This is a genomic window from Burkholderia aenigmatica, from assembly GCF_902499175.1.
GTDB lineage: Bacteria > Pseudomonadota > Gammaproteobacteria > Burkholderiales > Burkholderiaceae > Burkholderia > Burkholderia aenigmatica.
On sequence record NZ_CABVQC010000051.1, the window covers coordinates 1 to 56,894 of the forward strand.

49 protein-coding genes, 1 pseudogene and 1 riboswitch are annotated in these 56,894 nt (G+C 67.9%); of the genes and pseudogenes, 36 read left to right on the plus strand and 14 right to left on the minus strand.

Features of this window, described 5'->3' with window-relative positions:
• The 6 genes and pseudogenes from BDO18943_RS29425 to BDO18943_RS29450 form a co-directional block, all read left to right on the plus strand.
• Positions 1–427, plus strand: a pseudogene (locus tag BDO18943_RS29425) (CheR family methyltransferase); the annotation flags it as partial.
• A 45-nt stretch (positions 428–472) separates the two neighbouring features.
• Positions 473–1,180 (plus strand): chemotaxis protein CheW, encoded by a 708-nt coding sequence (locus tag BDO18943_RS29430; RefSeq protein WP_175025040.1) that lies wholly within the window; start codon positions 473–475, stop codon positions 1,178–1,180.
• Entirely contained in the window at positions 1,177–3,489 is a 2,313-nt protein-coding gene (locus tag BDO18943_RS29435) for a hybrid sensor histidine kinase/response regulator (protein ID WP_175025041.1), read from the plus strand. Before BDO18943_RS29430 ends, BDO18943_RS29435 begins: the two co-directional genes overlap by 4 nt.
• Positions 3,486–4,505: a chemotaxis response regulator protein-glutamate methylesterase gene (gene cheB, locus BDO18943_RS29440; protein WP_043177930.1), complete on the plus strand. Its 1,020-nt coding sequence runs from the start codon at positions 3,486–3,488 to the stop codon at positions 4,503–4,505. The genes BDO18943_RS29435 and cheB overlap by 4 nt, the downstream gene beginning before the upstream one ends.
• Before the next feature lie 89 nt (positions 4,506–4,594).
• Positions 4,595–4,698, plus strand: a riboswitch (Fluoride riboswitch).
• A 79-nt stretch (positions 4,699–4,777) separates the two neighbouring features.
• Complete coding sequence (locus tag BDO18943_RS29445; RefSeq protein WP_175025042.1) at positions 4,778–6,019, plus strand: voltage-gated chloride channel family protein; 1,242 nt, start codon at positions 4,778–4,780, stop codon at positions 6,017–6,019.
• A 70-nt stretch (positions 6,020–6,089) separates the two neighbouring features.
• Positions 6,090–6,677 carry a shikimate kinase gene (locus tag BDO18943_RS29450; RefSeq protein ID WP_235996222.1) on the plus strand — a complete coding sequence of 196 codons (588 nt, stop codon included), beginning with the start codon at positions 6,090–6,092 and terminating at the stop codon, positions 6,675–6,677.
• 29 nt (positions 6,678–6,706) lie between these two features.
• Here the strand turns inward: BDO18943_RS29450 and BDO18943_RS29455 are convergent, their stop codons facing one another.
• Both BDO18943_RS29455 and BDO18943_RS29460 read right to left on the minus strand, forming a co-directional pair.
• Positions 6,707–7,420, minus strand: a complete 714-nt coding sequence (locus BDO18943_RS29455; RefSeq protein ID WP_175025044.1) for a riboflavin synthase subunit alpha — start codon at positions 7,418–7,420, stop codon at positions 6,707–6,709.
• 183 nt (positions 7,421–7,603) lie between these two features.
• A complete protein-coding gene (locus BDO18943_RS29460) occupies positions 7,604–9,466 on the minus strand; it encodes an ABC transporter ATP-binding protein (RefSeq protein WP_175025045.1) in 1,863 nt (620 codons plus the stop codon).
• A gap of 489 nt (positions 9,467–9,955) precedes the next feature.
• Between BDO18943_RS29460 and BDO18943_RS29465 the strand changes: the two genes are divergently transcribed.
• A complete protein-coding gene (locus tag BDO18943_RS29465; RefSeq protein WP_175025046.1) occupies positions 9,956–10,837 on the plus strand; it encodes a Dyp-type peroxidase in 882 nt (293 codons plus the stop codon).
• A 101-nt stretch (positions 10,838–10,938) separates the two neighbouring features.
• Here the strand turns inward: BDO18943_RS29465 and BDO18943_RS29470 are convergent, their stop codons facing one another.
• Both BDO18943_RS29470 and BDO18943_RS29475 read right to left on the minus strand, forming a co-directional pair.
• Positions 10,939–11,340 (minus strand): OsmC family protein, encoded by a 402-nt coding sequence (locus tag BDO18943_RS29470; RefSeq protein ID WP_175025047.1) that lies wholly within the window; start codon positions 11,338–11,340, stop codon positions 10,939–10,941.
• A 98-nt stretch (positions 11,341–11,438) separates the two neighbouring features.
• A complete protein-coding gene (locus BDO18943_RS29475; protein WP_043179151.1) occupies positions 11,439–12,362 on the minus strand; it encodes a LysR family transcriptional regulator in 924 nt (307 codons plus the stop codon).
• Positions 12,363–12,859: 497 nt separating this feature from the next.
• On the opposite strand from BDO18943_RS29475, the gene BDO18943_RS29480 reads away from it, so the two are divergent.
• The 6 genes from BDO18943_RS29480 to BDO18943_RS29505 all read left to right on the plus strand — a co-directional run bounded on the left by BDO18943_RS29480 (position 12,860) and on the right by BDO18943_RS29505 (position 18,858).
• On the plus strand, positions 12,860–13,912 hold the full coding sequence (locus BDO18943_RS29480) for a helix-turn-helix domain-containing protein (protein ID WP_175025048.1): 1,053 nt from the start codon (positions 12,860–12,862) through the stop codon (positions 13,910–13,912).
• Positions 13,861–15,177, plus strand: coding sequence for an Nramp family divalent metal transporter (locus BDO18943_RS29485; protein WP_122949105.1), 1,317 nt, complete (start codon positions 13,861–13,863; stop codon positions 15,175–15,177). Before BDO18943_RS29480 ends, BDO18943_RS29485 begins: the two co-directional genes overlap by 52 nt.
• Positions 15,178–15,258: 81 nt before the next feature.
• Positions 15,259–15,849 carry a phosphatase PAP2 family protein gene (locus BDO18943_RS29490; RefSeq protein ID WP_043177918.1) on the plus strand — a complete coding sequence of 197 codons (591 nt, stop codon included), beginning with the start codon at positions 15,259–15,261 and terminating at the stop codon, positions 15,847–15,849.
• A gap of 442 nt (positions 15,850–16,291) precedes the next feature.
• Positions 16,292–17,080 (plus strand): SDR family oxidoreductase, encoded by a 789-nt coding sequence (locus BDO18943_RS29495; RefSeq protein WP_043177917.1) that lies wholly within the window; start codon positions 16,292–16,294, stop codon positions 17,078–17,080.
• Between the two features lie 37 nt (positions 17,081–17,117).
• Positions 17,118–18,134 (plus strand): NADP-dependent oxidoreductase, encoded by a 1,017-nt coding sequence (locus BDO18943_RS29500; protein WP_175025049.1) that lies wholly within the window; start codon positions 17,118–17,120, stop codon positions 18,132–18,134.
• A gap of 208 nt (positions 18,135–18,342) precedes the next feature.
• Entirely contained in the window at positions 18,343–18,858 is a 516-nt protein-coding gene (locus BDO18943_RS29505; RefSeq protein WP_175025050.1) for a thioesterase, read from the plus strand.
• A 43-nt stretch (positions 18,859–18,901) separates the two neighbouring features.
• Here BDO18943_RS29505 and BDO18943_RS29510 read toward each other — a convergent pair whose 3' ends face one another.
• The 4 genes from BDO18943_RS29510 to BDO18943_RS29525 all read right to left on the minus strand — a co-directional run bounded on the left by BDO18943_RS29510 (position 18,902) and on the right by BDO18943_RS29525 (position 23,421).
• Positions 18,902–19,954 carry an AI-2E family transporter gene (locus tag BDO18943_RS29510; RefSeq protein WP_175025051.1) on the minus strand — a complete coding sequence of 351 codons (1,053 nt, stop codon included), beginning with the start codon at positions 19,952–19,954 and terminating at the stop codon, positions 18,902–18,904.
• A 251-nt stretch (positions 19,955–20,205) separates the two neighbouring features.
• Entirely contained in the window at positions 20,206–20,790 is a 585-nt protein-coding gene (locus tag BDO18943_RS29515; RefSeq protein ID WP_089453450.1) for a BPSL1445 family SYLF domain-containing lipoprotein, read from the minus strand.
• 64 nt (positions 20,791–20,854) lie between these two features.
• The gene (locus tag BDO18943_RS29520) at positions 20,855–21,241 is read right to left on the minus strand and encodes a DUF883 family protein (protein WP_043177905.1); all 387 of its coding nucleotides are present in this window, start codon (positions 21,239–21,241) and stop codon (positions 20,855–20,857) included.
• A gap of 344 nt (positions 21,242–21,585) precedes the next feature.
• Entirely contained in the window at positions 21,586–23,421 is a 1,836-nt protein-coding gene (locus tag BDO18943_RS29525; protein WP_175025052.1) for an ExeM/NucH family extracellular endonuclease, read from the minus strand.
• A gap of 203 nt (positions 23,422–23,624) precedes the next feature.
• Between BDO18943_RS29525 and BDO18943_RS29530 the strand changes: the two genes are divergently transcribed.
• From BDO18943_RS29530 to BDO18943_RS29565, 8 genes are all read left to right on the plus strand, one after another.
• Positions 23,625–23,978: a YciI family protein gene (locus BDO18943_RS29530; protein ID WP_175025053.1), complete on the plus strand. Its 354-nt coding sequence runs from the start codon at positions 23,625–23,627 to the stop codon at positions 23,976–23,978.
• A 125-nt stretch (positions 23,979–24,103) separates the two neighbouring features.
• Positions 24,104–24,523 carry a YciI family protein gene (locus BDO18943_RS29535; protein ID WP_043177899.1) on the plus strand — a complete coding sequence of 140 codons (420 nt, stop codon included), beginning with the start codon at positions 24,104–24,106 and terminating at the stop codon, positions 24,521–24,523.
• Positions 24,524–24,565: 42 nt separating this feature from the next.
• Positions 24,566–24,982: a VOC family protein gene (locus BDO18943_RS29540; RefSeq protein ID WP_175025054.1), complete on the plus strand. Its 417-nt coding sequence runs from the start codon at positions 24,566–24,568 to the stop codon at positions 24,980–24,982.
• Entirely contained in the window at positions 24,979–26,247 is a 1,269-nt protein-coding gene (locus BDO18943_RS29545) for an RNA polymerase sigma factor (protein WP_175025055.1), read from the plus strand. The genes BDO18943_RS29540 and BDO18943_RS29545 overlap by 4 nt, the downstream gene beginning before the upstream one ends.
• Before the next feature lie 222 nt (positions 26,248–26,469).
• Positions 26,470–26,892 (plus strand): rubrerythrin family protein, encoded by a 423-nt coding sequence (locus BDO18943_RS29550; protein ID WP_043177896.1) that lies wholly within the window; start codon positions 26,470–26,472, stop codon positions 26,890–26,892.
• Between the two features lie 123 nt (positions 26,893–27,015).
• Positions 27,016–28,353, plus strand: a complete 1,338-nt coding sequence (locus BDO18943_RS29555) for a heterodisulfide reductase-related iron-sulfur binding cluster (protein ID WP_175025056.1) — start codon at positions 27,016–27,018, stop codon at positions 28,351–28,353.
• A 31-nt stretch (positions 28,354–28,384) separates the two neighbouring features.
• A complete protein-coding gene (locus BDO18943_RS29560; RefSeq protein WP_175025057.1) occupies positions 28,385–28,966 on the plus strand; it encodes a DUF3501 family protein in 582 nt (193 codons plus the stop codon).
• A gap of 732 nt (positions 28,967–29,698) precedes the next feature.
• Positions 29,699–30,640 carry a transposase gene (locus BDO18943_RS29565; RefSeq protein ID WP_175025058.1) on the plus strand — a complete coding sequence of 314 codons (942 nt, stop codon included), beginning with the start codon at positions 29,699–29,701 and terminating at the stop codon, positions 30,638–30,640.
• Between the two features lie 126 nt (positions 30,641–30,766).
• On the opposite strand, the gene BDO18943_RS29570 is transcribed toward BDO18943_RS29565, so the two are convergent.
• On the minus strand, positions 30,767–32,293 hold the full coding sequence (locus tag BDO18943_RS29570; protein ID WP_175025059.1) for a mannose-1-phosphate guanylyltransferase/mannose-6-phosphate isomerase: 1,527 nt from the start codon (positions 32,291–32,293) through the stop codon (positions 30,767–30,769).
• A gap of 428 nt (positions 32,294–32,721) precedes the next feature.
• Between BDO18943_RS29570 and BDO18943_RS29575 the strand changes: the two genes are divergently transcribed.
• The 10 genes from BDO18943_RS29575 (at position 32,722) to BDO18943_RS29620 (ending at position 45,626) form a co-directional block, all read left to right on the plus strand.
• Entirely contained in the window at positions 32,722–34,095 is a 1,374-nt protein-coding gene (locus BDO18943_RS29575) for an undecaprenyl-phosphate glucose phosphotransferase (RefSeq protein WP_011355869.1), read from the plus strand.
• 73 nt (positions 34,096–34,168) lie between these two features.
• Positions 34,169–35,581 carry a UDP-glucose dehydrogenase family protein gene (locus BDO18943_RS29580; RefSeq protein WP_089453441.1) on the plus strand — a complete coding sequence of 471 codons (1,413 nt, stop codon included), beginning with the start codon at positions 34,169–34,171 and terminating at the stop codon, positions 35,579–35,581.
• 30 nt (positions 35,582–35,611) lie between these two features.
• Entirely contained in the window at positions 35,612–36,055 is a 444-nt protein-coding gene (locus BDO18943_RS29585) for a low molecular weight protein-tyrosine-phosphatase (RefSeq protein WP_043177889.1), read from the plus strand.
• Complete coding sequence (locus BDO18943_RS29590) at positions 36,049–37,227, plus strand: polysaccharide biosynthesis/export family protein (RefSeq protein WP_043177888.1); 1,179 nt, start codon at positions 36,049–36,051, stop codon at positions 37,225–37,227. Before BDO18943_RS29585 ends, BDO18943_RS29590 begins: the two co-directional genes overlap by 7 nt.
• 50 nt (positions 37,228–37,277) lie before the next feature.
• Positions 37,278–39,503, plus strand: a complete 2,226-nt coding sequence (locus BDO18943_RS29595; RefSeq protein WP_175025060.1) for a polysaccharide biosynthesis tyrosine autokinase — start codon at positions 37,278–37,280, stop codon at positions 39,501–39,503.
• A gap of 64 nt (positions 39,504–39,567) precedes the next feature.
• Positions 39,568–40,527, plus strand: coding sequence for a glycosyltransferase family 2 protein (locus BDO18943_RS29600; protein ID WP_175025061.1), 960 nt, complete (start codon positions 39,568–39,570; stop codon positions 40,525–40,527).
• A 129-nt stretch (positions 40,528–40,656) separates the two neighbouring features.
• Positions 40,657–41,796: a glycosyltransferase family 4 protein gene (locus BDO18943_RS29605; RefSeq protein ID WP_175025062.1), complete on the plus strand. Its 1,140-nt coding sequence runs from the start codon at positions 40,657–40,659 to the stop codon at positions 41,794–41,796.
• Positions 41,797–41,806: 10 nt separating this feature from the next.
• Positions 41,807–43,279, plus strand: coding sequence for an O-antigen ligase family protein (locus BDO18943_RS29610; RefSeq protein ID WP_043179150.1), 1,473 nt, complete (start codon positions 41,807–41,809; stop codon positions 43,277–43,279).
• Positions 43,276–44,460: a glycosyltransferase family 4 protein gene (locus tag BDO18943_RS29615; protein ID WP_043177882.1), complete on the plus strand. Its 1,185-nt coding sequence runs from the start codon at positions 43,276–43,278 to the stop codon at positions 44,458–44,460. The genes BDO18943_RS29610 and BDO18943_RS29615 overlap by 4 nt, the downstream gene beginning before the upstream one ends.
• Positions 44,460–45,626, plus strand: a complete 1,167-nt coding sequence (locus tag BDO18943_RS29620) for a glycosyltransferase family 4 protein (protein ID WP_043177880.1) — start codon at positions 44,460–44,462, stop codon at positions 45,624–45,626. Before BDO18943_RS29615 ends, BDO18943_RS29620 begins: the two co-directional genes overlap by 1 nt.
• 128 nt (positions 45,627–45,754) lie before the next feature.
• Here BDO18943_RS29620 and BDO18943_RS29625 read toward each other — a convergent pair whose 3' ends face one another.
• Positions 45,755–46,990, minus strand: coding sequence for an MFS transporter (locus BDO18943_RS29625; RefSeq protein ID WP_175025063.1), 1,236 nt, complete (start codon positions 46,988–46,990; stop codon positions 45,755–45,757).
• A 154-nt stretch (positions 46,991–47,144) separates the two neighbouring features.
• On the opposite strand from BDO18943_RS29625, the gene BDO18943_RS29630 reads away from it, so the two are divergent.
• The gene (locus BDO18943_RS29630) at positions 47,145–47,615 is read left to right on the plus strand and encodes a winged helix-turn-helix transcriptional regulator (protein ID WP_175025064.1); all 471 of its coding nucleotides are present in this window, start codon (positions 47,145–47,147) and stop codon (positions 47,613–47,615) included.
• A 68-nt stretch (positions 47,616–47,683) separates the two neighbouring features.
• Positions 47,684–48,619: a hypothetical protein gene (locus tag BDO18943_RS29635; protein ID WP_175025065.1), complete on the plus strand. Its 936-nt coding sequence runs from the start codon at positions 47,684–47,686 to the stop codon at positions 48,617–48,619.
• Positions 48,620–48,629: 10 nt separating this feature from the next.
• Here BDO18943_RS29635 and BDO18943_RS29640 read toward each other — a convergent pair whose 3' ends face one another.
• From BDO18943_RS29640 to BDO18943_RS29650, 3 genes are all read right to left on the minus strand, one after another.
• A complete protein-coding gene (locus tag BDO18943_RS29640; protein ID WP_175025066.1) occupies positions 48,630–50,078 on the minus strand; it encodes an MFS transporter in 1,449 nt (482 codons plus the stop codon).
• A gap of 197 nt (positions 50,079–50,275) precedes the next feature.
• A complete protein-coding gene (locus BDO18943_RS29645; RefSeq protein ID WP_175025067.1) occupies positions 50,276–51,049 on the minus strand; it encodes a helix-turn-helix transcriptional regulator in 774 nt (257 codons plus the stop codon).
• Between the two features lie 35 nt (positions 51,050–51,084).
• Positions 51,085–51,426, minus strand: a complete 342-nt coding sequence (locus BDO18943_RS29650) for an FKBP-type peptidyl-prolyl cis-trans isomerase (RefSeq protein WP_043177872.1) — start codon at positions 51,424–51,426, stop codon at positions 51,085–51,087.
• 581 nt (positions 51,427–52,007) lie between these two features.
• Here BDO18943_RS29650 and BDO18943_RS29655 point away from each other — a divergent pair.
• The 3 genes from BDO18943_RS29655 to BDO18943_RS29665 all read left to right on the plus strand — a co-directional run bounded on the left by BDO18943_RS29655 (position 52,008) and on the right by BDO18943_RS29665 (position 55,693).
• Positions 52,008–52,925, plus strand: a complete 918-nt coding sequence (locus BDO18943_RS29655; protein ID WP_043179148.1) for a metal-dependent hydrolase — start codon at positions 52,008–52,010, stop codon at positions 52,923–52,925.
• A 429-nt stretch (positions 52,926–53,354) separates the two neighbouring features.
• Complete coding sequence (locus BDO18943_RS29660; RefSeq protein ID WP_175025068.1) at positions 53,355–54,836, plus strand: sigma-54 dependent transcriptional regulator; 1,482 nt, start codon at positions 53,355–53,357, stop codon at positions 54,834–54,836.
• A gap of 608 nt (positions 54,837–55,444) precedes the next feature.
• The gene (locus tag BDO18943_RS29665) at positions 55,445–55,693 is read left to right on the plus strand and encodes a hypothetical protein (protein WP_175025069.1); all 249 of its coding nucleotides are present in this window, start codon (positions 55,445–55,447) and stop codon (positions 55,691–55,693) included.
• 214 nt (positions 55,694–55,907) lie between these two features.
• Here BDO18943_RS29665 and BDO18943_RS29670 read toward each other — a convergent pair whose 3' ends face one another.
• On the minus strand, positions 55,908–56,690 hold the full coding sequence (locus BDO18943_RS29670) for an ABC transporter substrate-binding protein (protein ID WP_175025070.1): 783 nt from the start codon (positions 56,688–56,690) through the stop codon (positions 55,908–55,910).
• Positions 56,691–56,894: the final 204 nt, after the last annotated feature.

Consider the following 56,894-nt stretch of genomic DNA (forward strand, 5'->3'; position numbering starts at 1 on the left):
CTGGCTCGGCGGCGCACGCCAGCCGTTCGCGGCGCCGCAGCCGGCCATGCACGCGGCCGCGTTCGACGCACGGGCCGACCTGCCGGTGGCCGTGGCCGAACCGGTTGTGCCGGTTGCCGAAAGCGCCGCGCCGACGCTGGAAGAGGCGCAGGCGCTGGCGAATGCCGGCGCGTTCGACGAGGCCGAGCGCGTGCTCGCGCAGTTCTCGGCGCGCGTCGGGCCGCATGCCGATGCGTTCTACCTGAACGGGCTGATCGCGGATGCGCGCGGACGCGCCGCGGAAGCCGGCGACTTCTACCGGAAGGCGCTGTACCTGCGGCCCACGCACCACGAAGCGCTGACCCATCTTGCGACGCTGCTCGACGTCGGCGGCGATCGCGCGGGCGCGCAATGGCTGCTCGAGCGTGCACGGCGCTCGGCCGGCTGACAACACCAAGGTTGGGGACCGATATCGCGATGACCAGAGGAATTCATGAACCGCGCCGCCGCTGCCATTGACGAGACGACGATCGACGTCGACGATTGCTGGAACCGGATCGGCACGCGCGGCGACCGCTCGTGCGAGCGGCTGAACGACTGCCTGCGCTGCCTGAACTGCCCGGTGTACGCATATCACGCGGCGAAGCTGCTCGAGCGTCCGCTCGACGGGTCCGAGATGGCCGACGCCACGCGCCGGATGAGCGCGTCCGGCGCGCCGCACGTGCGCGATGCCGACACCGATACGCACCATGCGGCGCTGGCGTTCCGGGTGGCCGACGAATGGCTCGCGCTGCCGATCGGCGTGCTGCGCGAGATTGCCGGCACGCGCCCGATTCATTCGCTGCCGCATCGCCGCAATTCGGCCGTGCGCGGCGTGGTCAACATCCGCGGCACGCTGCGCATCGCGATCTCGATCGGCGCACTGCTCGGCCTCGATGCCGGCAAGGGCGGCAACGGCGGCGGCGATGGCCGCTTCACGCGGCTGCTGGTGGCGGCGCACCAGGGCGAGCCGGTCGTGTTTCCGGTCGACGAAGTCGAGGGCGTGCTGCGTTTCGGCGCATCCGACTGGGTGCCGGTGCCGGCGACGGTCGGGCGCGCGAGCGCCGGCCTGTCGCGCGGTGTGCTGTCGTGGCGCGGCAAGTCGGTGGGCCTGCTCGACGACGACCGCCTGTTCGACGCCGTGACACGGAGCATGCGATGAGCGGCGATGACGACCTGAGCCACCTGTCGCTGCTCGAGCTGTATCGCGAGGAGACGCGCACGCAGACCCAGGCGCTGTCCGAGCGGCTGCTCGCGCTCGAAGCGGGCGAGCCCGATTCCGTCGCGCTCGAGGCATGCATGCGTGCCGCGCATTCGCTGAAGGGCGCCGCGCGCATCGTCGGCGTGCCGCTCGGCGTCGAGATTGCGGGGCGGATGGAAGAGTGCTTCGTCGCCGCGCAGTCCGGCACGATCGCACTGACGGCCACGCACGTCGACGTATTGCTGGCCGGTGTCGATTTGCTGGTGCGCGTCGGCGATCCGCAGGGGCCGCCCGTGTCGCAGACGGAGATCGACGTGTTCGCGGCAGCGCTGACGGGTGCCGACGGCGCGCAGACGATGCAGGCGCCGGCCGCCGTCCCGCCGCCGATGCCGCCGTCGATCGTGCCGCCGTATCGCGAGCACGACGGTGCCGCGAACGAGCCCGTCGGGGCCGGCGCCACCGTGCCGCCGCTCGCCGTGTCGGGCACGGTGCCCGATCCGGCCCAGGCCGGCCGCGTGGCCGGCGCCGGCGCGATGCGCCGCGTGCGGGCGGATACGCTGAACCGGCTGCTGAGTTTGTCCGGCGAATCGCTGGTCGAATCGCGCTGGCTCAAGCCGTTCGCCGAATCGATGCTGCGCGTGAAGCGCGCGCAGCGCGACGCGGCCCGCTCGCTCGATTTGATGTACGAACAATTCGCCGACGATCTCGACGCGGGCATGCTCGCGTCGATGAACGAAGTGCGGCACATGCTGAACGACCTTCAGCGTTCGCTCGCCGAGCGCATGGACGAATTCGACCGTTTCGAGCGGCGCAGCACGCATATCGCCGAGCAGCTTTACGACGAGGCGCTGCAGTGCCGGATGCGGCCGTTCGGCGATGCGACGCGCGCGTACCCGCGCATCGTCCGTGATCTCGCGCGCTCGCTCGGCAAGCAGGTGCGCTTCTCGATCGTCGGCGAGGGCACGCAGGTCGACCGCGACATCCTCGACCTGCTCGACGCGCCGCTCGGCCACCTGCTGCGCAACGCCATCGATCACGGCGTCGATTCGCCGGAAGCACGGCGCGCGCGCGGCAAGCCGGCCGAGGCGAGCGTGACGCTGGAGGCGCGCCACAGCGCCGGCTCTCTGCTGGTCAGCGTGATCGATGACGGCCCGGGCGTCGACATGGACGCGCTGCGCGCGGCCGTCGTGCGTCAGCACCTGACCGACGACGAGACGGCCGCACGGCTGTCCGATCCCGAGCTGCTCGAATTCCTGTTGCTGCCGGGCTTCTCGATGCGCGATGCGGTGACCGACGTGTCGGGCCGCGGCGTCGGCCTCGACGCGGTGCAGGAGATGGTGCGCGGCGTGCGCGGTGCGGTGCGGATCTTCAACGAGCCGGGCGCGGGGATGCGCTTCGTGCTGCAGTTGCCGCTCACGCTGTCGGTGATCCGCAGCCTGCTCGTCGAGGTCGGCGGCGAACCGTATGCGTTCCCGCTCGCGCACGTGCGCCGCACGCTCGAACTTCCGCACGACAATATCGACGTGCTCGAAGGGCAGCCGCATTTCCCGTTCGACGGCCGGCGCGCGGGCCTCGTCGCCGCGCACCAGCTGCTCGACGCGGGCGAACCCGATGCGGCGCGCACGAGCACGGCGGTGGTGGTCGTCGGCGGCGAGCCCGAGCTGTACGGCGTCGCGGTCGACCGCTTCCTCGGCGAACGGATGCTCGTCGTGCAGCCGCTCGACAGCCGTTTGCACAAGATCCAGAACATCGCGGCCGGCGCGCTGCTCGAGAACGGCGACCCGGTGTTGATCGTCGACGTCGAAGACATGATCCGCTCGGTCGACAAGCTCGTGCGCGGCGGGCAACTCGCGCGGCTCACGCGCGACCCGCAACTTGCGCTGGCCGACCGGCGCCGCCGCGTGCTCGTCGTCGACGATTCGCTGACGGTGCGCGAGCTCGAACGCAAGTTGCTGGAAAAGCGCGGCTACGACGTGACGGTCGCGGTCGACGGGATGGAGGGCTGGAACGCGGTGCGCAGCGATGCGTTCGATCTGGTCGTCACGGATGTCGACATGCCGCGCATGGATGGCATCGAGCTCGTCACGCTGATCAAGAACGATCCAATGCTCAAGCGCGTGCCGGTGATGATCGTGTCGTACAAGGATCGCGACGAGGATCGCCGGCGCGGGCTCGATGCGGGCGCCGATTACTACCTCGCGAAGAGCAGCTTCCACGACGAGGCGTTGCTCGATGCCGTGCACGACCTGATCGGAGATGCGCGCGGATGAACATCGGCATCGTCAACGACCTGCCGCTGGCCGTGGAGGCGTTGCGCCGCGTGATCGCGCTGCGCACGGACCACCGCGTGCTGTGGGTCGCGACCGACGGCGACGAGGCGGTGGATTTCTGCGTCGCGCATCCGCCCGATGTCGTGCTGATGGATCTCGTGATGCCGAAGGTCGACGGCGTCGCCGCGACGCGCCGGATCATGGCGCGCGCGCCGTGCGCGATCCTGATCGTGACGGCGAGCGTCAGCGCGAACACGTCGTCGGTCTACGAGGCGATGGGCGCCGGGGCGCTCGACGCGGTCGACACGCCGACGCTCGCGCTCGGGCTGTCGGCCGACGCGTCGCCGCAGGCGCTGCTCGCGAAGATCGACCAGATCGGCCGGCTGCTCGAAAGCCGCACCGCGGTGCTCGTGCCGCCGGGGCCGACGCCCGAGCGCGGCCAGCCGACGCTCGTCGCGATCGGCGCGTCGGCGGGCGGGCCAACCGCGCTGACCGCGCTGTTGCGGGCGCTGCCGGCCGACTTTCCGGCGGCGATCGTGATCGTCCAGCACGTCGACCAGGCGTTCGCGCTCGGGATGGCCGAGTGGCTCGACGGCTATACGCGGCTGCCGGTGCGCGTCGCCCGGCAGGGCAGCGTGCCGCAGGCCGGCGAGGTGCTGCTCGCGGCGACCAACGATCACCTGTATCTGTCGCCGCGCGGCGTGCTCGGCTATACGCGGCATCCGGCCGAGACACCGTACCGGCCATCGATCGACGTGTTCTTCAACAGCGTCGCCGACGGCTGGCAGGGCGAGGCGTTCGGCGTGCTGCTGACGGGCATGGGGCGCGACGGTGCGCTCGGCCTGAAGGCGATGCGCGCGAAGGGCTGCCACACGATCGCGCAGGACGAGGCGACCAGCGCCGTCTACGGGATGCCGAAGGCGGCCGCGGCGATCGGTGCGGCGTCGGCGATCCTGCCGCTCGAGCGGATCGCGCCCCAGCTGATTTCGCGGATCACGCGCCCGCTGCGCGACTGACGGCGCTCGCGGGGCGCACGACGCTGTCCTGCCCGGTTTCGATGCGTCGGTGGCCGCATTGCGGGCGTCGCGCGGCGTCGCGTACAATGGCGGCCAGCGGAGATGGCATGCCTCCCAGTGGTCGGACGCGGCGCGTTGCGCACGGTGCGGCCCTCAACCGCCGGTTCGCCCGGCTGATGATGCCTGCGTGTTCCTGGGTCGTCAGGAGGTCGCAGGCCGTCCATGCGGGTTTCTACCGCCCAGGTTTTGATGTTCCGTCGAATCTGGAAATCATGTTTTTCACGACTTCTGCCGATCTTCTCGCGACCGTGCGCTATGTGTGCCGCTGGCTCGCGCTCTCGGCCCTGCTTGGCACGCTGGCCGGCACGGCTTCCGCGTTGTTCCTGATCGCGCTCGACTGGGCGACCGGCACGCGCGTCGCGCACCCGTGGCTGCTGTGGGGGCTGCCGGCCGCCGGTTTCGCGACCGGCTGGATCTACCATCGCTTCGGCCAGTCCGTCGCGCGCGGCAACAACCTGCTGATCGACGAGATTCACGACCCGAAGGCGCTCGTGCCGAAGCGGATGGCGCCGCTCGTGCTCGTCGCGACCGTCGTCACGCACCTGTTCGGCGGCTCGGCCGGCCGCGAGGGCACGGCCGTGCAGATGGGCGGCGCGCTCGCCGATCGCATCACGCAGGTGTTCCGCCTCGATCGCGAGCATCGCCGCGTGCTGCTGATGGGCGGCATCGCGGCCGGGTTCGCGTCGGTGTTCGGCACGCCGCTCGCGGGCGCCGTGTTCGGGCTCGAGGTGCTCGCGATCGGGCGCGTGCGGTACGACGCGCTGCTGACCTGCGTCGCCTCCGCGATCGTCGCGGACGTCGTCTGCCGCGCGTGGGGCGTGCATCACACGGCCTATGCGATTCCGTTCGTGCCGGCCGTGTCGGCGACGGGGCTCGCCGTGACGGTCGTCGCGGGCATTGCGTTCGGCGTGGCCGGGCGGCTGTTCGCGTTTGCGACGCATGCGCTGACCGCGTGGTTCCGGCGCGTCGTCCGCTATGCGCCGCTGCAGCCGGTGCTCGGCGGCCTGCTGGTCGCCGTGGCCGCCACCGTGCTGAACGTGCCGCAGTATCTCGGCCTCGGTATCCCGACAATCGAGGCCGCGTTTCACGGCCCGCTGCCGCTCTACGATTTCGCGGGCAAGTTCGCGTTCACCGTCGTCACGCTCGCGTCGGGGTTCAAGGGCGGCGAAGTGACGCCGCTGTTCTACATCGGCGCGACGCTTGGCAACGCGCTCGGCCAGGTGCTGGCGCTGCCGGTGCCGGTGCTCGCGGGGCTCGGCTTCGTCGCGGTATTCGCCGGCGCGGCGAATACGCCGATCGCGTCGACGATCATGGCGATCGAACTGTTTGGCGCGGATATCGGCGTGTATGCGATCGTCGCGTGCGTCGTCGCGTATCTGTTCTCGGGGCACGCGGGGATTTATCGCGCGCAGCGTGTGGCGGTGGGGAAGGGCGCGCAGGCGGAGGCGGAATGACGCGGGAGCGGAAGGCTGAATCGTCGCGGTGCGTGCGGGAGCGCGATGCATGCGATGCCGGAGGGGAAACGTGTCGTTGTGGATACATCTGATCGGGCCGGGCGGCGCCGGCAAGACCACGGTCGGGGAGATCGTCGCGGCGCGCCTGAACTGGCGGTTCGTCGATGTGGATCGGTGCTTCCTGGCCGCGCACGGGAACATCGCCGATTTCATCCGGGAGCGCGGCTATGCCGAGTATGCGTCGCACAACGTCCGGCTGTACGAGCAACTCAGGCGTGACACGTCGGCGCCCACGATCTGCGCGGTGTCGTCCGGTTTCATGCTGTATCCGGCCGATGTCACGCCGGCCTATCCGGCACTTCGCCGTGACATCGAGGCGGGCGGATTCACCGCGCTCCTGCTGCCGTCGTTCGACCTCGAACGCTGCGCGAACCTGATCGTGGGCCGGCAGGTGTCCCGGCCGTATCTGCATGCGAACGAAGCCGACGAGATGCGCAAGATCCGCGCTCGATTCCCCGTGTTCATGCGCCTGAACTGCAAGCGGTTTGCGAGCGACGGCCCACCCGAAAATGTGGCGGCCGACATCGAACGCTTTATCGTGGCGTCGATGGCTTCGCGCGAACACGGTTCGCATCCGGTCGCGGGCGGTACGCGGTGATCCAGCGGATCACCGCGTACCGGCACCCGTTACGGCTTCGGCAGGCGCGCGACATGGCGCGCCAGCACTTCCTCGATATCGATGCCTTTTTCCGCCAGCAATGCGGTCACGACGCCGTTCAGTTCGCCGAGCGTTTCCTTGACCGATTCCCGGATCGTATCGACGACCACCTGCGTGCTGCGCTCGATCTCGATGTTGACCGTGTCGTTGACGCCCTTCCCATCGAAGGTCGTCGCGCGTCGCGTTTCGGGAATCAGCCAGACATCGAACCAGCCTTCGTCGCGGTTGACGTCGGACACCGTCAGGCTGCAGCCGTTGATCGCGATATAACCCTTCGCGAACACATACCGCTTGAAGGCGTCCGGCACGCCGATGCGCACCATCCGGTTATGTTCGGATACGGCGATGTGCCGGATGGTCCCGGTGAAGTCGACATGGCCGGACAGCGGATGCCCGCCGATCTCCGCGCCGTCCTTCGCGGCCCGCTCCACGTTGACGGGGGCGCCCGTCACGAGATCAGCCAGCGTGGTGATCCGCAGGCTCGGCAGCATCACGTCGAAGTCGATCAGCTCCGGCGAATGGATGGTCGTCACCGTCAGGCAGACGCCGTCGACCGAGACGCTGGCGCCGATCTCGATGTCGTCGGTAAACCGCTCCGGGAATTCGATGCTGAAGGTTCTCAGTTCCCCGTGATCGGCGATCGTCTTGATGGTGGCAACGCCCTGGACAATTCCTGTAAACATGGTCGATCCCTTGTCGCGAATTTGCTGGCCGACATGATAAGGGATCCGGGAAAGGGACACCTCGCGGCGCGCGGTTGCGGGGCGGCAGGCGTGAGGCGCTGACGTAAAAAAGGCCGTGCGCCTGGCACGGCCTCGATCCGGATCCATTATTCATTTGCAGACGCGCGCCGCGACGCGCTTGCGTCATACCTCGGCCGGCTCGCCCAGCGGCCCGGTGTCGTCGTCCGCCGTGCGCCGCGGCGAATCGGCGAGCCCCTTCGCGAGCTCCAGCGCCTGCCGCTCGAACAGCCGGCGATAGATGCCGCCTTCGATGCGGATCAGCGCGTCGTGGCTACCTTCCTCGATCACCTTGCCGCGATCGAGCACGAGCAGCCGGTCGAGCGCGCGCACGGTCGACAGCCGGTGCGCGACCACGAGCGTCGTGCGGCCGACCATCAGCCGTTCCATCGCCTGCTGGATCAGCAGCTCGCTTTCGCTGTCGAGGCTCGACGTCGCTTCGTCGAGGATCAGGATCGGCGCATCGGCGAGGAACGCGCGCGCGATCGCGACCCGCTGGCGTTCGCCGCCCGACAGCTTGATCCCGCGTTCGCCGACGAGCGTGTCATAGCCGTCCGGCAGCGTGGCGATGAAGTCGTGCGCGCTGGCAAGCCGCGCGGCGCGCTCGATGTCGGCCCGGCTCGCGTCGGGGCGCGCATACGCGATGTTCTCCGCGAGCGTGCGGTGGAACAGCACGGGCTCCTGCTGGACGATCGCGATCTGGCTGCGCAGCGAATCCTGCCGCACCCGCGCGATATCCTGGCCGTCGATCGTGATGCGGCCGCCCGACACGTCGTACAGGCGCTGGATCAGCTTGATGAACGACGTCTTGCCCGACCCCGAGTGGCCGACGAGGCCCACGCGCTCGCCCGGCGCGATCCGCATCGAGAAATCGTCGTACAGCGGCACCGGATGGTTGTCGTAGCGGAACGTCACGTGCTCGAAGCGGATCTCACCTTGCCCGATCCGGATGGCCGGTGCGCCGGGACGATCGTCGATGCCGAGCGGCTGGCGTTCGAGCGCGACGAGTTCTTCCATGTCGTTCACCGAGCGTTGCAGGTTGCGGATGTGCATGCCGACGTCGCGCAGGTAGCCCTGCAGCATGAAGAACATCGTCAGCGCGAATGCGATGTCGCCGACGCTCGCCTCGTCGTTCGCCCACAGCCGCAGCGCGACGCCGATCATCGCGGCCTGCATCGCGACGAGCATCGCGCCCTGCAACCCGCCGTTGAGCGTGCCGCGCACCCAGGTGCGGCGCGTGCGCTGCCGCCACTTGCCGATCACGCGCGCGAGCCGCGCTTCCTCGCGCGTTTCCGCGCCGAACGCCTTGACGACCGCGTTGCAGCTCACGGCATCGGCGAGCGCGCCACCCATGCGCGTATCCCACAGGTTGCCGAGCCGCGCGGCGGGCGCGACGATGCCGAGCGACACGGCCACCGTTACCGCGATGTACAGCAGCGAACCCGCGCCGACGACGAGCCCCATCACGGGCCAGTACGTGCCGAGCAGCACGGTGGCACCGACGAGCATCGTGACCGATGGCAGCAGCGCAATCAGCACGGTGTCGTTCAGCAGGTCGATCGCCCAGATCCCGCGCGTGATCTTGCGCACGGTCGAGCCCGCGAAGCTGTTCGCGTGCCAGTCGGTCGAGAAGCGCTGCACGCGATGGAACGACGCGGCCGCGATCTCGCTCATCATCTTCAGCGTGAGCGTGATGATGTTCAGGTAGACGCCTTGCCGCAGCACCGTCGCGCCGAGCCCGAGCGCGGCGAGCGTGCCGAACGCGACGAGGGCCGCATGCCACGCGGCGGCGCGGTCGGTCACGCCCATCGACAGCGCGTCGACGAGGCGACCGGCGAACAGTGGCGTGAGCACGTCGGCGAGTGCGGCGAGCAGCGCGAGGCCCGCGACCGTGGCGGTGCGGGCCGGCTGCTTGCGCCAGTAACGGAAGGTGAAGCCGAAGACGGCCTGGAATGCCTGGCCGCCCAGATGGGAGGTTTTTCTGGTCATTTATCGTTGCCCGGCGCATCGCGCGACGGGACTTTCCGGTTCGGAGAACATCGAAAACGCAACAGCCAGGCCGCGCGAAAATGGCGGGTGGAAAATGAAACAGGCTGTCGGGAAACGGCGCGGCTGACGGGTTAGCGGAAAACTCGGGAGCCGGCGCGGACGGCGGGCTGGATCAGCTGTGCCGTGGGACCACGTTCGGGAAGGTTGCTGGCATTGGGAACATCTGCACCTCCCCTGAAGTGAACGGTTGAAAGGACGCCGAAAAGACGTGAAAAGATTCTATCAGCAGAGTCGGGCGCGCCGCAACGTCTGACGAATGGGCGTTGCCGCGTCGATACGGTTAGTATTCAGGGTTTCGGCCCTTCTTTTGCGGCCCTTCCACAGTGCGGCAACGCAAGGGCCGGCACGCGCATCGATTACACTCCAGCGTCTGCGGCGCACGACGCCGCGGCCCTCGCAGATTCACCACGATACATTCCTGAGGAAACGATGAGCGACGTTCAGCAAGGCATCCTGACCCCGATCGATACGGTGTCCCGATACCTCACTTTTACGATTTCGAATGACGGCAATGTGGCAGCGGCGCTGGCCGCGCTGCGTGAGATCGTCGACGGACGCGACACGGTGGTCGGGTTCGGGCACGCGCTGGCGGCGCACCTTGGGCGCCCGGTACCGGGCCTGACCGAATTCCCGGCGTTCGCGGTGAAGGACCGCACGCTGCCGGCCACGCCGGCCGACGTGTGGGTCTGGCTGCGCGGCGACGACCGCGGCGAAATCGTGCTGCGCGCGCGGGCGATCGAACGCGCGCTGGCGCCGGCGTTCGCGTTGCAGGATGCGGTCGACGGTTTCCGCTATTCGACCGATCGCGACCTGTCCGGCTATGAAGACGGCACCGAGAATCCGGACGGCGACGAAGCAGTGGCCGCGGCGATCGTGACGGGGCAGGGCGCGGGGCTCGACGGTGCGAGCTTCGTCGCGGTTCAGCAATGGCTGCACGACTTCGACCAGATGGAGCGCATTCCGTCGGGTGACATGGACAACATCATCGGCCGTCGCCGCTCGGACAACGAAGAACTCGACGACGCGCCCGAGTTCGCGCACGTGAAGCGCACCGCGCAGGAAAGCTTCGAGCCCGAGGCGTTCATGCTGCGCCGTTCGTCGCCGTGGTCGGACGCGCGCCGCGCGGGCCTCTATTTCGTGGCGTTCGGCTGCTCGTTCCGCGCGTTCGACGTGCAGATGCGCCGGATGAGCGGCGCGGAAGACGGTATCGTCGACGGCCTGTTCCGCTTCACGCGGCCGCTGACGGGCGCGTATTTCTGGTGCCCGCCGTTGAAGGACGGCAAGCTCGACTTGACCGCGCTCGGACTGTAAGCGCCTGACGGGTTCGACGAAAAGGGGGGCCGCGCATCGTGCGCGGCCCCCCGTTTTTTTTCGCGGCGATCGTGCGCCGCGTGCGCTGTGTGCGTTGCGTGTCAGCTCAACGTCGTGTCGATCCGCGTGCCGCGCTTGATGAACAGCGTGACCGGCGTCTTCTCGCAGATTTCGGCAAGGCGCTGACGTTGCGCGTCGTCGAGCGGGCCGTCGAGCGTCACGACGCGGCGCACGTATTGCGTGCCGTCGCGATCGGCATGCAGCTCGGTGCGCACGTCGATGCGCGCGGCCGGCCACGCCTTGCGCTGCATATACATGCGCAGCGTCGCGGCCGTGCATTGCGCGAGGCCGGCCAGCACGAACGCGAACGGTGCCGGCCCGTGATCCTGGCCGCCTTCGCGTGGCGCTTCGTCGCCGGTCAGCGCGTGGGTGCCGGCTTGCAGCTGGACGACGTAGTCGGGCGCATCGGCGTCGAGGACGGCGGCGGCATGGATGAGCGACATGGCAGGTCTCCGGTCAGCGGGAACAAGAAAGCGGGCGCCGCGGGGCGGCGTGCAGCCGTCAGCATACCGTCCCGATCGCGATGGCGCGCGCCGTGCGGCTATGCGTCGGCGACGCCGGCGCTGCTGCGCACGAGCGCGGCGATGCGTTCGCGCACCCACTGGTGCGCGCGATCGGCGTCGCGCGATTCATGCCAGTACGCGAGCAGCGGGAACGGCTTGAGCCGCAACGGCAGCGGCCGCACGACGATCGGCAGCAGCGCGGCCATCCGCAACGCATAGGTGTGCGGCAGCGTGACCAGCAGGTTGCCGGTCGCGGCGATCTGGCACGCGGCGAAATAGTGCTGGCAGGTGAGCCGGATATCGCGGAAGCGTCCGTCGTTGCCAAGCAGCACGTCGAGCGATTGCGGTTCGCCGAGCGACGACACCGCGACATGCTGCGCCGCGAAATAGTCGCCGCGCCGCAGCGGGTCGCGCGCCAGCGGGTGATCGCCGCGCAGCGCGACGACCAGCGAATCGTCGAGCAGGTGTTCGGTGGCGATGCGCGGGCCGGTCGGCACGCGGCGATCGACGGCGAGATCGAGGTTGCCCGACGCGAGTTCGCGCTCGATGTCGGCCACCGCGATGCGGCGGCTCACGAGCCGCAGGCCCGGCGCTTCGTCGGCGAACGCGGCGACGATCCGCGGCAGCGCGATCGATTCGAGCACGTCGCGAATGCCTACCGCGATGCTCAGGTCGAGCGTCGCGGGATCGAATGCCGACGACGCGCGCGCGGTGCCTTGCAGGCCCTTCAGGTGGACCTGCACATCCGCGATGATCGAACGCGTGCGTTCGGTGGCCACGACGCGGTTGCCCTGCCGCACGAACAGCGGATCGTCGAAATGCGCGCGCAGCCGGTTGAGCGCATGCGTGACGGCCGGCTGCGTGAGATGCAGCGCGCGGGCGGCCGCGCCGATGCCGCCGTGCACGTAGACGGCGTCGAGCACGCGAAACAGGTTCAGGTCGAGACGGTGATCGGCGGGCACGGGGCGCGGGCGGCGTGGTGAATCGTGGCTCGATTCTAAAGGATGCGCAGGCAACGGATACGCGGGCGTTCCGGCGCGGTGATCGATGGCGCGGGACAGGTGCCGATATCGTTTGGGCCGATATCCGGCTTCGCATTTATCCGGATACCCGAGGCCTCCTGTCGTCATGAAATGCGCAGCGTGCGACGCACATCATCGCAACAATCGGCGAGAACGGCCCGTGCGACTCCACGCCCGCCTGCCAGTCACCCCCGACAGCCTGTAGTAATCCGCCATCATGCTGTCCCCGTCGGCCATTTCGCGCCAAAGGCGCGACCCGTTCGGCTAAGATGCCGTCGCTTCATATTTCGGGATAGCCGTCCTGTCGCACGCATTCAAACCAAATATAAGCCTGACAGTTCGACGGTAATAAAAGAAGTCGAAACAAGTCGGGGGCTTGGCCAGTGAATGCAGCAGATCAGAGGTGGGTCGTTATCTATTTGAGTACGGGGTTTTCGTTGGCCCAGGCCGCGCGTCTTGGCGAGGCTTTCAACCTGGCGAATCGCCTGCACGCATACAGTGCTGATTACCAGTTGAAGTACGTATCCGAAAGCGGGGGGCTGTTGCAGTCGTCGTCCGGCGTGAGCATCGCGGCCGATCCGCTCGGCGACGAGCACGGCCGTCGTGCGCTCGCGTTCTTTCATCTCCACGGCGACCGCGCGGCCGTCAACTGGGACGGCGCATTGCAGCGTCGCCTGACCGACATTCGCCGTCATGCGCGCTGGATCGTCGACGCAATGGACCTGCCCGCGCTCGCGGCCATGCAGCGGTCGTCGGCGACGCTCGAAGAGCGGCCCGGCCGGGCCGGGCGCCGGGTCGCCACGACGGTCGAGTTGCAGGCCGGCGAAACCGACGTGTTCGCCGCCGTGCTCGACATGTTCCGAGTCGATCTCGGCGACAGTGCCGCGCAGGAGATTGCCAGCAACATGCTGCGGCCCGTCGAGCAACGCTATACGCAGTCGATGTGGGCCTTTCGCGAGCTGAGCGCGAGCCCGTCGATCCGGATGTCGGCGCAGCGGCTGCGCGCGCAGAGCGTGAACCGCATCTCGATCGCGAACGCCGCCCAGGCCGCCGCGATGAGCGAGCGCAACTTCCTGCGGCGCTTCAAGAAGGAAATCGGCGTGACGCCGACCGAGTTCGTCCAGCACGTGCGGCTCGAGCGCGCCTGCCACATGCTGATCCACACGACGCTGCCGGCCGACAAGGTCGCGCGCCGCACCGGGTTCGGCAGCGGCGAACGGCTCGCGAAACTGTTTCGTCAGCGCATGCTGATGTCGCCGACGGAATTTCGCGTCACCGAACGCGAAAGGATCCTCACCCGAGGCGCCACGCCATCCGATGCGCACGGGGGGACCTGTGACGACGCAGGGGGGCCGTGCGCCGCGTGTACCGCCGCGCGGGAGAAAACCGGACGGATACCCGTAGAATCGTCATGTCGCGATCTCGATCCCCGGTTTCCATGCCCCTCCTCCCCACTACCGCCACCGCCCCTTTCTGCCCGTCGGAAGTAAAGGGCAGTATCACGATCGATGCCGGCGCGCCGCGCTGGCAGAAGCTCAAGCGCTTCTTCGGCCCCGGCCTGCTCGTCGCGATCGGCTACATGGATCCCGGCAACTGGGCGACCGATATCCAGGCCGGCTCGCAGTTCGGTTATTCGCTGCTGTGGGTCGTCGCGTTCTCGAGTCTCGCGGCGATCTTCCTGCAGATGCTCGCGGCGCGGCTCGGCCTCGTCGCGGGCAGGGATCTCGCGCAGGCCAGCTACGACCGCTACGGCCGGCTCGGCCGCATCGTGCAGTGGGTGACCGCCGAAGTGTCGATCATCGCGTGCGACATCGCGGAAGTGCTCGGCTGCGCGCTCGCGTTCAAGCTGCTGCTCGGCGTGCCGCTCGCGTGGGGGATCGTGCTGACCGCGCTCGACACGGTGATCGTGCTCGGCCTGCAGGGCAAGGGGTTCCGGCAGATCGAGGCGATCGTGCTCGCACTGATCGCGACGATGGCGTTCTGCTTCGTCGCACAGGTCGCGATCACGCCGCCCGACTGGCATGCGGTGGTCGGCGGGCTGGTGCCGGGCGATCCGGGCCACGACCGCAAGGACGCGATCGTGCTCGCGCTCGGCATCGTCGGCGCGACGATCATGCCGCACAACCTGTACCTGCATTCGTCGGTCGTGCAGACGCGGCGCGTGGTGGGCGGTGCGCGCGGGACGATTCGCGACACGCTCGCGCTGGTGCGCATCGATACGTTCGTGTCGCTGTTCGTCGCGATGCTCGTCAACGCGGCGATCCTGATCGTCGCGGGTGCGGCGTTCCACGCGACGGGCCAGCACAACGTGACCGACATCGAGCAGGCCTACAAGCTGATTACGCCGATCGCGGGCGGCGCGGCCGCGCTGCTGTTCGGGATCGCGCTGCTCGCGTCGGGGCAGAGCTCGACGCTTACCGGCACGATCGCCGGCCAGGTGATCATGGACGGCTTCCTGCATACGAAGATCCCGTGCTACCAGCGCCGGCTGATCACGCGCGGGCTCGCGCTCGTGCCGGCGCTGATCGGCGTGCTGTGGCTCGGCGACGGCTCGGTCGGGCAGCTGCTGGTGTGGAGCCAGGTGCTGCTGAGCCTGCAGTTGCCGTTCGCGATGTGGCCGCTGATCCGCTCGGTCAGCGATCGCAATACGATGGGCGAGCACACGATCGGGCGCGGGATGCAAATCGCCGCGTGGGCGCTGTTCGTCGTCATCACCGGTACGAACCTGTTGCTGATTACCGGTGTGGCGGGCTGATACAGCCTGTCACAGGCTGACACAGTCGCGCGGCGCGCATGCGGTAAACTGCGGCCTTTCGATCGTCGTCCGAAGTCCGTTATGTGGAGTGAAATCAGCAACATCGGCGATGCCGCGCTGACCCTGCCGATCGCGCTGACGTGCGCGGCGTGGCTCGCGCTGACCGATTGGCGCCTTGCCGCTCGCTGGGGCGTGCTGCTCGCCGCCGGCATGGGGCTCGTCGGGGCAACGAAGATCCTGTATGCCGGGTGCGGCATCGAGCTGCCGCAATTCGATTTCCGCGTGATCAGCGGCCATACGATGCTGTCGACGTCCGTGTGGACGGTCGCGCTGTCGATGCTGTGGCAGGCGTTCCGGCCGGGCAAGGCGCCCGGCATCGCGGCCGGGCTGGCCATCGGCGCGGTCACGGCCGTCGCGCGCGTGTTCGATCATTCGCACACCGTCCCGGAAGTGATCGTCGGCTGGATGCTCGGCGCGCTCGTCGCGCTGGTGTTCCTGCGCGGTTACGACGGCGCGCGGCAGCGTGCGTTCTCGCCGCGCGTCGCGGCCGTCTGCCTGCTGCTCGTGTCGGGCATTGCGTACGGGCACCGCGCGCCGTTCCAGCAGATGATCGATACTCATTCGCCGCAACTCTGCGCGTTCGTGCGCGCGCCGTCGGGCGACGGCTTCTGACGGTAGCCTGCCGCGGCGCCCCGGCGCCGCTTGCTTGCCGCCGGCGTTCGCCCGGCGGTGCCACGATTCCACGCCGCTTCATCTTCCCGAGCGCTTCCTCGCCCGCGCGGAACGCGTCCCCCCGTCATTCCCCGCATCATTGAATCAGCCGGCCCGTGCGCGCATGCCGGCAAACGAAGGTCATGAACCAAGTCTATGACCGGGCATAAGGAATATTCATTTCATCGATTGGCGCCATTCGCGTACGCTGGCTGTCGTTCAACCGGGGCCGGCTACCCGGCCTGCCCGCTGCGCATCGCGTTCATCTCGATATACTCGCGGAAACCGTGCGGTGCCTCGTGAGGTCGAGGCACGGCCAACCGGTCCGCAGCGGCCGGAACGGGCACGGCCAACCCGTCGCGGCAGCGGTTCGCGACGACGATTCACGATAGGAGCAGGTCACATGACAGTCGTTTCTTCGCGCCTTGCCGGCAAGTGCGCATACATCACGGGCGCCGCGGGCGGCCTCGGCCGCGCGATCGCGCGCCGGATGGTCGAGCAGGGCGCGCGCGTGTTCGTGACCGACATCGCCGACGCCGCGGTGCTCGACGCGTTCGCGCAGGAACTCAACGCGGGCCATGCGGCACCGGTCGCGTTCGCCGCGACGCAGGACGTGCGCGACGAAGCGCGCTGGCAGGCGTTGCTCGCGCAGGCGGTCGATGCGATGGGCGGGCTGTCGGTGCTCGTCAACAACGCGGGCGTCGGCTCGATCGGCTCGCCCGCGCAGATCGAACTGGACGAATGGCGGCGTGTGATGGCGATCAACGTCGAGAGCATCGTGCTCGGCTGCAAGCATGCGCTGTCGTATCTGGCCGAGAGCCATCCCGCGTCGATCATCAACATCTCGTCGGTCGCCGCGTTCAAGGTCGAGCCGGATTTCACCGCGTACAACGCATCGAAGGCGGCGGTCGCGTCGCTGACGAAGTCGGTCGCGATCGACTGTGCCCGCCGCGAGATCGACGTGCGCTGCAACTCGATTCACCCCGCGTTCATCCGCACGGGGATCGTCGAGCCGCTGTTCCAGTCGCTCGGCGAACGCGACGCCACGCGCAAGCTCGCGCGCGGCATTCCGCTGCGCCGGCTCGGCGAGCCGGACGACGTCGCGCACGCGGCCGTGTATCTCGCATCCGACGAGAGCCGCTTCATGACGGCCGCCGAACTCGTGATCGACGGCGGCATGTGCGCGGTCTGACGCGCATCCCGAACAACAACGCCTGGAGGAGAACATCGTGTCGACACCCGTGAACCGCCAACTGCTGCTGAAGACCCGCCCGGAAGGGCGGGTCGGCCGCGAACACTTTTCGCTCGTCGAGACGCCGGTGCCGGCGCTCGCGGACGGCGAGGTGCTCGTGCGCGTGCTGTATCTGTCGATGGACCCGACCAACCGCGTGTGGATGAGTGACGTGCCGCAGTACCTGCCGCCCGTCGCGATCGGCGAGGTGATGCGCGCGCTCGGCATCGGGCGTGTGGTCGCGTCACGTCATGCGGGGTTCGTGGAAGGCGATCTCGTGCAGGGGCTGGTCGGCTGGCAGGACTACGCGGTCGTGCCGGCCGAGCAGGCCGCGCAGCTCGTGAAGCTGCCCGCGCAGTCGGGCCTGCCGCTGCCGACGCTGCTCGGCGCGTGCGGGATGAGCGGTTTGACCGCGTACTACGGGCTGACCGACATCGCGCCGGTGCAGCCCGGTGAGACGCTCGTGGTATCGGCGGCGGCTGGCTCGGTCGGCTCGATCGCCGGGCAGATCGGCAAGATCCACGGCGCACGCGTGGTCGGCATCGCGGGCGGCGCGGACAAATGCCGCTACCTGACCGAGACGCTCGGCTTCGACGCGGCCGTCGACTACAAGGCCGACGATTTCCGTCAGCAGCTGAAAGCGGCGACGCCGGACGGCGTGCACGTGAACTTCGAGAACGTCGGCGGCGAGGTGATGCGCGCGGTGCTGTCGCGGATGGTGATCGGCGGGCGCGTCGCGCTGTGCGGCGTGATCTCGAACTACAACAGCGGGCGCGCGGCGGACGACGTCGGCGTGCTGATCTCGAAGCGGCTGACGATGCGCGGCTTCCTGATCCTCGACTATCGCAAGAGCCGCGAGGCGGTGCAGACGCTCGCGGGCTGGCTGCGCGACGGCCGGCTCAAGGCCGAGGAGACGGTGGCGGACGGTCTCGAAAACGCGCCCGACGTGCTGAATCGCCTGTTCGACGGCGACCATCGCGGCAAGCTCGTGCTGCGCGTGGATCCAGACGCGTGACCGGCCCGCGGCACGGCGTGCGAGGCCGTTCGTACGCTGCCGCGAGCGGGTGTCGAACGCGGTGCGTTCGATCAATCGTGTCTTAGTTTCAGACTTGTCTCATATATTGTCCGGGCTTCTCTCCCTAAAGTGATTGCCAGCAGACAGGCGGCGTGACCGACGCGTCACGCCGCCTTTTTTTCTGGTTACGCGGCAGAGGAGAGGGAACATGCGAAACGACGCGAAGCAGGTGGCATCGGTGGCGATGCGCAATCGAACGGTGCGAGGCGCCGGTGCCGCGCGGCGGATGGCGATCGGGCTTGGCGTGGCGTTCGCGATGTCGAATGCGGTGGCGGCCGGGCAGGCCGCGTCAGGCGGCGTCGTGCGGTTCGCGGGCGCGCTCGTCGATTGCTACGACGTGACGCTCGATGCGCGGTCGGGCGTGGTGGTCGAAGGACGAGAGAGGGCGAACGGCGGGGCGGCGGCAACGCTGCGATTCGATGCGCATGGCCGGCGTTTGCCGGGTGCTCATGTGGCACTGGTCGCGCCCGACGGCGCGCCGTTCGCGCCGGATGTCGCTTCGCGTGTGCGTGCAACCTGGCGCGATGCACACGACGATCGAAGCGTGCCGCTGGTGTCGGGCCGTACATATCGCGTGGGGCCGTATGGCGGCGTGATGAGGCTGGCGGCGGATGAAGAAACGGGCGCCGTGGCGCCCGTCGTGATTCGCATTCGTCATCCGTGATGGCGAATGTCCGCCGCTGCGCGGCACGTGGCCGCGCGGCGTGTCATTCGGCCTGTTCCGCGCGTGCGTAGATGTCCCAGCTCGCCATGAACAGCGCGGCGACGAGCGGCCCGATCACGAAGCCGGTGATGCCGAACAGCGCCATCCCGCCGAGCGTCGAGATCAGCACGACCCAGTCGGGCATCTTCGTATCCTTGCCGACGAGGATCGGGCGCAGCAGGTTGTCGACGAGGCCGATCACGCCGACGCAGAACGCGACAAGGATCGCGCACTTCCACACCGCGCCGATCATCAGGAAGTAGAGCGCGGCCGGCACCCACACGAGGCTCGCGCCGATCGCGGGCAGCAGCGACAGGAACGCCATCAGCGCGCCCCACAGCACGACGCCTTCGATCCCGAGAATCCAGAAGATCAGGCCGCCGAGCGCACCCTGCACGAGCGCGACCGCGATGTTGCCCTTCACGGTCGCGCGCACGACCGTCGTGAATTTCGCCAGCAGCAGGTTCTTGTGCTCGTCGTCAAGCGGCAATGCGCGGCGCACGCGGCGGCCGATCTCGCCGCCGTCGCGCAGCAGGAAGAACACCATGTACAGCATCACGCCGAAGCTCACGACGAACTGGAACGTGTTCTGGCCGATGCTGAGCGCCTGCGCTGCTGCGAGCTGGCTGATCTGCGCGGCGCCATCGGTCAGTCTCTTCTGGATGCCCGGGAGGTTGCTCAGCCCGTATTTCTGCAGCAGGTGCTGGATCGACGACGGCAGCGCGTGGATGATGTCCTGGAAGTATTGCGAATAGTTAGGCTGCACGGTCTTGATTTCCTGGTACACGTACGCGATTTCCTGCACGAGCGTCGCGGCGACGAACACGAGCGGCAGGATCACGATCAGGACGATCAGCGACAGCGTCACGAGCGCGGCCAGGTTGCGCCGCTTGCCGAAGCGCGCGGCGAGCCAGCGCTGCACGGGCTGGAACAGGATCGCGAGAATGGTGCCCCAGAACACGGCTCCGGAAAACGGCGCGAGGATCCAGCAGAGTCCGACGGTGACCGCGGCCAGCAGGAAATAGAAGAATTTTTGGTGGTCGTGTCCGCTTTCCATGGATGACATTCGCGCAGATTGATGCGTGGTTTGATTGAATCTCGTTGTCCCGCGCGCGATCGGTTCGCGATCGTCACGGGTTCGCGGCGAAACGCGCCGCGGGGCGGCCGTCCGCCGGTCGGCTCGAACCGGAGTATGCCCGCAAAGGTGCCGCCATCATAGCCGCTGCGCGTGGCACATGCGAAAACGCCGCGGCCGGGGCCGCGGCGCTGCCGGGAAGCCGACGCGGCGCAACGCCGCGTGTCGCGTCGTCAGATATTGAGCTTCGTGACCTTGGTGCCGTTCACCGACAGGTCGCCCATCAGGCCCGCGTTGGTCAGGACCAGCACCTCGACCGGGGCGGTGGCCGTGGTCGTATCGACCGCGCCGTTCGCGCCGACCTTCACGACCGCGACCGATGCGTCGGCGCCGGCGGCCCAGCCTTCGGACTTGCGGAACGAGTCGAGCGCATCCTGCGTCATGAACAGGAACACGATCGCCTTCGACTGCGCGCCGGCCTGCAGGCCGACCGACAGCGACGACGTGTTGTAGTAGCCGACCGTGCTGCCGCCGACGCGCAGCGCGCCGTTGCCGGACTGGCCGCCTACGATGAAGCCGGCCTGCAGCACGCTCGGGAACACGAGCACGCCGCGCGATTTCCCGACGAGTTCACGCGAACCCGGCACCGTCGAATAGAGGCGCGACAGCGTCGCGTTGACGCTGGCGTCGATCGACTGGCGCTTCGACGCGCTGGCCGCGGCGCCTTCCGGTTTGTCCGGGGTGGTCGTGCAGCCGGCGAGCGCGAGGCCGCCGAGCAGGACGGCGGCGGCGGCTTTCATGGCAAAGGTCTTCTGCATGGCGTTTCTCCTTCGTTATCTGATTGAGGACGGACGGTGCGGGCAGCGGAGCGGCCGGCCCCGTTCAACGGCGGGCAAGGAGCAGGCCCGCAACGAACGCGAGGCCGGCGACGACGCCGGCGGTTTGCCACGGGTTGTCGTGCACGACCTGCGACACGCGTTCGGCCGAATCGCGCAGCCGGGCCGCCGCGCTGCCCGACGCGTGGTCGAGCGCGCTGCGCGCTTCATCGAGCCTGGATTGCACGCGCTTGCGCAGCGCGGCGATATCGCCGTCGCCGTCGTTTTTCAGCAGATCTTCGAGTTCGTCGACCAGCCCGCGCAGATCGTCGGTGACGTCGGCATGCAGGTCGCGGGCGGCCGAGCGCGTCGTGCGGCCCACGCGCCGGCCCGTGCGACGAATGTCGGCGAGGCCGCGATCCAGCTTGTGTTCGATCGAGTCGGTGAGCGCCATGGTGTTTATCCTCCTTCGGTTCAAGGCAAATTTGAAGATAAGACGAATCCCAGCAACTTATGTGATTCACTTGGCCCAATTTTGTTTCGAGACAAATTTTCAATTCGTCGGCAGGATCGCCGCGAAGCCCGGCCACATGGGGCGGCACGGCGGTTGAAAAAAATTCTCATGCCGGGCGAAGCGGCGTATCGGGCGGCGGTACGCGGTGAAAGCCCGGTAAATATGGCGTCGCCAGGGTTGTTCGGTAAATAGTGCCGTTGCAGGCCTTGTGCTGATGCAAATGCCGGGACTAAACACCTAGTCGATGCTGTGTGGACGCGCACGGTTCGTGCCCGGGGCCGCCCCTATGCGCCGTCGCCAAGTGCGACGTCGATCACGACGGGATCGTGGTCCGATGAGCGGTACGCGTCGGGTGCGTAATAGGACGACCGTTGCGCGGACGTTTTGTAATCGGGCAAGGGTTGCAGGGCCACCGGTTCGTCGGCGTTGATGTGCCAGACGTGCACGGCTTTCACGCGCGCGGCGAGTGAAGGCGTGGCGAGCGCGTGGTCGAGGTTGCCCGCTTCGCCGTGAAATACGTAGCTGTACGCAGCATCGCCGCCGAAGCGGGTAACCAGGTTCGCGTAGCCGCGCGATTCGAGCGCGCGAACCGGATCTTCCTTCGCGTAGCTGTTCAGGTCGCCGATCAGCAATATGCCGTCGGCCGCGGTGCCTGTCGGCGACGTGGCGAGCCAGTCGGCGACGCGCGCGGCGGCCCGCGTGCGTGCTGCGTTCCAGCAGCCCTGGCCGTCCGACTGGTCGCGATCGGCGCCGGTCGCGTTCGGGCAGTTCTTCGATTTCAGGTGATTGACCGCGACCGTGAAGGCGCGCGAGCCGCCGATGCGCCGGAATGTCTGCGCAAGCGGCGGGCGGTGCCGGCCGCCGAGCGCGACGGTCGCCGCGCGCCCGGCCGGCTCGACCGTGCGGCTGTCGTACAGCAGCGCGACCGCGATCGTATCGAGGCCGAGCCGCGCGGTGCCAGGCTCGACCACGCGCCAGCCGTCGCCAAGTTGCGCGGCGAGACGCCGCACGGCGCTCGCGTTGCCGTAGCCGTTGTTCGCGATCTCCATCAGCCCGATCACGTCGGCACGCAACGCGCGCAATGCCGCGACGATCTTCGCCTCCTGCCGCGCGAACGCGGCGGGCGATTTCGCGCCGCGGTTGGCCGGGGCATCGAATCCGCCGCCTGTCCCGTCGCCGTTGAAATAGTTGAATACGTTGAACGACACGATGCGCACGTCGGCAGCGGGATGCCGGGCCGGCGCATCGGTACGCGGGTTCGCGGCGGCATCGAACACCGGTGCCGCACCGGCAACCGGTTGCAGCCGCCACGCGCCGTAGCGCAGTTCGAGCACGCCTTCGACGCCGCGTACCGTGTAGCCCGCGCGCAGCGTGTTGGCGGCACTCAGCGCGGGCGGCGGATAGCGCACGGTCGCGGGATCGCGGCGGTTCGAGCCGTCGTCGAGCACGATGCGGTTGCGTGCGTTGGCGGCCGCGAGCACGGCGGCCTCGGCTGGCGGTGCGACGTGGGTCGGGATGCGCAGCCGGCCGTTGCTGAGGACGATGCTGCCGTAGCGGCCGAGTTCGTGGGTGTCGCTGACCGTCAGCGTTTGCGGCAGGCGCACCCGCATGCCTTCATGTGCGGCCAGCACGGCGGGCGTGGCGACCGGCAGCGTGAGTGTTGCCGGTGTGACCGTCTGTTCGCGTGCGCAGACGGTCATGCCGCCCGACAGCGTGAATTGCGTCCGGCCGTATCGCTCGTCGACGCGGCCCGTGAGATGCACGAGATCGCCGGCCTTCGCGCGCGCGTTCGGTGCGTACACGAACACGCCTTCCGGGACGCCCGGCCGGTGCCGTCGCTGCGCATCGGCCTGCTGGACGAAGAAGCCGTCCAGGCCGTCGGCGCCGCCGAATGCCGCGGTGACGACCGCTTCGATCGAGGTCGTTTGGCCGGCCAGCGGCGACGGGCCACCGGCGCCGCGGAGGTCCGCAATCGGCGTGGTTGCGCCGCCGCAGCCGGCGCTGATCTGCGGCGTGGCCACGGCCGGCCGGGCGAAGACGGCGGCGGGGGCGGCAGGGGCGAAGAGGGCAGCCAGGGCGATGAACGGTGCAACGACAAGCGGCGCAGGCAGGCGTGACATGGGGCGGTCCACAGGAAGAAAATCCGAAGGTTCGGGAAGGCATCTTGACGGCAAAATGTCAGGAAGTGGCCGAAATGGCCGTCCGGCCAGTACCGATTGGCCGACGATGCAAGCCGCCCAGCGGCTGCTACGCTTTTGCATCGGTCGGCGCATCCCGATCGCGCAGCGCACGCTGCCGCGCCCCGTTCCCACAGGAGAAGTCCATGTCTTACATGCTGTTGATTGTCGAGCCGACCGACCAGCGCGCCGAACGCACGCTCGACGAAGGTCAGGCGCTGTACGCGCGGATGGTCGATTTCGCCGAGACGCTGAAGGCGCGCGGCGTGCTGCGCGGCGTCGAGTCGCTGGAGCGTTCCGAGCGCGGGACGCGCGTGCAGGTGCGCGACGGCGAGGCGCGCCTGCTCGACGGCCCGTTCGCGGAGGCGAAGGAGATGGTCGGCGGCTTCTTCCTCGTCGACGTCGACACGCGCGAGGAAGCGATCGAGATCGCGCGCCAGTGCCCGGCTGCGCAATGGTGCACGGTCGAGGTGCGCGCGGTCGGCCCGTGCTTCCTGTGAAGGTCGCGACTCGGTATATACCCTGATTTGTCGCGGAATATGTCGATCCGGCTGTCATCCGGCCGTCGTCCGGATAAGGCGCCGATGAACGGGCGCCGCCTTCCACCGATGACAAGGAGTAAACGATGCGATTCATGATCATGATCCGGGCGAACGCCGTCAGCGAGTCTGACGCGTTGCCCGACAACCGGCTGGTCGAGGCCATGACCGTCTATCACGAGGAACTGGCCAGGGCCGGCGTGCTGCTCGACGCAAACGGGCTGCGGCCGAGCGCGAGCGGCTGGCGCGTGCGCTACACGGGCGGCAAGGGCACGGTGGTCGACGGCCCGTTCGCCGAAACGAAGGAACTGATCGCCGGCTATACGCTGATCCAGGTGCGCTCGCGCGAAGAAGCGCTCGAATGGACACGCCGGTTTCCCGCGCCGTTCGGCGCCGAGATGGATTGCGAGATCGAGGTGCGGCCGCTGTTCGAGCTTGACGACCTCACGCCGAGCGACGCGGTCGAGCGGTTCCGCGAACTCCACGTCGGCCGCACCGGCGCCTGATTGATTGCCCACCTGAATCCAACCTCACCGGGAGTACCCGACATGCACAAGATGGTCTTCATCAACCTGCCCGTGGCCGACCTGCCGCGTTCGAAGGCGTTCTACGAGGCGCTCGGCTTCGAGGTCGTGCCGGCCTATACCAACGACCAGGCCGCCTGCATCAAGATCAGCGACACGATTTTCGCGATGCTGCTCGTGCGGCCGTTCTTCCAGACGTTTACCGGCAAGACCATCATCGATCCGGCGACGCAGGTGCAGGTATTGTCGTGCCTGTCGTGCGAAAGCCGCGCCGAGGTCGACGCGATCGTCGCGAAGGCGCTGGCGGCCGGCGGGTCCGCACCGCAAGCGCCGCGCGAGTACCCGAACATGTACGGTCACGGGTTCGACGATCCGGACGGCCATGCATGGGAGCTGATGGCCATGCCGCTGGATGCGTCCGCCCAGGGGCAGGCGTCGTGACGCGTGAGGCGACTCACCGTGCGATCGAAGCGGTCTGGCGGATCGAGGCGCCCAAGATCATCGCGCGCGCCGCGCGCGTGGTGCGCGACGTCGGCGTGGCGGAGGAGCTGGCGCAGGACACGCTCGTCGCGGCGCTCGAGCACTGGCCCGTCGACGGCGTGCCCGACAACCCGGCCGCCTGGCTGATGACGGCCGTGAAGCGTCGCGCACTCGATCGTGTCCGGCAGGAGTCGCTCCATGCGGCCAAGCGCGACCAGCTCGGCCACGAGATGGACGCGCTTGAAGCGCATGTCGTCCCCGACATCGCCGAGGCGCTCGCCGACGCGAGCGACGACGACATCGGCGACGATCTGCTGCGGCTGATCTTCACGTCGTGCCACCCGGTGCTGTCGACCGATTCGCGCGTCGCGCTGACGCTGCGGCTGCTCGGCGGGCTGACGACGGGCGAGATCGCTCGCGCGTTCCTGACGCCCGAGCCGACGATCGCGCAGCGGATCGTGCGCGCCAAGCGCACGCTCGCGGCGGCACACGTGCCGTTCGAGGTGCCGGCCGCCGATGCGCGGCCCGCGCGGCTCGCGTCGGTGCTCGAAGTGATCTATCTCGTGTTCAACGAAGGCCATGCGGCGACCTCGGGCGACGACTGGACACGCCCGGCGCTGTGCGACGAGGCGTTGCGGCTCGGCCGCGTGCTGGCCGGGCTGGCGCCGGACGAGAGCGAGGTGCTCGGGCTCGTCGCGCTGATGGAACTGCAGGCGTCGCGCATGCACGCGCGCACCGACGCGCAGGGCCGGCCCGTGCTGCTGCTCGACCAGGATCGCAGCCGCTGGGATCCGCTGCTGATCCGGCGCGGCCTCGCGGCGCTCGAACGCGCGACGAAGCTCGGCGGTGTACGCGGGCCGTACGCGCTGCAGGCCGCGCTGGCCGCCTGCCATGCACGCGCGCGGCAGGCGTCGGATACGGACTGGGCGCAGATCGTCGCGCTGTATGACGCGCTCGCCGAAGTCGCACCGTCGCCCGTGGTCGAGCTGAATCGCGCGGTGGCCGTCGGCATGGCGTTCGGGCCCGCTGCGGCGCTCGAACTCGTCGACGTGCTGCGCGACGATCCCGCGCTCGCGCGCTATCACTGGCTGCCGAGCGTGCGCGGCGACCTGCTGGCGAAGCTGGGCCGCGCCGACGAGGCCAAGGCCGAATTCCGCCGCGCGGCGGAACTGACGCGCAACGAGCGCGAACGCGAATTGCTGCTCAGGCGCGCGACGGACGCGTGACCCACGCGGCACACGCGGCACACGCGGCACACGCGAACGCCGCGCCCCGTGCGCCGCGCCCCGCCAAGCACTATCGCCCGGATTGAAAAAGCCTATTGGGGGATGCGAACACGAACGCCTAGATTGAAGAGCACGATGCGCGCCCCGGCACACGCATCGTTCCCCACATACCTGATCGGCCCGGCTTCGCATGCGGCCGCGCCGACTCGAACGGAGGCGCAAATGGCTCAACTCAAGGGCAGCAAAACCGAAGAGAACCTGAAGGCCGCATTCGCGGGCGAATCGCAGGCGAACCGGCGCTATCTGTATTTTGCTTCGAAGGCTGACGTCGAAGGCCAGAACGACATCGCCGCGCTGTTCCGCTCGACCGCCGAAGGCGAAACCGGCCATGCGCACGGCCACCTCGAATACCTGGAAGCCGTCGGCGATCCGGCCACGGGCTTGCCGTTCGGTTCGTCGCGGCAGAATCTCGAATCGGCGATCGCCGGCGAAACGCACGAATACACCGACATGTATCCGGGCATGGCGAAGGCGGCGCGCGACGAAGGCTTCGACGAAATCGCGAACTGGTTCGAGACGCTCGCGAAGGCTGAACGCAGCCACGCGAACCGCTATACGAAGGCGCTGGACAGTCTCGTCGACTGACGGGCCGCCGCGGGTCGCACGGCAGGCGGTGCGATCGGCAAGCGGCCGGCTGTTCGTTCATCGCTGCCCGCATCGAGCGGGCGGCGCTGGCGCGCATGCGCGCCACGCTGGATGGAGCGCCCCATGCCCCACAAGGAAGGCAGTCTCGAAGCCCCGACCCGGCATCCGCTCGACTGGCAGTCCGAAGCGTTCTACGACCAGGCCGCGATCGATGCGGAAATGACGCGCGTGTTCGACATCTGTGCCGGATGCCGGCGCTGCGTGTCGTTATGCGGCGCGTTTCCGACGCTGTTCGATCTGGTCGACGACACGCCGATGGGCGATATCGAGGAAGTGCCGAAGGACGCGTTCGGCAAGGTCGTCGACCAGTGCTACCTGTGCGACCTCTGCTACATGACGAAATGTCCGTACGTGCCGCCGCACGCGTGGAACGTCGACTTCCCGCACCTGATGCTGCGCGGCAAGGCCGCGCGCTACAAGCGCGGCGAAGCGACGCTGCGCGACAAGGTGCTGTCGAACACCGACGCGCTCGGCCACCTCGCCGGCATTCCGATCGTCACGCAGGCGGTGAACGCGGTGAACCGCACGCCGCCCGCGCGCCATGCGCTCGAAGCGACGCTCGGCGTCGATCGCGATGCATGGCTGCCGGAATTCGCGCCGCGCAAGTTCCGGCGCACGGCGAAGCCCTCGGACGGCCTGCCCGTGCGCGACGGCGAACGCACGCCCGGCAAGGTCGCGATCTACGCGACGTGCTACGTGAATTTCAACGAGCCGGGCATCGGCCACGACCTGCTCGCGATCCTCGCGCACAACGAGATCCCGTACGAACTCGTCACGCGCGAAGCCTGCTGCGGGATGCCGCTGCTCGAGCAGGGCAACCTCGCCGGCGTGGCTGCGAAGAAGGACGTGAACCTGCCCGTGCTCGAACGCTATGCGCGCGAAGGCTATGCGCTGATCGGCGCGATCCCGAGCTGCGTGCTGATGTACAAGAGCGAGCTGCCGCTGATGTTCCCCGGCGACGAAGCCGTGCGCGCGGTGGCCGACGCATTCTGGGATCCGTTCGAGTACGTGATAGCGCGCCATCGCGACGGACTGCTGAAGACCGATTTCAAGACGGGCCTCGGCACCGTGTCGTATCACGTGCCATGCCACGCGCGCGTGCAGAACATCGGCCGCAAGACGGCCGACGCGCTGTCGCTCGTGCCCGATACGCGCGTGAATGTCGTCGAGCGCTGCTCGGGCCATGCGGGCACCTTCGGCGTGAAGAAGGAATTCCATGCGGACGCGATGCGGATCGGCGGGCCCGTGTTCAAGGCGATGGCCGAGCCGCAGCCGGATTTCGTGTCGTCGGACTGCGCGCTGGCCGGCCATCACATCGTGCAGGGCATCGACGACAAGGGGCTGCCGTCCGCGCCGCTCGCGCATCCGCTCACGCTGCTGCGCCGCGCGTACGGCATCTGAGCCGCCGCCGGCCGACCCACGAGGACCTCCCATGACGTTGACCCGCGACTCCCTGCTGACGCTCGAAGCGTACGCGAAGATCCGCAAGACCGAACACGCGCGGCTCGTCGCGTACAAGCGCCGCCGCGCGGTTGCGCTCGGCAATCACCTGCGCTTCCTGTTCGAGGACGAGACGACGATCCGCTACCAGATCCAGGAGATGCTGCACATCGAGAAGATCTTCGACCAGGCGGGCATCGAAGGGGAGCTGGAAGCGTATCTGCCGCTCGTGCCAGACGGCACGAACCTGAAGGCGACGCTGCAGATCGAGTACGAGCACGAGATCGAACGGCGCGCGGCGCTCGCGCGGCTGATCGGCGTCGAGGATCGCGTGTACCTGCAGGTCGACGGGTACCCGAGCGTCTACGCGATCGCCGACGAGGATCTCGAGCGCGACAACGCCGAGAAGACGTCGGCCGTGCACTTCGTGCGCTTCGAGTTCGGCGCGCCGATGCGTGCGGCGCTCAAGGGCGGGGCGGCGCTGTCGATCGGCTGCGATCACCCGGCCTACACGATGCCGGCGCAGCGGGTGGACGCGGACGTGACCGCATCGCTGGCCGGCGATTTGCGCTGACGCGTCCGCTGCGCATTCGGCACGGCCTGCGCACCGTTTCCGTTTTTCCGTTCCGACCCGAAACAGGATTTCCGCAGACGATGCGGCGCTGTCGTGCGCCTGCCGCCGCCAAGATGTAACAGACGTCACGAGTTTGCATGTAGCGAAAAGCGTGCATCGTGCGTCACCGTGCTTTCATCACCCGCAGAGAAACAATAAAAAGATTGTGCACGGAGATAATTAAAATCGGCATCATTTGAATGATTTACCGATTCGTGAATATCTTGTTACGCTTTTTTCCCTGATTTACCGATGTCGGGAAGCAATGCACCGGATTGTTGCCGGCAGGGGTCGGAGCGGCCCGAAAATGCACATAAAAAGCTATTCTTCATACGCTGCTGAGCCCCGCCAGACGGGGCTTTCCAGCGACGGGCATAAAGATCTCGCAAAAAAATTCATGCGTAAATACATTACGCATCCATGGCTGGTTGTTTCAGTGCGTAACATTAAGTCATTGTCATATTGAGATTAACCCTAGGGATGGTATGCTTCGTGCACAAAAATTCCCACATTGGAGTGAGACCGTGATTTGTGCGTCATAGCCGGGAATCGCGGCACCGTGAAAGTGCGGTGCCGCACCGGCATGCACAACCCCGGATAACCATAATGTGCAACCTGGCCGCCCCGCGACGCGATGTGTCGCGACGGCGCCGCCAATCGCAGCCCCGGCCTGGCTGCGTGGAGAGATCTACTATGTTCTTCGATGAGCTTAACGATGAAGAGTGGTTTCGTCTTTCAACGCTGATCGCCGATGAACCCATCCGGCTGAACCGTCGTGGGCGTCCACGTGCCGAACCGCGCGTCGTTGCCAATGCGGTGCTCTGGATCCTGACGACCGGTGAAGCCTGGTCGAAGCTGCCCGGTCGTTATCCGTCCGGGCCGACGTGCCGTCGCCGCTACGAAGAGTGGCTCGCGTCCGGCACGCTGCTGCAGATGATCGACGTGCTGACCCAGTTCAGCGGGCGCACGTTCGCGTATATCCCGCCGCCGCCGGTGCCGGTCGTGGCCGCGCGTCGTGCCGAGCCCGTGCCCGACAACGACCGTTTGCGCGGCGTGTTCTGGCAAAACCCCGAATCGTGGCAATTGCCGGTCGCGCAGGCAAACGTTTGGGATGGCGAGGGCGCGTCGCTGAGCGCGATGCCGGTCGACGAAGTGGTCGATCCGTCGGCGGTGTCGTTCACGGTGCCGGGTGCGCCGTCGACGGAGTTGCGCCATGCGCATGCGTCGTCGGCGAGCTTCGCCGCGGCCGAACCGCAAGTCGACGAATATCGCGGCTATACGATCTGCGGTATCGCGCAGCCCGTGCAGAACCTGATGTATCGCGCGTGGGCCGAGATTACGCGGGACGACCGGCGCGTCGAGCGCTCGGGCCTCATCGGCCCGCGCTTCACCGATGCCGAGGAAGCCGAGCAGTTCGCGCTCGACTGGGCGCGCCAGTGGATCGATCGCCATGGCGCGAGCGACGAACCGGTGCGCGAGCCGCAAGGCGAGGTGCTGGCCGGCCTGTCCGCGCTTGCGCGTGCGGAGTCGGACATCAAGCGCTTCATCGCCGAGCGTCATGCGGGCGCGCTGTCCGAAAGCCGCAACGATCCGGTGCAGTCGGAGCGTCGCGAATACGTGTACCGCGTAGGCTGATCGCCGTCCCGATGCAACGCGCGGGCCGTCGTGTGCCACGACGCCCGCGCGGAAATCCCGTCTTTCCATGTCTGCCTTGCCCGGGGCGCCGCTGTCGTAGCGGCGCCCCGGGCGTACCGCGTGTTGTTACTGCCGGCCGTAGGTATCGTCGAAGCGGACGATGTCGTCCTCGCCGAGATACGCGCCCGACTGCACCTCGATCAGCTCGAGCGGCATCTTGCCCGGGTTCTCCAGGCGGTGCGACACGCCGAGCGGGATGTACGTCGATTCGTTTTCCGACAGCAGGAACGTTTCGTCGCCGCGCGTGATGCGCGCGGTGCCGCGCACGACGATCCAGTGTTCGGCGCGGTGGTGGTGCATCTGCAGCGACAGTCGCGCGCCCGGCTTCACGACGATGCGTTTCACCTGGAAGCGCTCGCCCATGTCGACCGAGTCGTAGTGGCCCCACGGGCGATGGACCTTGCGGTGATCGGCGGCTTCCGCGCCGCGTTGCGCCTTGATTTGCCCGACGATTTTCTTCACGTCCTGCACGCGCGACTTGTCCGCGACGAGCACGGCGTCGGGCGTTTCGACGACGACGAGGTTCTGCGTGCCGACGCAGGCGACGAGCCGGCTTTCCGAATGCGCGAACGTCGATTCCGCGCCTTCGAGCAGCACGTGCCCGCGGCCGACGTTCCCGGCTTCGTCCTTCGGCGAGATCTGCCAGATCGCGTCCCACGAGCCGACGTCCGACCAGCCCGCGTCGAGCGGCACGACGACGCTCTCGCACAGCTGCGGCAGGGTCGCGAGCGGCTCCATCACCGCGTAGTCGATCGAGTTCGACGGCGACGCGGCGAATGCGTCGCGATCGACGCGGAAGAAATCGCCATCGGCCTTGCCCTGGGCGACCGCCTGTTCGCAGGCTGCGTAGATCGCGGGTTCCAGCTGGCGGATCGCTTTCAGCCAGACCGATGCGCGAACGATGAAGATCCCGCTGTTCCACCAGTATTCGCCCGATGCGACGTACTGCTGAGCGAGTTCGAGATGCGGCTTCTCGACGAAACGGTCGAGGCGGCGAACGTCGAGGCTGCCCGTCCCGGCATCGCCGAGCGGCGCGCCAACGCGGATGTAGCCGTAGCCGGTTTCCGCGTGCTTGGGGACGATGCCCATCGTGGCGATCTTGCCTTGCATCGCGCAGTGCACGCCGGCTGCGACAGCCGCGTGGAAGCGCGGCAGGTCGGCGACCGCATGGTCGGCCGGCATCACGGTCATCACCGCATCGTTGCCGCTGGCGACGAGCCGCAGGGCGGCGAGCGTCAGCGCGGGCGCGGTGTCGCGGCCGATCGGCTCGAGCATGATCGATGCGGATTTGCCGGTCAGGCGCAGCTGTTCGGCGGTCGTGAAGCGGTGATCCTCGCCGCATACGATCAGCACGTCGTCGTTCAGCGGATAGGCGCCCGTCAGGCCGTCGAGGCGCAGCGCGGTCGACTGCAGCAACGAATGTTCGCCGAGCAGGCCGATCAGCTGTTTCGGAAAACGTTCGCGCGACATCGGCCACAGGCGCGTGCCGGAACCGCCGGCGAGAATCACCGGTTGCACGGCGACGCGCGTGCCGGCGGCGGGGGCGGTGGAAGAAGAATGGCGCGTTTCGGCAGCCACGGCCGGAGCATTCATGAGGACACTCTCCACGGTTGAAGTCAGTGCCTATCTTTGTAGCACGAAGTAAATCGACAATAAAACCGGGTCCATTGTTTGATATTCGCCAGGCATTCATCAGGAAGAATTTTCCTCGCTAGCATCCGATGCAAATAAAAAAATAAAAAATAAATCGGGGAATCGGCTGGTCTTGACCGCCCGCAAAGGGTGCACGGAAATCGTAAAGGTTCCGAAAAATTCCCGATTCCTGAGCGTTTCGGGAAAACCTGCCGATTTAATTCAAAAACTTCGCGGCAAGAATTTCCGATTATTTTTCGAAATACTTGTGCGCTTGAGGAGGAATTTTCTTACCGCTTCAATAGCGTCATGCAACGTTTGAATCGAATGTGCGGCACGGGTCGCACAAGGAGCTGTTCGGCAAACGCCTGTTCAAAGAGGAAGCAGACATGTTGAGCGTGCTGGCGAGAGTCATCGATATCGCGATGGTCGTGATGGGGGCGTTGATCGCCGCCACGCTGCACGGTGGCAGCATCTGGCTCAACGACCTGCAGCGCACGATGATGCTGTTCGATTGCCTGCTCGTCGTTGTGTGCTTTCCCGCCTTCGGCATCTACCAGTCGTGGCGCGGCAAGCGTCTCGTCGGGCTGGTGGGGCGGGTTGCGTTCGCGTGGCTCGTGGTCGAGCTCGCGGGCATCCTGTTGAGCTTCAGCTTTCATCAGTCGGGCGACCTGTCGCGGCTGTGGCTGGGTTACTGGGCGCTCGTGACGATGGCGCTGCTCGTCGGTTCGAAGGCCTGCGTGCACGTCGTGCTGCGGCAACTGCGTCGCGGCGGCTACAACCTGAAGGCGGTCGCGATCGTCGGCGGTACGCCGGCGGCGCGGCGGCTGATCGCGCAGATGCGGGCGCGGCCGGAAGCCGGTTTCAATCCGGTGTGCGTGTACGACGAAAGCGAAGCGCCGGGCGAAGTCGCGCTCGACGACGTGCGCATCGAGCGGCAGTTCGAATCGCTGGTGTGGCTGGTGCGCAGCCGCGCGATCAGCGAGCTGTGGCTCACGTTGCCGATCACGGAGGAGCGTCGGATTCACCAGATCGTGACGGTGTTCCGCCACGACTTCGTGAATATCCGCTTCATCCCGGACGTGCGCACGCTGTCGTTCTTCAACCAGGAAGTGGTCGAGGTGCTCGGCGTGCCGGCGATCAACCTCGCGGCGTCGCCGATCACCGACGTGCGGATCCTGCCGAAGTTCGTGTTCGACCGGGCGTTCGCGCTGGTGGCGCTCACGGGCCTCGCGCCGGTGATGCTGCTGATCGCGTGCCTGATCAAGCTGACGTCGCGCGGGCCGGTGTTCTTTCGCCAGAAGCGCAAGGGCATCGACGGGCACGAGTTCGAGATCTACAAGTTTCGCTCGATGAAGGTGCACCAGGAAGTGGCGGGGCAGGTCACGCAGGCGAAGAAGAACGATTCGCGCGTGACGCCGGTCGGCCGGTTCCTGCGCCGCACGAGCCTCGACGAGCTGCCGCAGTTCATCAACGTGCTGAAGGGTGAGATGTCGGTGGTCGGCCCGCGCCCGCATGCGCTCGCGCACGACGACATCTACAAGGATCTGGTCAAGGGCTACATGTTCCGCTACCGGATCAAGCCGGGCATCACCGGGTGGGCGCAGATCAACGGCTTTCGCGGCGAGACCGACCAGATCGAGAAGATGATGGGACGCGTGAAGCTCGATCTGTACTACATGCAGAACTGGTCATTCTGGCTCGACATCAAGATCGTCGTGCTGACGCTCTGGAAAGGCTTCACCGGCAGCAACGCTTATTGAGTCTCGAGGCCGCGCCACGCAGGCATTCCGGCTTTACGAATTTCGAATCATTGGTCAAGAGGTCCGACACATCATGAATCTGACTATCATCGGCAGCGGTTACGTAGGTCTTGTCACCGGCGCCTGTCTCGCCGACATCGGGCACGACGTGTTCTGTCTCGACGTCGACCAGGCAAAGATCGACATCCTGAACAACGGCGGCGTGCCGATCCACGAGCCGGGTCTCAAGGAAGTGATCGCGCGCAACCGCTCGGCCGGCCGCCTGCGTTTCTCGACCGACATCGAGGCCGCGGTCGCGCACGGCGACGTGCAGTTCATCGCGGTCGGCACGCCGCCCGACGAGGACGGCTCGGCCGACCTGCAATACGTGCTCGCGGCGGCGCGCAACATCGGCCGCCACATGACGGGTTTCAAGGTGATCGTCGACAAGTCGACGGTGCCGGTCGGCACGGCCGAGCGCGTGCGCGCGGCGGTGGCGGAAGAGCTCGCGAAGCGCGGCGCCGACCAGATGTTCTCGGTCGTGTCGAATCCGGAATTCCTGAAGGAGGGCGCGGCGGTCGACGATTTCACGCGGCCGGATCGCATCGTGATCGGCTGCGACGACGACGTGCCGGGCGAGCGCGCCCGCGAACTGATGAAGAAGCTGTACGCACCGTTCAACCGCAACCACGAACGTACGCTGTACATGGACGTGCGCTCGGCCGAATTCACGAAATACGCGGCGAACGCGATGCTCGCGACCCGCATTTCGTTCATGAACGAACTGGCGAACCTCGCCGACCGCTTCGGCGCGGACATCGAGGCGGTGCGCCGCGGGATCGGCTCCGATCCGCGTATCGGCTATCACTTCCTGTATGCCGGCTGCGGCTACGGCGGCTCGTGCTTCCCGAAGGATGTCGAGGCGCTGATCCGCACGGCTGACGAGAACGGGCAGGCCCTGCAGATCCTGAAGGCCGTGTCGTCGGTCAATGCGACGCAAAAGCGCGTGCTCGCCGACAAGATCGTCGCGCGCTTCGGCGAGGACCTGACCGGCCGCACGTTCGCCATCTGGGGCCTCGCGTTCAAGCCGAACACCGACGACATGCGCGAGGCGCCGAGCCGTGAGCTGATCGCCGAGCTGCTGTCGCGCGGGGCGCGCATCGCCGCGTACGACCCGGTCGCGCAGCAGGAAGCGCGCCGCGTGATCGCGCTCGATCTCGCCGATCACCCGAGCTGGCTCGAGCGCCTGACCTTCGTCGACGACGAGGCGCAGGCCGCCCGCGATGCCGACGCGCTAGTGATCGTCACCGAATGGAAGATCTTCAAGAGCCCCGACTTCATCGCGCTCGGCCGCCTGTGGAAGACGCCGGTGATCTTCGATGGCCGCAACCTGTACGAGCCGGAGACGATGAGCGAGCAGGGCATCGAATACCACCCGATCGGCCGGCCGGGCTCGCGCCAGGCCGTCGCCGCCCGTGTGCCGGGCACCGCGCCTGCAAGCGCGTAACCCGTTTCCCGTCACTCGTTACGAGACGCCATGTTCCGGAACATCCTGATCGTCTGCCACGCGAACGTCTGCCGCAGCCCGGCAGCGGAAATGCTGTTCAAGTCGCACGTCGCGTCACGCGGCGGCCCGCGCCCGACGTTCCACTCGGCGGGCGTGCATGCGAACGACGGCGACGGCATCGATCCGGTGATGCGTCAGCTGCTCGCCGAGCGGGGCGTCGATGCGACGACCCACCGCTCGCGGCGGCTGTCGCGCCGGATCGTGCGCGACGCCGACCTGATTCTCGTCAGCGAGCGTGGACAGATCAAGGCCGTCGAATCGGTCGATCCGTTCGCGCGCGGCAAGGTCCACCTGCTCGGCAAGTGGGAAGGGGCCGAGATTGCCGACCCGCACGGCGGCCCCGAGGCCGATTACCGCGAGAGCTACTCACTGATCGAACGTCTGGTTCAAGGATGGCTACAGAAACTATGCTGAAACGCCCGATGCGCCCGGTGGCGCTTGCCGTCGCGCTGACGACTTTCCTGTCAGCCTGTGCAACCGCTCCCGGCAACTACCTCGACTCGTCGAACCTGAAGGACGAAGGCCGGCAGGAAGCGGCCGAAACCTATCCGGTTCATTACATCGACGCCAAAGTGGTGATGGACCAGCTGCAGAAAGCGCAGGTCGACCATCCGCTGCCGCCCGGACGTTACACCGATCCGTCGGAGTACGTGTACCGCGTCGGCCCACAGGACATCCTCGGCGTCACCGTGTGGGACCACCCCGAGCTGACGACGCCGCAGGGCCAGTCGTTCTCGAGCGGCGGCAACACGACGCAGTCGGTCGCCGGCGCGCTGCAGCAGCCGTATACGACCGCGCTGCCGGGCCAGGCCGATCCGTACGGCCAGACGGTCGCATCCGACGGCACGATCTTCTTCCCGTTCGTCGGCCGCATCAAGGTGGCCGGCAAGACGGTCGCGCAGATCCGCGAGCAGATGGCCACCACGCTGTCGCGCTATGTGAAGAATCCGCAGCTCGACGTGCGCGTGCTGTCGTTCCGCAGCCAGAAGGTGCAGGTGACGGGCGAGGTGAAGCAGCCGGGCCCGCTCGCGGTGAGCGACGTGCCGCTGACGCTCGTCGACGCGATCTCGCGCTCGGGCGGCTCGACCAACGAGGCCGACCTGCAGCGCGTGCGCCTGACGCGCGACGGCAAGCTCTACACGCTCGACGCGAACGGCGTGCTCGATCGCGGCGAAGTGAAGCAGAACGTGATGCTGCAGCCGGGTGACATCATCAACGTGCCGGACCGCAGCGACAGCCGCGTGTTCATCATGGGCGAGGTCAAGACGCCGGTCACGGTGCCGATGCTCAAGGGCAAGCTGACCCTCGCCGATGCGCTGACGTCCGGCGGCGGCATCCTCGACACGGATGCGAACCCGCGCAAGATCTACGTGATGCGCGGGATGCATGACAACCCGACGAAGCCGGAAGTGTTCCGTCTCGACATGACGCAGCCGGATGCGCTGATGCTGTCGAGCCGCTTCCCGCTTCAGCCGCTCGACGTCGTCTACGTCAGCACGGCCAGCTCGGTGCAGTTCAACCGTGTGCTGCAGCAGGTGCTGCCGACGATCCAGACGATCTTCTTCATGCGGCAAATCACGCGCTGATAGCCCGCCGGGGCGGCGCCTCCGCCCCGGCACCACTCAAGCGGGAACGAATGGTGAACACGCAAGCGAAACACTCCTACGCGGATCTGTCCGCGAAAACCGAGGAAGAGGACGTCGTCCTCGGCCAGTTGCTCCAGGTGATCATGGACGACATCTGGCTGCTGCTCGGCATCGCGGTGACGGTCGTCGCGCTCGCCGGCCTCTACTGCTTCGTCGCGAAGCCGGTCTATCAGGCCGACGTGCACGTGCGGGTCGAGGGCAACGACAACACGTCGCAGGCGCTCACGCAGACGCAGACGGGCGCGTCGATCAACAGCGGCCCGCAGCAGGCGCCGACCGATGCGGAAATCGAGATCATCAAGAGCCGCGGCGTGGTCGCGCCGGTGGTCGAGCAGTTCAAGCTGAACTTCTCGGTCGTGCCGAAGACGCTGCCGGTGATCGGCAGCTTCGCCGCGCGCGTCGCGACCCCGGGCGAACCGGCGCGGCCGTGGCTCGGCCTGAAGTCGTACGCCTGGGGCGGTGAAGTCGCCGACGTCGATTCGATCAACGTCGTGCCCGCGCTCGAAGGCAAGAAGCTGACGCTGACGGCCGGCCCGAACGGCACCTATTCGATCGTCGACCAGAACGGCATGCGGCTGCTGTCGGGTCATGTCGGCGAATCGGCGCAGGGCGGCGGTGTGACGCTGCTCGTGTCGAAGCTCGTCGCGCGCCCCGGTACGCAGTTCACGGTGGTCCGCTACAACGATCTCGACGCGATCAGCGGCTTCCAGACCGGCATCCAGGTGACCGAGCAGGGCAAGCAGACGGGCGTCGTGCAGATCTCGCTCGAAGGCAAGGACCCGGACCAGACCGCCGCGATCGCGAACGCGCTCGCGCAGTCGTACCTGAACCAGCACGTGGTCGCGAAGCAGGCCGAAGCGACCAAGATGCTCGACTTCCTGAAAGGCGAGGAGCCGCGCCTGAAGGCCGACCTCGAACGTGCAGAAGCTGCGCTGACGCAATACCAGCGCACGTCGGGCTCGATCAACGCGAGCGACGAGGCGAAGGTCTACCTCGAAGGCAGCGTGCAGTACGAGCAGCAGATCGCCGCGCAGCGCCTGCAACTCGCGTCGCTCGCGCAGCGCTTCACCGATTCGCACCCGATGGTGATCGCCGCGAAGCAGCAGCTCGCGGAGCTGCAGGGCGAGAAGGACAAGTTCAGCAACCGCTTCCGCAGCCTGCCGGCCACCGAAGTGAAGGCCGTCCAGCTGCAGCGTGACGCGAAGGTTGCCGAGGATATCTACGTGCTGCTGCTGAACCGCGTGCAGGAGCTGTCGGTGCAGAAGGCCGGCACGGGCGGCAACATCCACCTCGTCGACTCGGCGCTGCGTCCGGGCGATCCGGTCAAGCCGAAGAAGGTGCTGATTCTGTCGGCCGCGGTGTTCCTCGGGCTGATCCTCGGCACGGGCGTCGTGTTCCTGCGCCGCAACATGTTCCAGGGCATCGAGGATCCGGACCGCATCGAGCGCGCGTTCAACCTGCCGCTGTACGGGCTGGTGCCGCAAAGCGCCGAGCAGGTGAAGCTCGACGCGCAGGCCGAGAAGAGCGGCAGCCGTGCGCGGCCGATCCTCGCGAGCCTCCGTCCGAAGGATCTCAGTGTCGAGAGCCTGCGCAGCCTGCGCACCGCGATGCAGTTCGCGATGATGGACGCGAAGAACCGCGTGATCGTGCTGACGGGCCCGACGCCCGGCATCGGCAAGAGCTTCCTGACGGTCAACCTCGCGGTGCTGCTCGCCCATTCGGGCAAGCGCGTGCTGCTGATCGACGCGGACATGCGGCGCGGCCTGCTCGACCGTTACTTCGGCCTCACGTCGCAGCCGGGCCTGTCCGAGCTGCTGAGCGACCAGTCGGCGCTCGAAGATGCCGTGCGCGAGACGCCGGTGCAGGGCCTGTCGTTCATCTCGGCCGGCACGCGCCCGCCGAACCCGTCGGAGCTGCTGATGTCGACGCGCCTGCCGCAATACCTCGAAGGGCTCGGCAAGCGCTACGACGTCGTGCTGATCGATTCGCCGCCGGTGCTGGCAGTGACCGACGCGACCATCATCGGCCGCATGGCCGGCTCGACGTTCCTCGTGCTGCGCTCGGGCATGCATACCGAGGGCGAGATCGCCGACGCGATCAAGCGCCTGCGCACCGCGGGTGTCGACCTGGAAGGCGGGATCTTCAACGGCGTGCCGCCGAAGGCGCGTGGCTACGGCCGCGGCTATGCGGCCGTGCATGAATACCTGAGCGCCTGATCCGCATCGCACGTAACCGGGCGGGCAGCGAGCGTTGCCCGCCCGGCCGACAGGAGAACCAACGATGAAAATTTCCGTGCTCGTTCCGACCTATCGGCGTCCCGCCGACCTCGCGCGCTGCCTGGCGGCGCTGCAGCGGCAGCATCGGCTGCCCGACGAGGTGATCGTCGTCGCGCGCCCGGAGGACGACGCCACGCACGAACGGCTCGCCGATCCGGCGGTCGGCGGCGCGCTGCCGCTGCGCATCGTGCCGGTCGAGGTGCCGGGCCAGGTCGCCGCACTGAACAAGGGGCTCGACTCGGCGAACGGCGACGTCGTCGCAATCACCGACGACGACGCGGCGCCGCATCCGGACTGGCTTGCCCGCGTCGAGTCAGTGTTCGAAGCCGATCCGCGCGTGGGCGCGGTCGGCGGGCGCGACTGGGTGCACGAGAAGGGCCGCGTGCTCGACGAATCGCGCGAACTCGTCGGCCAGCTCACGCTGTCCGGCAAGATCGTCGGCAATCATCATCTCGGCGTCGGCGGTGCGCGCGAAGTCGACATGCTGAAAGGCGCGAACATGAGCTATCGCCGTGCCGCGATCGAGCGGCTGCGCTTCGACACGCGGCTGCGCGGCGCCGGGGCGCAGGTGCACAACGACATGGGTTTCAGCATGCACGTGCAGCGCGATGGCTGGAAGCTCGTCTACGACCCGGCAATCGCGGTCGATCATTTCCCGGCCGAGCGCTTCGACGACGACCGGCGCGATGCCGCGTCGCTGAATGCGATCAGCAACGGCGCGTACAACATGCACCTGATCCTGCGCGAGCATCTGTCGCCGATCCGGCGCGAGATCGCGTGGTGGTGGTGGACGCTGGTCGGTACGCGCGTCTACCCGGGCCTCGCGCACGTGCTGCTGTCGCTGCATACGGCGAAGCGCGAGCGGATCCGCGAGCACTGGCGCGCGGTGCGCCGCGGCGCGCGCGATGCTCGCCGCGCGAACCTTGCCCCCCATCGTGCGGCGATGCCGCCGGTGACGTCTTGAACGGTCTGCGCGCGCAACGCCGCGCGGCCACCCACGGAGGGCTGAAATGAAACTACCCCCACGCTCACTTTGTTCGCTGCCCCCCGAGGGGGCGGTCAATCTCCTTGGGGCGGCCCGGCGGAGACTGACATGACTACGGCTACCAAGGTCCACGTTCACCTGTTTTACGGCGCCGATCCGCGTACCTACCGGAAAGGCGAGGACATCGGCTGCCTGTACGGCTATCACCATGCCGAATCCGACGAATTCCGGCTGACCTATTCGCAGGATGGCGGCGAGAACCGCGTAGCCAGCCTCGCGCGCCGTGCGCTGAAGGCGGCGCTCGGCTTCGACGTCGTGCATGCGTGGCGCAACCGCGCGGCGCTGCTGAATACCGATGTGATCTGGACGCACACGGAGCAGGAGCATCTCGCCGCTTCGCTGATCCTGAAGCTTGCCGGCGCGCAGGGCAAGCGCCCGCTGCTGCTCGCGCAGAGCGTGTGGCTGTTCGACAAGTGGGGCAGCTTCGGCGGCCCGCGCCGCTGGCTGTACCGCAAGCTGATCGCGCGTGCCGACGCGCTGACCACGCTGGCGCGCGACAACGCCGACCTGTGCCGCCGCTATCTCGGCCGCGACGCCGAGTTCGTCTACTACGGGCTGAACACGCAGGATTTCCCGATCAACGAGCCGCAGCAATGGCAACCGAACCGGCCGCTGCGGATCGCGGCGATCGGCAACGACCGCGACCGCGACTGGCGCACGTTCCTCGCCGCGTTCGGCGGCGACGAGCGCTACGACGTGCGGCTCGCGACGCGCCGCCGCGTGCCGCGCGAGTGGCATGCGCCGAACGTGAAGATCGGCTCGGCGTCGGGGCTCGCGAAGCAGCACGAGCTGTACGCGTGGGCCGACGTGATCGTCGTGCCGCTGCGGCCGAACTTCCATGCGTCGGGCATCACCGTGATGCTCGAGGCGGCGGCCGTCGGCAAGCCGATGATCGTGTCCGACGTCGGCGGGCTCAGCGACTACTTCCCGCACGATACGGCCGCCTATGTGCCGGCGTTCGACGCACAGGCGATGCGTCAGGCCGCCGATCGCTTCGTGGCCGATCCGGCCGCGGCGCTGGGCTGCGCGCGGGCCGCTGCCGCGTGCCTGCGCGAGCGCGACCTGACCACGCAGGCGTTCGCCGAGCAGCACGTGCGGATCACGCGCGACATGCTGCGCCGGCGCCGGACGCCGGCAGCCGCGGGCCTGGCGATGCCGCTCGCGGATTCGCGACCGTCGTCGCGGTGAGAGCGGATCGATGAGTACGATTACCGCCGAACGCGCGCCGTCGCGCAACCGCAACCGCAGCTGGCTACCCGAGCCGAAGCACTGGGTCGGGCAGGCCGGGCTGTGGACGTTCACCGCCGCGCTGATCGCCATTCACCAGGGCAAGGTGCTGACGCTCGCGTTTCCGGTGCTGGCCATCGCGGTCGGCATCTGGCTGTATTTCAAGAGTCCGGCGCGCTACGTCGGCTTCATGTGGTGGGTGTGGTTCCTGAGCCCGGAAGTGCGGCGTCTCGCCGACTGGTCGAAGGGCGCATTTACGCCAACGAGCCTGATCCAGGTCGCGCCGCTCGCGGTGACGATGATCGCCGGCCTCGGGCTGATCCGGCATTACCGCGTGCTCGCGCAGCGGCGCGGGATCCCGATCCTGCTGATGCTGTTCGGGCTCGCGTACGCGTACCTCGTCGGGATCGTGTCGAGCGGCGTGATGGCCGCGACCTACGACCTCGCGAACTGGGTGTACCCGGTGCTGATCGGCTTTCACATCATGGTCAACGCGCGCGACTACCCGGAGTACCGCGACGTGCTGCTGTCCACGTTCATGTGGGGCATGCTGGTGATGGGCGTGTACGGCGTCGTGCAGTACTTCGTGATGCCGCAGTGGGACGTGCTGTGGATGATCGGTTCGGACATGGGTTCGCAGGGTGAGCCGGTGCCGTACGGCGTGCGCGTGTTCAGCACGATGAACTCGTCGGGGCCGTTCGCGTTCGCGATGATGGGCGCGCTGGTGTTCGTGCTCGCGGCGCCGCAGAAGATCCGCTGGTTCGCGGGGGCGGCCGGCTTCGTGTCGTTCGCGCTGTGTCTCGTGCGCTCGACGTGGGGCGGCTGGGTGATCGCGCTCGCGATCCAGCTCGCGCAGTCGAACAACCGCGTGCGGATGCGGATCCTGATCAGCGGTGTCGTGCTGGTCGGGCTGTGCGTGCCGCTGCTGACCGTCGGGCCGGTGGCCGATCGCCTCGGCCAGCGTCTCCAGTCGATCACGAACCTGAAGGACGACCGCAGCTACGACGACCGCAACAAGTTCTACGCGACCTTCGCGCAGACGGCGTTTACCGACGTCGCCGGCGAAGGGATGGGCGCAACGGGCGCATCGACGAAGCTGTCGAGCGACAGCGGCGAACTCGGCAAGTACGGCAGCTTCGACAGCGGCGTGATGAACGTGCCGTTCGTGCTCGGCTGGCCCGGCACGCTGCTGTACCTCGCCGGCGTCGTGATGCTGTTCGGCCGCACGCTGCGCGCGGCGTTCAAGCTGCGCAAGGACAAGTTCGTCGGCGCGTGCCTGAGTCTGTGCCTGTCGACCTTCGCGATGCTCGTGTTCACGAACTCGCTGATCGGCACGGGCGGCCTGCTGATGTTCACAGCCATTTTTTCGATTCTTTCCGCGGCGCACTGGCAAAAGGCACAACGCCTGCTGGCCGCCGCGCGTTTACGGGGAGGCGACCATTGAGAATCGCGATCGTCACGCACGTCGTGCGACATAACGACGGGCAGGGCCGCGTCAATTACGAAATCGCGCGCGCGGCGCTGGCCGAGAACTACGAGGTCACGCTAGTCGCGTCGCACGTCGCGCCCGAGCTGCTGGCCGACCCGCGCGTGCGCTGGGTGCCGGTGAAGGTCGGCGGCTTCTGGCCGTCGAACCTCGTCAAGCAGCAGGTGTTCGCGCTGAAGAGCGCGGCCTGGCTGCGCGCGCATCGCGACGAGTACGACGTGCTGCACGTGAACGGCTTCATTTCGTGGATCAAGGCCGACGTGAATACCGCGCACTTCGTGCACGGCGGCTGGTTCAAGAGTCCGTACTATCCGTTCGGGCCGACGAAGGGGCTGTGGTCGGCGTACCAGTACGTCTATACGCGCGTGAACACCACGCTCGAGCGCTGGGCGTACCGGCGTTCGCGCGCGATCACGGCCGTGTCGCAGAAGGTGGCCGACGAGATCGCCGGGCTCGGCATCGACAGCCGCAAGATCAGCGTGATCTACAACGGCGTCGACACCAGCGCATTCGCGGGCGCGCAGGCCGATCGCGCGGCGTTCAAGCTGCCGGACGATGCGTTCCTGCTGCTGTTCGTCGGCGACCTGCGCACGCCGCGCAAGAACCTCGGCACCGTGCTGAAGGCGCTGACGAAGCTGCCGGCGAACGTGCATCTGGCGGTGGCCGGCTACCTGCCCGGCAGCCCGTATCCGGACGAGGCGCGCGCGCTCGGCATCGATTCGCGCGTGCATTTCCTCGGTCTCGTGAAAAACATGCCGACGCTGATGCGCTCGGTCGACGCGTATGTCTTTCCGTCGCGCTACGAAGCGATGAGCCTGTCGCTGCTCGAGGCGATGGCGGCCGGGCTGCCGGTCGTCACCGCGCGCACGGCGGGCGGCGCGGAAATCATTACGCGTGAATGCGGGATCGTGCTGGAGGATCCGGACGATCCGGCCGCGCTCGCGCAGGCGATCGGTACGCTCGCGGCGTCGCGCGACACCTGTCGCGCGATGGGCGCCGCCGCCCGCGAACTGATGACCCGTTTCGGCTGGGCGCACATGGGCGCCCAGTATGTCGCGCTCTATCGGCGCATCGGCCAACCTTCGCAGCCGTCCGCTTTCGAGCGGGTCGAGCATGCGGTCACGCAGGAGCAGTCGTGATGTCCCAATCTTCCCGGCCGATCAAATCGTTGCAAATCGGCATGCACTGGTTCCCCGAACGCGCGGGCGGCCTCGACCGGATGTACTACTCGCTCGTCGGCGCGCTGCCGGGCGCGGGTGTCGAGGTGCGCGGGCTCGTTGCCGGCTCGCCGAAGGTCGCCGACGACACGGATGGTGCGATCCAGGGTTTCGGCCCCGCAACGGAATCGCTCGCGCGCCGGATGCTCGCCGCGCGGCGAGCGCTGCGCGAGGAGGTTCGCAGCGAGCGGCCGGACGTGATCTCGTCGCACTTCGCGCTGTACACGTTCCCGGGCCTCGACGTCACGCGCGGGATTCCGCAGGTGTCGCACTTCCAGGGGCCGTGGGCCGACGAAAGCCAGGTCGAGGGTGCCGCGTCGCTCGGGCAGCGCGCGAAGCGCTATCTCGAACAGGCCGTCTATACGCGTTCGTCGCGGCTGATCGTGCTGTCGCAGGCGTTCGGCCAGATCCTGACGAATCGCTACGGAATCGATCCGTCGCGCGTGCGCGTGATTCCCGGCTGCGTCGATACCGCGCAGTTCGACACGCCGCTCACGCCCGGCGAGGCGCGGCACAAGCTGCAACTGCCGCAGGACCGGCCGATCGTGCTGGCCGTGCGCCGGCTCGTGCGGCGCATGGGGCTGGAGGACCTGATCGACGCGATCGGCCTCCTCAAGCACCGTCACCCGGACGTGCTGCTGCTGATCGCCGGCAAGGGCAAGATCGGCGAGGAACTGCAGCAGCGCATCGATGCGGCCGGGCTGCAGGACAACGTGAAGCTGCTCGGCTTCGTGCCCGACAACCATCTTGCGGCGCTGTACCGCGCGGCGACGGTCAGTGTCGTGCCGACGGTCGCGCTCGAAGGCTTCGGGCTGATCACCGTCGAATCGCTCGCGTCCGGCACGCCCGTGCTGGTCACGCCGGTCGGCGGGTTGCCGGAGGCCGTCGCCGGGTTGTCCAGCGATCTCGTGCTGCCGTCCACCGGCGCGGACGCGATCGCGGAAGGCCTCGGCGCCGCGCTGTCGGGCGCGATCACGCTACCCGACGAGGCCGCGTGCAAGCGCTATGCGCGCGATCATTTCGACAACGCGGTGATCGCGCGGCGCGTAGCCGGCGTGTACGAAGAGGCGATCCAGGCAGCGGGTTGAGTGCCCGCGGCGCGCAACCTGCGCGCCGAACCGAAAGCCGGACCGGTGCACGCGCGGCCGGTTCGCGTGCCGGCCGCCTGCGAAGGGCTGGCCGGCCTTCTCCATCCGATACGCGGCGCCGGCACGCATCACGCGCGCCTGAGCGTCGCGGCCCAGACACCGAGCGCCGCCACGCTCACGACGGCGCCGAGCACACAGACGCCCGTCCATCCGGCGCGCGCATACATCATCGTCGACGCAATCGCGCCGAGCCCGCTGCCGGCCGAATAGAACAGCATGTAGCAGCCGACGAGGCGCGCATGCGCATCGGGCCGCGTGCCGAGAATCATGCTCTGGTTGACGACGTGGACGGCCTGTCCGCCGACATCGAGCAGCACGATGCCGACGATCAACCACGCAATCGACGTATTGCCGAACGCGAGCGGCAACCACGAACACGCGAGCAACGCGAGCGCGGCGCCGGTCGTCGCTTCGCCGCGCCCGCGATCCGCGAGCCGGCCCGCGCGGGCGGCCGCCGCCGCACCCAGCGCGCCGACCAGACCGAACGCGCCGATCTGCGTATGCGACATCGCGTGCGGCGGCGCGCTCAGCGGCAGCACCAGCGCGCTCCAGAAGATGCTGAATGCCGCGAACATCAGCAGCGCGATCGCGCCGCGCACGCGCAGCACGCGTTCATTGCGCAGCAGCGACACCATCGATCGCAGCAGCGCCGCATAGCCGATGCGCTCGCGCGGCCCGTTCTCGTCCGGCAACAGCCGCGACAGCACGGCGAGCATGGCGATCGCGAGCGCGCCCGACACCAGATAGACGGCCCGCCAGCCCGCGATATCGGTGACGACGCCGGCCAGCGAGCGTGCGGCCAGCAACCCGACCACGACGCCGCCTTGCGCGGCCCCCACCACACGCCCGCGTTCGCCGGCGCCCGCCAGCGCGGCCGAGCACGCGATCAGCCCTTGCGTCATCGCGGTGCCGAGCAGCCCGACGGCGACCATCCCTGCCAGCAGCGCGACGCGCGTCGACGAGGCGGCGACACCGATGCAGGCCGCCGTCAGCAGCAGGAGCTGCACGGCGATCAGGCGCTTGCGGTTCAGCAGGTCGCCAAGCGGGACGACGAACAGCAGCGCGAGCGCACAGCCGAGCTGCGTCGCGGTGATGACGCCGCCGACGGCCGCCTGCGACACGCCGAAATCCCGCGCGATCGAATCGAGCAGCGGTTGCGCGTAGTAGACGTTCGCGACGCTGGCCGCGCAGCAGACGGCCAGCAACGCGACGCGCGCCGCGGACAGGCGGCCGTCGTCGGCCGGATGCGCTGCATGTGCAGGTGCGTTCGATGCAACGCTGCCGGAATGACAGGAAGAATCCATGAGTTCCCTTACGCAAAGTAGTTGCAAATTAAAACCAGAATGGAGTGTAGGAAAAGTAGTTTTAAAATGCAACCTGTTGTGCGGCGGGCGAGACGTCCGCGCACGGATGGCCGGCGTTGCCGAGAAGGCGGCCGGCGCGATGGCGGAGAGGAACATGGCCAGGCAGAAAAGTCTTGCGGATTCGCCGTGCCCGGTGGCACGGGCGACCGATATCGTCGGCGATCGCTGGGCATTGCTGATCGTGCGCGATGCATTCGACGGCGTGCGCCGGTTCGGCGATTTCCGCGCGAGCCTCGGCGTCGCGAGCAACATCCTGTCCGACCGGCTCAGGATGCTGGTGGACGCAGGCGTGTTCGACGTCGTGCCGGCGTCGGACGGCAGTGCGTATCAGGAGTACGCGCTGACCAAAAAGGGCGAAGGGCTGTTTCCGGTGATCGTGATGCTGCGGCAGTGGGGCGAGGCGAACCTGTTCGCGCGCGGCGAGCCGCATTCGGTGCTGGTCGACCGCAGTACCGGGCGCGCGATCCGCAAGCTCGCGCTGCGGCATGACGACGGCCGGCCTTTGAAGGCGGCGGAGACTGTCGTGAAGAAGATCGGCGACGAAGCCGGTACGACGCGACAGTGAGCGTCATGCGCGACGGCCGTGCCGTCGGATAGACTGTCGCGATCGTCGTCGACCGGAGCCGCATCGTCATGTCCCACCCGCTGGATTCCGCCGGTTATCGGTTGCTGCTCGACTTGCAGCGTCGCATCCACGACTACTGCGAGCGCGAGGGCGCCGAGGACGGGCGCGACCATGCCGATCCGGCTGAGCCGCTGTGGCAGACCGATTTCAACCATGTCACCGTCGCGCCGATGCGGGCCGGGCTGCATGTCCGGTACTTCGGCGGCGCCTGGGAGGAGCCGTTCGACTGGACGCTGCAATGTCTGGCCGAGCGGGACGTCGCGGCGCTCGTGACCGATCTCGCGTTCAGCGGCCTCGACGAAGGCGCGAACGGCACGCGCGAATGGGATTTCGGTCCGCTGCTCGATTCGGACGCGCGGTTCCCGATGCTGCGCTCGCTGTATGTGCGGCCGACCGAACCGGCCGATCACAACCAGTCGATGGTCGTGCGCCGCGACCTGATCATGCAGGAGGGCGGCGAGATTGCCCGCTTTGCCGCGAAGGCGCCGTTTCTCACCGAGCTGACGGTGCCGAATGCGCCCGACGCGCGCTTCTTCGACGTGCCGCTTGCGCATCTCCAGCGGCTGCGCATCGGCGGTGGAGACGACACGCAGCAGTTCATCGAGCGTCTTGCCGGCAGCGACAACCTGTCGTCGCTCGGCTGGCTCGATTTCTCCGAATCGACCGCATTGCATTCGACGTGGAAGCGCGCGCGCGACGCTGGCAGCGTCACGTCGTTCGAGGCCTACGAGCGCTTGCTGAAGAGCCCGGCCGGCCAGCGGCTCCACACGCTGACGCTGAGAAATACGTGTCTCGATCGGGACGCGCTCGACGCGCTGCAGGCCCTGCATCCGCGGCTGTCGTTCATGGTGATCCAGGCCGGCCACGGCGGCTACGTGAGTCACTTCAAGGACAACGTGTTCCCGTGGCGTCACCTGGTCCAGCGCGACCCCGGCGACGCCTGACCGCCTCCGTTCAATCGGCCGCCGCCACGGCCTGACGCGCGGGCGATGCGCCGCGATGCGCATCGGGCCGCACCCGCGTCGCGAGCAACGCGGCGGCGACCAGCAGCGCGACCGACACGGCCGTTTCGGTCCGCAACCCGTTCACGACCTGCGCCGCGCCTCCACCGCCGGCGAGCGCGCCGAACGCTGCGACGCCCATCGCGCCGCCGGCCTGCCGCGCGGTATTCAGCACGGCCGACGCGATGCCGGCCCGCTCGGGCGCGACCGACGCGAGCACGGCCGTCGTCATCGCCGGCACCGCGAAACCCATGCCCGACGGAATCAGCAGGAACGGTACCAGCAGCACGGCCAGCGGCGTCGATGCGTCGATGAAATGCAGCGACCCGTAGCCGAGTGCGGCGACGAGCGCGCCCGCCAGCATCGGCGCACGCGGGCCGTGACGCGCCACGACGCGGCCGCTCGCGAGGTTCGACAGCAGGAAGCCGCCCGTCAGCGGCAGGAACGCGAGGCCCGCCTGCAATGCCGATTCGCCGCGTGCGCGCTGCAGGTACAGCGCGAGCACGAACACGGTGCCGTAGTACGTGAGGTTCACGCAGATCCCGAACAGCACGGCCGCGCTGAACGTGCGATGGCGGAACAGCGACAACGGCAGCATCGGCGTGGCTGTGCGCGCTTCCACCGCGACGAATGCGAGCGCGGCGAGTGCGGCCAGCGCGAAGCCGCCGGCGACGACCGGATGCGCGAAGCCGAGCGGCCGCCATTCGATCACCGCGCCGGTCAGCGCGGTCAGCATCGCGATCGCGATGAACTGGCCGCGCAGGTCGAGTGCACGGACGGAACGGGAAGGCGTGGCCGGCGTAGCCCCCACGCGGCGCGCGGGTACCCATGCCAAGGCGGCCGCCAGCCCGGCCGCACACAGTGGCAGGTTCACGAGGAAGATGCCGCGCCAGCCCCACGCCGCGATCAGCAGGCCGCCGACGACCGGGCCGGCCGCGATCGAAATCGACCCGGCTGCCGTCCATCCGCCGACGGCTCGCGCACGCAGGTGCGGGTCGTGCCGGCACGCGTCGTTGAGCAGTGCGAGCGAATTGGGCAGCATCGCCGCGGCACCGACGCCCTGCAGCGCGCGCGCCGCGATCAGCATCGCGGGCGTGCTGGCAGCACCGCATGCGAGCGACGCGACCGCGAACAGCGCGAGGCCCGCGATGTACAGGCGGCGCGCGCCGAAGCGGTCGCCGAGCGCGCCGCCCGACAGCATCAGTACCGCGAACGCGAGCGTGTACGCATCGACGACCCACTGCAGGCCGGCGACCGGCAAGTGCAGGTCGCCGGCGAGATGCGCAAGCGCGATGTTGACGATCGTCACGTCGAGTTGCGTGACGACGAAGCCGGTGCTGACGGTCGCGACGATGCGGGCGAGCGCGGGCGGGAAGGCGGCGGAGGGGGCGGTCGTATCCATGCGTCAATCGTAGGACGCGGCGGCGGGCGATGTTTCAGCGGGACGTGAAGCATCGAAGCGGGCGACAGGATGCGATGGGACGGCGAACGGGAGCGGCGAAGGCTGCGACCGGCCGGGCGCCCGAGCGAATGCGGTTTGCCGAACCGTGCCGCTACGACGTGCGTTGACGCGGATTCAACGCCGGCATGCGGCTGCGCTCAATGCCGCGCGCCGCGCCAGCGTCCCGGCGCTACGCCGAAGCGCTTCGTGAACGCGTGCGTGAACGTGCTTTGATCCGCGAAGCCGACCATTCCGGCGATATCGACGAGCGGATACCGGCCGTCCGCGAGCAGGATCACGGCCGCGTCGAGCCTGAGCCGCTGCAGGTAGCGATGCGGCGTTTCGCCGAACGCATCGACGAACAGTTGATGAAAACGGCGCATCCCGTAGCCGCAGTGCGCGGCGAGATCGGCGATGCGTAGCGGCTCCGCAAGCCGTGCGCGCAGCCAGCGGTCGATGCGCGCGAAATCGAGGCCCGGTGCGGGTGCGGCGATGCCGCGTTCGTCGAGCAGCGCGCCGCACAGCCGCGCGGCCGCCTGCCACTGAAAACGGTGCGCGGCCGCGTGCTGCGCGTCGCCGGCGGGTGCGTCGAGTTGCGCGGCTGCCGCCGCGATCTGCGCGACCAGCGACGTCAGCGCCGGATCGATCGCCACGGCGCGCGCGTTGTCGAACAGCCGCTGCGGCACCGCGAGCGATGCGGGCGGGAGATTGAGCACGAGCTGGCGGTTCTCGCCCAGGCCCGCGTAATCGTGGCGAGCACCGGCCGGAATCAGCCAGGCGCCGTGCCGGTCGAGGCGCTGGCTGACGCCGTCCACCGCCATCACCATCGCGCCGTCGATGCCGAGCACGATCTGGTGAAAGTCGTGCACGTCCGACGCTTCGAGCGTGTCGTAGCGTTGCAGTGCGACGGTGGGGGACGGAAGGTGTGCCATGGGGCAGGGCGTCAGCCGGCGGCTCGTGTGCCGTGTCAGAGGGCGAGCAGTTCGACTTCGAACACGAGCGTCGCATTCGGCGGAATCACGCCGCCTGCGCCGCGCGGGCCGTAGCCGAGTTGCGGCGGGATCGTCAGGCGACGCACGCCGCCGACCTTCATGCCCTGCACGCCTTCGTCCCAGCCCTTGATGACCATGCCGCCGCCGAGCACGAACGCGAACGGGTCGTTGCGATCCTTGCTCGAATCGAATTTCTGACCGTCGGTCAGCCAGCCCGTGTAGTGGACGCTGACGGTCTGGCCGGCTTGTGCAACGTCGCCGGTGCCTTCGGTCAGGTCTTCGTATTTGAGGCCCGATTCGGTCGTGATGACAGACATGACTTCTCCTGAAAAAGGATAGGTAAAACCGCTATTGTAGGCGAGCACGCAGCGGGCCGCCGCTCGTGGCGTTCGGCCGGTCGCACGCGTGTCGCGGACGGCGGCGGGCCGCCGCGGCCGCGATCGCACGAAACGCAAATGGAACGCTTGTTTGAATTTTTCTCGAGCCGCGCGACCGAGGTTGCACCGCGCGAGTGCGACGCGTGTATGAATCGGTGCTACCGGGGCGTTCGGCCGCATGCTGCACGGCTTCTCCCGATTCCGTGAAGCGCCCGCCACACGGGGCTTTCAGGCCACGGCTGCGATACGGCGCCGGCCGCCGCAACTGACACGCGTGCGGTCTCGCGCGTTCGAATCCCGACCCGTCCGGATGCCGTTCGAGCGCCGTTTTTTCCGCCTTTTCGACCGTGCCCTGTTTGGAAGCGCGCATCTACCGCGCGGCTTGCGTGCGCCGCCGCGGGCGGCCTATCTTTACAGCTGTCGATGTCAAGATTTTGGCGGTGCGCGACGCGCCGCCCGGGCCCGCGCCGGCCGCGTCGGACGACGCGCCGGGCCGCGCCGGAACCAGGAGAACGATGAACATGAAGTCAGCCGCTTCCGCCACCGCAGCCGGGATCATGCCGGTGCGCCGCGACCTGCGCTTCGACCTGCCGGTCGAACGCGCGAAGGACTGGCATGGCCTCGGGTCGCACGTGACCCATTTCTTCAACGCACTGTCGCTGCTGTTCCCGGCCGGCGAGCGTTTCTTCATGGATTCGGTGCGCAACTACCGCGACCGGATCGACGATCCCGTGCTGAAGCAGCAGGTGCTCGGCTTCATCGGCCAGGAGGCGATGCACACGCGCGAGCACATCGAATACAACGAGCTGATGCAGGCGAACCACCTGCCGGCGCGCAAGCTCGACAAGCGCGTGTGGACGGTGCTCGGCTACATGAAGCGCAAGCTGCCGCATTCGGTGCAGCTCGCGCACACGGTCGCGGCGGAGCACTACACGGCGATGCTGGCCGACTGGCTGCTGCGCGACCCGACGCGCCTCGACGGCTCGGTCGAAGGCTACCGCCAGATGTGGATCTGGCACGCGCTCGAGGAAACCGAGCACAAGGCCGTGTCGTTCGACGTATGGAATGCCGCGATGGAACCGGGGCTGCGCCGTTACCTGATCCGGATCGGCGTGTATCTGCTGACGACGCTGACGTTCTGGCCGACCGTGTTCCTGATGCATGCGACGCTGCTGTGGCGCGATCGCGGCGCCGGCCACCACGTGCGCGGCATGCTGCGGATGATGGCGTTCCTGTACGGGCCGCGCCGCGGGCTGTTCCCGCGCATCGCCGGCGAATGGCTGAGCTTCTTCCGGCCGGGTTTCCATCCGTGGGATCACGACAACCACCACCATCTCGCGCGGGTCGACGCGCTCGCCGCCACCTATGGCGAACACGGCGGCACGCCGGCCGGCCGTGGCCGCGCGAACGCGCCGGCGCCGCTCGCGTCGGGCCGCTGATACCGCGCGCCGCGCATGTTGCGTTCGTGCATCAGCCGGCTTCCTCTGACGATTGACCGAAATTAATTCGAACCGGATGGCCGGGTGTCCGGCCGGCCGGTCGACCGCCCGCGCAAGCCTGCGCGGGCGAGCCGATGCTGCGTGCGCCGCCTCGCCCGCGAACCCCGCGCGCCAGCACCGGCGCGGCTTTGCGCGTCGCGCGGCCGCCCGCTCGGGGCTCGCGCCGCACACGCCACCGGGATAACACCCATCTAGCCGCGCACCGGCCGCATCGATATACCGTTCATGACAATGTCCACCTCACGTGCGATTCATGCGCGGGGGGATTTTATTCGGACGGAAATGCGGCCAATATGTCGTTTCGATCGTGGTCCGTCGCACGCGACGGCGAGGCCGGCGCGCGATACCAATGCCAAGCGGGGAACAACGATGGTTGCTAGGTCACCTGACGCAAACGGGCATGCGGTGCCCGAGATGACGCATGTGTCCATTACCGCGCCCGAAGACGGACGCAAGCTGTTCGTGATCATGCGTTCGCCCGACGAGCCGTTGCTTGCGCAACTGCGCGGGCTCGGCTGGGAAATCTCCGTCGCGAAGACGGCCGGCGCCGCGCAGAACATGACGTCCGGCGTGACCGTCGCCGCCGGGCTGGTCGATTTCACCGGGTTCACGTCGCGCGATTATCCCGCGCTGAAGGCATGCCTGAGCCAGCCGTCGATCGGCTGGATCTCCATCGCGCAGGCCGGCATCACGATCAGTCCCGCCGTGCGCGAACTGATCCGCAGCTATTGCTTCGATTACGTAACCCTGCCGTTGCCCTACGAATGGATTTCGCACGTGCTCGGCCATGCGCGCGGGATGGCCGCGCTCGATCGCGTCGATGGCGCGGCCTATGCGGCGTCGATCGGCGAACACGGGATGATCGGCAACTGCGAGGCAATGCAGCAGTTGTTCAGCACGATCCGCAAGGTCGCGAAGACCGACGCGAGCGTGTTCATCTCGGGCGAGTCGGGCACCGGCAAGGAGCTGACGGCGCTCGCGATTCACGAGCGTTCCGGCCGCGGCAAGGGTCCGTTCGTCGCGATCAATTGCGGCGCGATTCCGCATCACCTGCTGCAGTCGGAACTCTTCGGCTACGAGCGCGGCGCGTTCACCGGCGCGAACCAGCGGCGCGCGGGCCGGATCGAATCGGCGAACGGCGGCACGTTGTTTCTCGACGAAATCGGCGACATGCCGGTCGAAAGCCAGGCGAGCCTGCTGCGCTTCCTGCAGGAGGGGAAGATCGAGCGGCTCGGCGGGCAGGAATCGATTCCGGTCGACGTGCGGATCATCTCGGCCACCCACGTGGATCTCGACGGCGCGGTCGAGGCCGGGCGCTTCCGCGCGGACCTTTATCACCGCCTGTGCGTGCTGCGTATCCATGAGCCGCCGCTGCGCGCGCGCGGCAAGGACATCGACATCCTCGCGCACTACGTGCTGCAGAAGTACAAGGCCGACAGCGGCCGCAAGATCAGCGGCTTCACGTCGGCCGCGCTCGACGCGATGCGGCGCTACGAATGGCCCGGCAACGTGCGCGAGCTGATCAACCGCGTGCGGCGCGCGATCGTGATGGCCGAGAGCCGGCTGCTGACGCCGCACGATCTCGGGCTCGACACGCCGGGCGAAACCGAGCCCGTGACGCTCGAGCAGGCGCGGGCGCTCGCCGAGCGCACCGCGATCGAGAATGCGCTGCTGCGCAACGATCACCGCATCAACAAGGCCGCGGCCGAACTCGGCATTTCGCGCGTGACGCTCTACCGGATGATGATCGAGCACGGGCTGAACGATCACGACAACAACGGCGGGAACGGCGACAACGGCGGGCACGATGGCGCGCCGTCCGGCGACGCGGGGCATCAGCGGGTCGGCTGAGCGGCGCACGCGCGACGCGTGAACCGATACAGCGCACGCCGGGTTCGCCCGATCGCCGTGCAGTCGGCCGGCCCGGCGCCGGCCGATTCCTGCCGCGAACGCCCCGCGATTTTCGCGCCGCCGACGGCATGTAAAGCGCATGAAACGTTTCGCCTCGGCGGCCAGGCAAATTGGCGCGGCAAATCGGGGTGAACGGCCGGCCGCCCATCGGTAAAAATGTCGCACTGCATTGTTCAGCCTTATCCGGCAAGGCGGGGCCGCCACGCGCCCGATGCGTGCCGCGCACCGCGTGTTTCAGTTTCGCAACTTCCCGTATTCCGCCCCCGTTCCGGGCGCCGGGCTGCCCGGTCAACCCCTTGTCCGGCCGGGCTCGCGCGAAGCTGGCCCGCTCCTTGCGGAAGAGAGCGTGCGAGAGTCGACGATGCATGGTCCGTCCGGTTCGGCAGCGAACCCTGTCAGCACCGGCCAGGACCCAGTCCGCGGGGATGCGGCGGCGGCGCGCGGCACCAGCCGCGTTCCGGCGAGCACGGAGCGTCGTCGCCTGATCGTCGGGGCACCGGCCTCGCCCGGTTGCCGGAACAACCATCAGACTGATACGGGGAAGAAAAATGATCGATCGCCACACGCCGCGGCCGGCAGGCCGCGATCGCAGTGATTCGGAGCATCGCCGGTCGAACGTCGTTCTCGCAGCCGGCCGGCATGCATCGACAGGCCATCTCTCCGCGTCCGGCGCGAGGCGGATCCGGCTGATTGCCGGTCATCCGCGCCGGGTCGGCACTTTCCTGCACGCGAACCCGATTCGCAAGGGCATGTGCGCACGGGCGCCGGTACCTCGACGCCCGGTCTTCGCCTACTGACCGAAGCCGCACGACATCCGTTCGCGCCGGGCATCGTCGTCGCGAACAATCAATCTGCAATCCGAATGAAATGCGCAGCGTCGTGCTGTACGTGCAACGGATGATGCATTCGATGTGACGGCAAACGGCGTCGTGCCGTTGCCGTCCGGTGGTGAGGGGAGGGGCGGTCGGACGCGCGCGACGGGAGTGGCGCCCGTACGCGCGCGACGCCGTTTCAGCCGCCGTAGATGTCGAAGTCGAAGTACTTCGACGCGAGCCGCTTGTAGGTGCCGTCCTTGACGATGTCGAGAATGGCGCCGTCGATCTTCGCCTTCAGGTCGGTGTCCTCCTTGCGCAGCCCGATGCCGGCGCCGATGCCGAGCACCTTGTCGTCGACGAGCTCGGGGCCGACGAACGTGTAGTTCGCGCCGCGCGACGATTTCAGGAACCCGATGGCCGCCTGCACTTCATCCTGCAGCGCCGCGTCGAGGCGGCCCGAGGTCAGGTCCGCGTACACGCCGTCCTGGTTCTGGTACGACACGACGTTCGCGCCTTGCTTGCCCCAGTACGCCTTCGCATACGTTTCCTGCGTCGTGCCCTGCTCGACGCCGATCGATTTGCCCTTCAGCGATTCGGCCGTCGGCAGCAGCGGCGAGCCCTTCTTCACGACGAGCCGCGTCGGCTGGTTGTAGATCTTCGTCGTGAAGCCGATCTGCTGCGCGCGTTGCGGCGTGATCGACATCGACGACAGCACCGCGTCGAACTTCTTCGCCTTCAGCGCCGGAATCATCCCGTCGAAATCGTTCTCGAGCCACACGCACTTCGCCTTCAGGCGCGCGCAGATCTCGTTGCCGAGGTCGATATCGAAGCCGACCAGCTTGCCGTCGGGTGCCTTCGACTCGAACGGCGCGTAGCTGGCATCGGTGCCGAAGCGGATCGTGGTCCAGTCCTTCGCGACGGCGGGGCCTGCGGATACCGCGAGCAGGGCGATCGAAACAGCGGCAATCAGTCTCTTCATGGTGCGTTCCTTGGCGGGTGCTTCCGGTTTCTGTGCGACACGGTTTCACGGACACGAACCGCGTCTGCGCGCGGTGTCCGCACGGCCATTAACGCAGAAAATAAAATCGGAGTCCAGAATGGACAAAAAATATCGTTTTGGCGGGTGTGCTGGCCGGTCGCCGGGTGTCGACCCTTGCAAAAATACGAAAATGGACTAATCTTG

What these genes read in the sequence shown, in the direction of transcription:
- BDO18943_RS29430 (WP_175025040.1), top strand. Translation starts at nt 473, where the DNA reads ATGAACCGCGCCGCCGCTGCCATTGACGAGACGACGATCGACGTCGAC.
- BDO18943_RS29435 (WP_175025041.1), top strand. Translation starts at nt 1,177, where the DNA reads ATGAGCGGCGATGACGACCTGAGCCACCTGTCGCTGCTCGAGCTGTAT.
- cheB (WP_043177930.1), top strand. Translation starts at nt 3,486, where the DNA reads ATGAACATCGGCATCGTCAACGACCTGCCGCTGGCCGTGGAGGCGTTG.
- BDO18943_RS29445 (WP_175025042.1), top strand. Translation starts at nt 4,778, where the DNA reads ATGTTTTTCACGACTTCTGCCGATCTTCTCGCGACCGTGCGCTATGTG.
- BDO18943_RS29455 (WP_175025044.1), bottom strand. Translation starts at nt 7,420, where the DNA reads ATGTTTACAGGAATTGTCCAGGGCGTTGCCACCATCAAGACGATCGCC.
- BDO18943_RS29460 (WP_175025045.1), bottom strand. Translation starts at nt 9,466, where the DNA reads ATGACCAGAAAAACCTCCCATCTGGGCGGCCAGGCATTCCAGGCCGTC.
- BDO18943_RS29465 (WP_175025046.1), top strand. Translation starts at nt 9,956, where the DNA reads ATGAGCGACGTTCAGCAAGGCATCCTGACCCCGATCGATACGGTGTCC.
- BDO18943_RS29470 (WP_175025047.1), bottom strand. Translation starts at nt 11,340, where the DNA reads ATGTCGCTCATCCATGCCGCCGCCGTCCTCGACGCCGATGCGCCCGAC.
- BDO18943_RS29485 (WP_122949105.1), top strand. Translation starts at nt 13,861, where the DNA reads ATGCCCCTCCTCCCCACTACCGCCACCGCCCCTTTCTGCCCGTCGGAA.
- BDO18943_RS29490 (WP_043177918.1), top strand. Translation starts at nt 15,259, where the DNA reads ATGTGGAGTGAAATCAGCAACATCGGCGATGCCGCGCTGACCCTGCCG.
- BDO18943_RS29495 (WP_043177917.1), top strand. Translation starts at nt 16,292, where the DNA reads ATGACAGTCGTTTCTTCGCGCCTTGCCGGCAAGTGCGCATACATCACG.
- BDO18943_RS29505 (WP_175025050.1), top strand. Translation starts at nt 18,343, where the DNA reads ATGCGAAACGACGCGAAGCAGGTGGCATCGGTGGCGATGCGCAATCGA.
- BDO18943_RS29510 (WP_175025051.1), bottom strand. Translation starts at nt 19,954, where the DNA reads ATGGAAAGCGGACACGACCACCAAAAATTCTTCTATTTCCTGCTGGCC.
- BDO18943_RS29515 (WP_089453450.1), bottom strand. Translation starts at nt 20,790, where the DNA reads ATGCAGAAGACCTTTGCCATGAAAGCCGCCGCCGCCGTCCTGCTCGGC.
- BDO18943_RS29520 (WP_043177905.1), bottom strand. Translation starts at nt 21,241, where the DNA reads ATGGCGCTCACCGACTCGATCGAACACAAGCTGGATCGCGGCCTCGCC.
- BDO18943_RS29525 (WP_175025052.1), bottom strand. Translation starts at nt 23,421, where the DNA reads ATGTCACGCCTGCCTGCGCCGCTTGTCGTTGCACCGTTCATCGCCCTG.
- BDO18943_RS29530 (WP_175025053.1), top strand. Translation starts at nt 23,625, where the DNA reads ATGTCTTACATGCTGTTGATTGTCGAGCCGACCGACCAGCGCGCCGAA.
- BDO18943_RS29535 (WP_043177899.1), top strand. Translation starts at nt 24,104, where the DNA reads ATGCGATTCATGATCATGATCCGGGCGAACGCCGTCAGCGAGTCTGAC.
- BDO18943_RS29540 (WP_175025054.1), top strand. Translation starts at nt 24,566, where the DNA reads ATGCACAAGATGGTCTTCATCAACCTGCCCGTGGCCGACCTGCCGCGT.
- BDO18943_RS29550 (WP_043177896.1), top strand. Translation starts at nt 26,470, where the DNA reads ATGGCTCAACTCAAGGGCAGCAAAACCGAAGAGAACCTGAAGGCCGCA.
- BDO18943_RS29555 (WP_175025056.1), top strand. Translation starts at nt 27,016, where the DNA reads ATGCCCCACAAGGAAGGCAGTCTCGAAGCCCCGACCCGGCATCCGCTC.
- BDO18943_RS29560 (WP_175025057.1), top strand. Translation starts at nt 28,385, where the DNA reads ATGACGTTGACCCGCGACTCCCTGCTGACGCTCGAAGCGTACGCGAAG.
- BDO18943_RS29565 (WP_175025058.1), top strand. Translation starts at nt 29,699, where the DNA reads ATGTTCTTCGATGAGCTTAACGATGAAGAGTGGTTTCGTCTTTCAACG.
- BDO18943_RS29570 (WP_175025059.1), bottom strand. Translation starts at nt 32,293, where the DNA reads ATGAATGCTCCGGCCGTGGCTGCCGAAACGCGCCATTCTTCTTCCACC.
- BDO18943_RS29575 (WP_011355869.1), top strand. Translation starts at nt 32,722, where the DNA reads ATGTTGAGCGTGCTGGCGAGAGTCATCGATATCGCGATGGTCGTGATG.
- BDO18943_RS29580 (WP_089453441.1), top strand. Translation starts at nt 34,169, where the DNA reads ATGAATCTGACTATCATCGGCAGCGGTTACGTAGGTCTTGTCACCGGC.
- BDO18943_RS29585 (WP_043177889.1), top strand. Translation starts at nt 35,612, where the DNA reads ATGTTCCGGAACATCCTGATCGTCTGCCACGCGAACGTCTGCCGCAGC.
- BDO18943_RS29590 (WP_043177888.1), top strand. Translation starts at nt 36,049, where the DNA reads ATGCTGAAACGCCCGATGCGCCCGGTGGCGCTTGCCGTCGCGCTGACG.
- BDO18943_RS29595 (WP_175025060.1), top strand. Translation starts at nt 37,278, where the DNA reads ATGGTGAACACGCAAGCGAAACACTCCTACGCGGATCTGTCCGCGAAA.
- BDO18943_RS29600 (WP_175025061.1), top strand. Translation starts at nt 39,568, where the DNA reads ATGAAAATTTCCGTGCTCGTTCCGACCTATCGGCGTCCCGCCGACCTC.
- BDO18943_RS29605 (WP_175025062.1), top strand. Translation starts at nt 40,657, where the DNA reads ATGACTACGGCTACCAAGGTCCACGTTCACCTGTTTTACGGCGCCGAT.
- BDO18943_RS29610 (WP_043179150.1), top strand. Translation starts at nt 41,807, where the DNA reads ATGAGTACGATTACCGCCGAACGCGCGCCGTCGCGCAACCGCAACCGC.
- BDO18943_RS29620 (WP_043177880.1), top strand. Translation starts at nt 44,460, where the DNA reads ATGTCCCAATCTTCCCGGCCGATCAAATCGTTGCAAATCGGCATGCAC.
- BDO18943_RS29625 (WP_175025063.1), bottom strand. Translation starts at nt 46,990, where the DNA reads ATGGATTCTTCCTGTCATTCCGGCAGCGTTGCATCGAACGCACCTGCA.
- BDO18943_RS29630 (WP_175025064.1), top strand. Translation starts at nt 47,145, where the DNA reads ATGGCCAGGCAGAAAAGTCTTGCGGATTCGCCGTGCCCGGTGGCACGG.
- BDO18943_RS29635 (WP_175025065.1), top strand. Translation starts at nt 47,684, where the DNA reads ATGTCCCACCCGCTGGATTCCGCCGGTTATCGGTTGCTGCTCGACTTG.
- BDO18943_RS29640 (WP_175025066.1), bottom strand. Translation starts at nt 50,078, where the DNA reads ATGGATACGACCGCCCCCTCCGCCGCCTTCCCGCCCGCGCTCGCCCGC.
- BDO18943_RS29645 (WP_175025067.1), bottom strand. Translation starts at nt 51,049, where the DNA reads ATGGCACACCTTCCGTCCCCCACCGTCGCACTGCAACGCTACGACACG.
- BDO18943_RS29650 (WP_043177872.1), bottom strand. Translation starts at nt 51,426, where the DNA reads ATGTCTGTCATCACGACCGAATCGGGCCTCAAATACGAAGACCTGACC.
- BDO18943_RS29655 (WP_043179148.1), top strand. Translation starts at nt 52,008, where the DNA reads ATGAAGTCAGCCGCTTCCGCCACCGCAGCCGGGATCATGCCGGTGCGC.
- BDO18943_RS29660 (WP_175025068.1), top strand. Translation starts at nt 53,355, where the DNA reads ATGGTTGCTAGGTCACCTGACGCAAACGGGCATGCGGTGCCCGAGATG.
- BDO18943_RS29665 (WP_175025069.1), top strand. Translation starts at nt 55,445, where the DNA reads ATGATCGATCGCCACACGCCGCGGCCGGCAGGCCGCGATCGCAGTGAT.
- BDO18943_RS29670 (WP_175025070.1), bottom strand. Translation starts at nt 56,690, where the DNA reads ATGAAGAGACTGATTGCCGCTGTTTCGATCGCCCTGCTCGCGGTATCC.